At 72.9% G+C, this 55,426-nt stretch carries 46 protein-coding genes and 1 pseudogene; 11 read left to right on the top strand and 36 right to left on the bottom strand.

All coding sequences use genetic code 11. The features are described from left to right. Positions 1-203 (bottom strand): hypothetical protein (locus tag DQ384_RS40420; protein ID WP_147268786.1); only part of this gene is annotated, 203 nt, incomplete at its 3' end. 18 nt (positions 204-221) lie between these two features. After that, a complete protein-coding gene (locus tag DQ384_RS41265) occupies positions 222-620 on the bottom strand; it encodes a Uma2 family endonuclease (RefSeq protein ID WP_181871223.1) in 399 nt (132 codons plus the stop codon). A 478-nt stretch (positions 621-1,098) separates the two neighbouring features. On the opposite strand from DQ384_RS41265, the gene DQ384_RS15455 reads away from it, so the two are divergent. Beyond that, complete coding sequence (locus tag DQ384_RS15455; protein ID WP_114029471.1) at positions 1,099-2,214, top strand: WD40/YVTN/BNR-like repeat-containing protein; 1,116 nt, start codon at positions 1,099-1,101, stop codon at positions 2,212-2,214. Continuing rightward, positions 2,211-2,507 carry a MoaD/ThiS family protein gene (locus DQ384_RS15450; protein ID WP_114029470.1) on the top strand — a complete coding sequence of 99 codons (297 nt, stop codon included), beginning with the start codon at positions 2,211-2,213 and terminating at the stop codon, positions 2,505-2,507. Before DQ384_RS15455 ends, DQ384_RS15450 begins: the two co-directional genes overlap by 4 nt. A gap of 183 nt (positions 2,508-2,690) precedes the next feature. Here DQ384_RS15450 and DQ384_RS15445 read toward each other — a convergent pair whose 3' ends face one another. Next, on the bottom strand, positions 2,691-3,659 hold the full coding sequence (locus tag DQ384_RS15445; RefSeq protein ID WP_181871222.1) for an ArsR/SmtB family transcription factor: 969 nt from the start codon (positions 3,657-3,659) through the stop codon (positions 2,691-2,693). Positions 3,660-4,210: 551 nt separating this feature from the next. Here DQ384_RS15445 and DQ384_RS15440 point away from each other — a divergent pair. After that, positions 4,211-5,692 (top strand): phenylacetate--CoA ligase family protein, encoded by a 1,482-nt coding sequence (locus tag DQ384_RS15440; protein ID WP_114029468.1) that lies wholly within the window; start codon positions 4,211-4,213, stop codon positions 5,690-5,692. A 35-nt stretch (positions 5,693-5,727) separates the two neighbouring features. Further along, a complete protein-coding gene (locus DQ384_RS15435; RefSeq protein ID WP_114029467.1) occupies positions 5,728-6,807 on the top strand; it encodes a hypothetical protein in 1,080 nt (359 codons plus the stop codon). A 54-nt stretch (positions 6,808-6,861) separates the two neighbouring features. Here the strand turns inward: DQ384_RS15435 and DQ384_RS15430 are convergent, their stop codons facing one another. From DQ384_RS15430 to DQ384_RS15370, 14 genes and pseudogenes are all read right to left on the bottom strand, one after another. Next, the gene (locus tag DQ384_RS15430; protein WP_245966498.1) at positions 6,862-7,977 is read right to left on the bottom strand and encodes a CHAT domain-containing protein; all 1,116 of its coding nucleotides are present in this window, start codon (positions 7,975-7,977) and stop codon (positions 6,862-6,864) included. A gap of 108 nt (positions 7,978-8,085) precedes the next feature. Next, positions 8,086-8,493: pseudogene (locus tag DQ384_RS44165) on the bottom strand (SEFIR domain-containing protein); the annotation flags it as partial. A gap of 125 nt (positions 8,494-8,618) precedes the next feature. Next, positions 8,619-9,737, bottom strand: a complete 1,119-nt coding sequence (locus DQ384_RS43640) for a beta-ketoacyl synthase N-terminal-like domain-containing protein (RefSeq protein WP_114029465.1) — start codon at positions 9,735-9,737, stop codon at positions 8,619-8,621. Beyond that, positions 9,734-10,231 carry a hypothetical protein gene (locus DQ384_RS15420; RefSeq protein ID WP_114029464.1) on the bottom strand — a complete coding sequence of 166 codons (498 nt, stop codon included), beginning with the start codon at positions 10,229-10,231 and terminating at the stop codon, positions 9,734-9,736. The genes DQ384_RS43640 and DQ384_RS15420 overlap by 4 nt, the downstream gene beginning before the upstream one ends. A 139-nt stretch (positions 10,232-10,370) precedes the next feature. Further along, a complete protein-coding gene (locus DQ384_RS15415) occupies positions 10,371-11,558 on the bottom strand; it encodes an aldehyde dehydrogenase family protein (RefSeq protein ID WP_147268785.1) in 1,188 nt (395 codons plus the stop codon). Between the two features lie 31 nt (positions 11,559-11,589). Then, positions 11,590-12,537 carry a ribonucleotide-diphosphate reductase subunit beta gene (locus tag DQ384_RS15410; protein WP_114029462.1) on the bottom strand — a complete coding sequence of 316 codons (948 nt, stop codon included), beginning with the start codon at positions 12,535-12,537 and terminating at the stop codon, positions 11,590-11,592. Positions 12,538-12,577: 40 nt separating this feature from the next. After that, positions 12,578-14,194 carry a carbamoyltransferase C-terminal domain-containing protein gene (locus DQ384_RS15405; protein ID WP_114029461.1) on the bottom strand — a complete coding sequence of 539 codons (1,617 nt, stop codon included), beginning with the start codon at positions 14,192-14,194 and terminating at the stop codon, positions 12,578-12,580. Between the two features lie 7 nt (positions 14,195-14,201). After that, on the bottom strand, positions 14,202-15,572 hold the full coding sequence (locus DQ384_RS15400) for a class I adenylate-forming enzyme family protein (RefSeq protein ID WP_114029460.1): 1,371 nt from the start codon (positions 15,570-15,572) through the stop codon (positions 14,202-14,204). Next, on the bottom strand, positions 15,572-17,245 hold the full coding sequence (locus DQ384_RS15395) for a thiamine pyrophosphate-binding protein (RefSeq protein WP_114029459.1): 1,674 nt from the start codon (positions 17,243-17,245) through the stop codon (positions 15,572-15,574). Before DQ384_RS15395 ends, DQ384_RS15400 begins: the two co-directional genes overlap by 1 nt. Next, positions 17,242-18,069, bottom strand: a complete 828-nt coding sequence (locus tag DQ384_RS15390; RefSeq protein WP_114029458.1) for a glycosyltransferase family A protein — start codon at positions 18,067-18,069, stop codon at positions 17,242-17,244. Before DQ384_RS15390 ends, DQ384_RS15395 begins: the two co-directional genes overlap by 4 nt. After that, positions 18,048-19,073, bottom strand: a complete 1,026-nt coding sequence (locus DQ384_RS15385; protein ID WP_342769400.1) for an NAD-dependent epimerase/dehydratase family protein — start codon at positions 19,071-19,073, stop codon at positions 18,048-18,050. The genes DQ384_RS15390 and DQ384_RS15385 overlap by 22 nt, the downstream gene beginning before the upstream one ends. Further along, positions 19,063-20,424: an MFS transporter gene (locus tag DQ384_RS15380; RefSeq protein ID WP_181871221.1), complete on the bottom strand. Its 1,362-nt coding sequence runs from the start codon at positions 20,422-20,424 to the stop codon at positions 19,063-19,065. The genes DQ384_RS15385 and DQ384_RS15380 overlap by 11 nt, the downstream gene beginning before the upstream one ends. Next, positions 20,417-22,498, bottom strand: a complete 2,082-nt coding sequence (locus tag DQ384_RS15375; protein WP_147268784.1) for an HAD-IIIC family phosphatase — start codon at positions 22,496-22,498, stop codon at positions 20,417-20,419. The genes DQ384_RS15380 and DQ384_RS15375 overlap by 8 nt, the downstream gene beginning before the upstream one ends. A 110-nt stretch (positions 22,499-22,608) precedes the next feature. Further along, complete coding sequence (locus DQ384_RS15370) at positions 22,609-23,706, bottom strand: hypothetical protein (protein WP_147268783.1); 1,098 nt, start codon at positions 23,704-23,706, stop codon at positions 22,609-22,611. A gap of 428 nt (positions 23,707-24,134) precedes the next feature. Between DQ384_RS15370 and DQ384_RS15365 the strand changes: the two genes are divergently transcribed. Beyond that, complete coding sequence (locus DQ384_RS15365) at positions 24,135-24,791, top strand: HAD family hydrolase (protein WP_245966497.1); 657 nt, start codon at positions 24,135-24,137, stop codon at positions 24,789-24,791. Between the two features lie 60 nt (positions 24,792-24,851). Here the strand turns inward: DQ384_RS15365 and DQ384_RS15360 are convergent, their stop codons facing one another. Genes DQ384_RS15360 through DQ384_RS15340 form a run of 5 tightly spaced genes read right to left on the bottom strand, consistent with a single transcriptional unit; the run spans position 24,852 to position 31,370 of the window. Further along, positions 24,852-26,909: a sensor histidine kinase gene (locus DQ384_RS15360; RefSeq protein WP_114029453.1), complete on the bottom strand. Its 2,058-nt coding sequence runs from the start codon at positions 26,907-26,909 to the stop codon at positions 24,852-24,854. Continuing rightward, a complete protein-coding gene (locus tag DQ384_RS15355; protein WP_114029452.1) occupies positions 26,882-28,231 on the bottom strand; it encodes an amidohydrolase family protein in 1,350 nt (449 codons plus the stop codon). Before DQ384_RS15355 ends, DQ384_RS15360 begins: the two co-directional genes overlap by 28 nt. Before the next feature lie 40 nt (positions 28,232-28,271). After that, positions 28,272-29,087, bottom strand: a complete 816-nt coding sequence (locus DQ384_RS15350) for an energy-coupling factor transporter transmembrane component T family protein (protein WP_114029451.1) — start codon at positions 29,085-29,087, stop codon at positions 28,272-28,274. Between the two features lie 4 nt (positions 29,088-29,091). After that, positions 29,092-29,652, bottom strand: coding sequence for an ECF transporter S component (locus tag DQ384_RS15345; RefSeq protein WP_114029450.1), 561 nt, complete (start codon positions 29,650-29,652; stop codon positions 29,092-29,094). Beyond that, positions 29,649-31,370, bottom strand: a complete 1,722-nt coding sequence (locus tag DQ384_RS15340; protein WP_114029449.1) for an ABC transporter ATP-binding protein — start codon at positions 31,368-31,370, stop codon at positions 29,649-29,651. The genes DQ384_RS15345 and DQ384_RS15340 overlap by 4 nt, the downstream gene beginning before the upstream one ends. Positions 31,371-31,826: 456 nt before the next feature. Between DQ384_RS15340 and DQ384_RS15335 the strand changes: the two genes are divergently transcribed. Beyond that, entirely contained in the window at positions 31,827-32,657 is an 831-nt protein-coding gene (locus DQ384_RS15335) for a tyrosine-protein phosphatase (RefSeq protein ID WP_114029448.1), read from the top strand. A 101-nt stretch (positions 32,658-32,758) separates the two neighbouring features. Here the strand turns inward: DQ384_RS15335 and DQ384_RS15330 are convergent, their stop codons facing one another. Together DQ384_RS15330 and DQ384_RS15325 are read right to left on the bottom strand one after the other, a co-directional pair. Continuing rightward, the gene (locus DQ384_RS15330) at positions 32,759-33,799 is read right to left on the bottom strand and encodes a Gfo/Idh/MocA family oxidoreductase (RefSeq protein ID WP_114029447.1); all 1,041 of its coding nucleotides are present in this window, start codon (positions 33,797-33,799) and stop codon (positions 32,759-32,761) included. Beyond that, positions 33,796-34,701, bottom strand: a complete 906-nt coding sequence (locus DQ384_RS15325) for a proteasome assembly chaperone family protein (RefSeq protein WP_114029446.1) — start codon at positions 34,699-34,701, stop codon at positions 33,796-33,798. The genes DQ384_RS15330 and DQ384_RS15325 overlap by 4 nt, the downstream gene beginning before the upstream one ends. 117 nt (positions 34,702-34,818) lie before the next feature. Here DQ384_RS15325 and DQ384_RS15320 point away from each other — a divergent pair, with 117 nt between their 5' ends. Both DQ384_RS15320 and DQ384_RS15315 read left to right on the top strand, forming a co-directional pair. Continuing rightward, positions 34,819-35,241 (top strand): ankyrin repeat domain-containing protein, encoded by a 423-nt coding sequence (locus DQ384_RS15320; protein ID WP_114029445.1) that lies wholly within the window; start codon positions 34,819-34,821, stop codon positions 35,239-35,241. Between the two features lie 99 nt (positions 35,242-35,340). Beyond that, the gene (locus tag DQ384_RS15315; protein ID WP_114029444.1) at positions 35,341-36,291 is read left to right on the top strand and encodes a 4-epi-cubebol synthase; all 951 of its coding nucleotides are present in this window, start codon (positions 35,341-35,343) and stop codon (positions 36,289-36,291) included. Between the two features lie 75 nt (positions 36,292-36,366). On the opposite strand, the gene DQ384_RS15310 is transcribed toward DQ384_RS15315, so the two are convergent. Continuing rightward, positions 36,367-38,484, bottom strand: a complete 2,118-nt coding sequence (locus tag DQ384_RS15310; RefSeq protein WP_114029443.1) for an ATP-binding protein — start codon at positions 38,482-38,484, stop codon at positions 36,367-36,369. A gap of 218 nt (positions 38,485-38,702) precedes the next feature. Here DQ384_RS15310 and DQ384_RS41260 point away from each other — a divergent pair, with 218 nt between their 5' ends. Next, a complete protein-coding gene (locus DQ384_RS41260; RefSeq protein ID WP_181871229.1) occupies positions 38,703-38,870 on the top strand; it encodes a hypothetical protein in 168 nt (55 codons plus the stop codon). Positions 38,871-38,993: 123 nt separating this feature from the next. Here DQ384_RS41260 and DQ384_RS15305 read toward each other — a convergent pair whose 3' ends face one another. The 3 genes from DQ384_RS15305 to DQ384_RS15295 all read right to left on the bottom strand — a co-directional run bounded on the left by DQ384_RS15305 (position 38,994) and on the right by DQ384_RS15295 (position 44,044). After that, a complete protein-coding gene (locus DQ384_RS15305; protein WP_245966496.1) occupies positions 38,994-40,319 on the bottom strand; it encodes a hypothetical protein in 1,326 nt (441 codons plus the stop codon). Between the two features lie 228 nt (positions 40,320-40,547). Next, positions 40,548-41,408: an ABC transporter permease gene (locus DQ384_RS15300; protein WP_114029442.1), complete on the bottom strand. Its 861-nt coding sequence runs from the start codon at positions 41,406-41,408 to the stop codon at positions 40,548-40,550. A gap of 62 nt (positions 41,409-41,470) precedes the next feature. Beyond that, complete coding sequence (locus DQ384_RS15295) at positions 41,471-44,044, bottom strand: alpha/beta fold hydrolase (protein WP_114029441.1); 2,574 nt, start codon at positions 44,042-44,044, stop codon at positions 41,471-41,473. A gap of 116 nt (positions 44,045-44,160) precedes the next feature. Between DQ384_RS15295 and DQ384_RS15290 the strand changes: the two genes are divergently transcribed. After that, positions 44,161-45,324 carry a hypothetical protein gene (locus tag DQ384_RS15290; RefSeq protein ID WP_147268782.1) on the top strand — a complete coding sequence of 388 codons (1,164 nt, stop codon included), beginning with the start codon at positions 44,161-44,163 and terminating at the stop codon, positions 45,322-45,324. A gap of 88 nt (positions 45,325-45,412) precedes the next feature. Here DQ384_RS15290 and DQ384_RS15285 read toward each other — a convergent pair whose 3' ends face one another. Together DQ384_RS15285 and DQ384_RS15280 are read right to left on the bottom strand one after the other, a co-directional pair. Further along, entirely contained in the window at positions 45,413-46,486 is a 1,074-nt protein-coding gene (locus DQ384_RS15285) for a copper resistance D family protein (RefSeq protein ID WP_245966495.1), read from the bottom strand. Further along, positions 46,483-47,037, bottom strand: a complete 555-nt coding sequence (locus DQ384_RS15280; RefSeq protein ID WP_114029439.1) for a copper resistance CopC family protein — start codon at positions 47,035-47,037, stop codon at positions 46,483-46,485. Before DQ384_RS15280 ends, DQ384_RS15285 begins: the two co-directional genes overlap by 4 nt. Positions 47,038-47,322: 285 nt before the next feature. Between DQ384_RS15280 and DQ384_RS15275 the strand changes: the two genes are divergently transcribed. After that, a complete protein-coding gene (locus tag DQ384_RS15275; RefSeq protein ID WP_114029438.1) occupies positions 47,323-48,609 on the top strand; it encodes an MFS transporter in 1,287 nt (428 codons plus the stop codon). Between the two features lie 40 nt (positions 48,610-48,649). On the opposite strand, the gene DQ384_RS15270 is transcribed toward DQ384_RS15275, so the two are convergent. The 6 genes from DQ384_RS15270 to DQ384_RS15245 form a co-directional block, all read right to left on the bottom strand. Then, positions 48,650-49,093, bottom strand: coding sequence for a DUF2267 domain-containing protein (locus DQ384_RS15270; RefSeq protein WP_114029437.1), 444 nt, complete (start codon positions 49,091-49,093; stop codon positions 48,650-48,652). A gap of 83 nt (positions 49,094-49,176) precedes the next feature. After that, complete coding sequence (locus DQ384_RS15265) at positions 49,177-51,195, bottom strand: erythromycin esterase family protein (RefSeq protein WP_114029436.1); 2,019 nt, start codon at positions 51,193-51,195, stop codon at positions 49,177-49,179. A 118-nt stretch (positions 51,196-51,313) separates the two neighbouring features. Beyond that, entirely contained in the window at positions 51,314-52,000 is a 687-nt protein-coding gene (locus DQ384_RS15260) for a cupin domain-containing protein (RefSeq protein ID WP_114029435.1), read from the bottom strand. After that, a complete protein-coding gene (locus tag DQ384_RS15255) occupies positions 51,997-52,914 on the bottom strand; it encodes a DUF6807 domain-containing protein (RefSeq protein WP_220182961.1) in 918 nt (305 codons plus the stop codon). Before DQ384_RS15255 ends, DQ384_RS15260 begins: the two co-directional genes overlap by 4 nt. Next, positions 52,911-53,951 (bottom strand): Gfo/Idh/MocA family protein, encoded by a 1,041-nt coding sequence (locus tag DQ384_RS15250; RefSeq protein WP_114029434.1) that lies wholly within the window; start codon positions 53,949-53,951, stop codon positions 52,911-52,913. The genes DQ384_RS15255 and DQ384_RS15250 overlap by 4 nt, the downstream gene beginning before the upstream one ends. After that, positions 53,948-55,426 (bottom strand): glycoside hydrolase family 30 protein (locus DQ384_RS15245; RefSeq protein WP_342769398.1); only part of this gene is annotated, 1,479 nt, incomplete at its 5' end. The genes DQ384_RS15245 and DQ384_RS15250, both read right to left, overlap by 4 nt.

The following is a 55,426-nucleotide window of genomic DNA, read 5'->3' as shown; positions in this document are numbered from 1 at the left end:
CATGCGAGCCTCTGGTGATGGTTGATCTTGGTCGACAACCCTTCTACCAGAGGCTTCTTTACTTCTCGATCAAGACAACGGATCTGTCGCCACCCTGTGACCTGCAGCATCACGGTGAAATGGGCTCGGTAGACGCCGTTTTCGGGGTCGCTGAGGACGGTCACCGAGGCCAGCGCATCCTCAGGATCGATCACCAGCAGCACGGGCACACCCCCGCGCGCCTAGATGTCCGGCTTGTCCTCTCGGTCCTCACGAACACTGCTAGGCGATACGACCTCCGCCACCATGAGCAACCCTGACGACAGCAACTCCCTATCACCCCAGCGTGGGCAGTCCACGGGCGCGAGCACGAAGTCCGGGACGATCGGGTCACGGGGCCCGTCGATGCACACGTCCACGTTGCCGGTGTACGCGCGCCACCCATGGGGGACGATGACCGCCAGTAGCGCCCGGTAGAGGCTCATCGCGGCATCGGCGTGCTCGGGGGTGCCCATCGGGCTCACGATCATTCTCCCGTTGATGATCTCGGTGCGGAGGGGAAGGGGCGGCAGCGCATCGAAGAGCTCTCGCGGAGTGCTCGGCAGCGGTTCGTGCGCGGTCTCGGGCGTCGGCGCGAACATGCTATGAGCCCTCCTGGCGGGGACCGCGTGGACGTCTTGCCGCTCACCGCTCGCAACGATGGCCCCGCCCGTCGGCGGGGCTTCCGAAGTAGCGGCGGGAGACTCGGGCTTGCCGTCAGGTAGGGACGTTAGCTCCGGGCCGACGGCGGGCTCAGGATGCGTCCTTCGTGATGTCACGACCATCGTTCTTGACCTTTCGTACCGGAGTGAACACGCCCAGTATTGACTGGATCGCAGAAAGTCGTGCGACGAAGCGCGCAGGGTCCGCGACGGCGAGGCGAATCCGCCGTCGCCGAAGCGGGTGACGAGTTTTTGTCGGTCGGGTGTCGTAGCGTTGGCGCGCTGGGTATGGGCGGTTCTCCGGACCGGAGCCGGGGATACGTGAGGTGCGGAGCAGCGGCGGCCGACCCGCCCGAGTGAACGGCAGTACGGCCCTCGTGTCTGCGAAGACGGGCGCGAAGGCGGGAAAGGGGCATCTTTGACTGGGGTACGGGTACTGGTCGGCACGCGCAAGGGCGCGTTCATTCTGACGGCGGACGGCAAGCGCGAGCAGTGGGACGTCAGCGGCCCTCATTTCGGCGGCTGGGAGATCTACCATCTGGCCGGGTCTCCCGCCGATCCGTCGCGGCTGTACGCGTCGCAGTCCGGCGGCTGGTTCGGACAGGTGATCCAGCGTTCCGACGACGGCGGCAGGACGTGGGCACCGGTGGGCAACCGGTTCGAGTACGACGGCGTCCCCGGCACTCATCAGTGGTACGACGGCACGCCGCATCCCTGGGAGTTCGCCCGTGTCTGGCACCTGGAGCCGTCACTGACCGATCCGGACCTGGTGTACGCCGGGGTGGAGGACGCCGCGCTGTTCCGCTCGGCCGACGGAGGACGGACCTGGCTGGAGCTGTCCGGGCTTCGTGGTCACGGTTCGGGGCCTTCCTGGCAGCCGGGAGCCGGTGGCATGTGCCTGCACACGATCGTCGTGGATCCGCACGATCCCGAGCGGATCTTCGTCGCGATCTCGGCGGCGGGCGTGTTCCGGACCGACGACGCCGGCAAGACCTGGCGGCCGGTCAACCGGGGCCTGCGATCCGACGGCATTCCCGATCCGGATGCCGAGGTCGGCCACTGCGTGCACCGCATCGCGATGCACCCGTCACGTCCCGGCGTGCTGTTCATGCAGAAGCACTGGGACGTCATGCGCAGTGACGACGGCGGCGAGTCGTGGCACGAGGTCAGTGGCGACCTGCCGTCGGATTTCGGCTTCCCGATCGCGGTGCACGCGCACGAGCCGGACACCGTCTATGTCGTCCCGATCAAGAGCGATGCCGAGCACTACCCGCCTGAGGGAAAGCTGCGCGTGTACCGCAGCCGGACGGGCGGAAACGAATGGGAGGCGCTCACCCAGGGCCTGCCGCAAAGCGACTGCTACGTCAACGTGTTGCGGGATGCGATGGCCGTCGACGCGCTCGATCCGTGCGGCGTCTACTTCGGCACCACCGGTGGACAGGTGTACGCCTCGGCCGATGCCGGGAACAACTGGGCGCCCATCGTCCGGGATCTTCCAGCGGTCCTGAGCGTCGAAGTCCAGACGCTGCCATGATCCGTGTCGTGCTCCCGGTACATCTGCGGACCCTCGCGCGAGTCGACGGCGAGGTGGAACTGCACATTCCCGGCCAGGTCACGCAGCGCTCGGTGCTCGACGCGCTCGAGGCGCGCCATCCGATGCTGCGGGGCACGATTCGTGATCATGTCACTCAGCGGCGCCGTGCGTTCGTGAGGTTCTTCGCCTGCGAGCAGGACCTGTCCCACGAACTCCCGGACACCCCGTTGCCCGAGCCGGTCGCCACAGGGGCCGAGCCATTTCTGATCGTGGGCGCCATGGCCGGCGGTTAGCGGTCGCGCCGGAAACCGGCGTCTCGTAAACCGTGGAGGCCGGCACCTCCACCTTGGTGGCCACCTGAGGTTCCGGGAGGGCATCGGCGTACGACGCGGCGGCCGTCGGCCGGGCCGGTTCCGGGGAGACCGGCGGGTCACGGTGACGCCTCCTGAGCCGCGCGGGCGCCCTCGGCGCGGGGGTCAGCGGCGGTCGCGAAGCAGGGCGTTCGCGGCCCGCGTCCGCTGGTAGCGCACCACGGGGCCCTGCCGCGTGCGGCTCACCAGGTCGGCCTCCAGCAGCACGCTCAGGTGGTACGACACCGTGGAGGGGGCCAGCCGGTGGCGCCGGCTCAGCTCGGTGGTCGAGCGCGAGACGGCCAGATCGCGCAGGATCGCGGCGCGGCTGGTCCCGATCAGGCCCGACAACCCAGTGTCCGCCTTCGGCGCCGGGCCGGTCGCGCTCACCGGGTAGGCCATGAACGCGTCCAGCGGGTCGCACACCTGCACGTGCAGGTTGGGCCATCCGAGCAGCGACGGGGACAGGACCAGCTCGCTGTCGCTCAGGTCGCCGGCCCCGTCGTACGGCTTGACGATGCGCATCTCCTCCGGGGCCCAGTCGAGGTCGGGGTGCAGGGACTCCAGCACGTGGCCGACGCCGTACGTGGCCATCAGGTGCGCCCGCGCAGCCAGGTCGGCGGACAGCCGCTCCTCCAGTCCCTTGCGCTGGTCGGCGAGGGCCGTCAGCCAGAAACGGCGCAGGCCGTCGGCGGCCCGCCGGGCGAAGCCGCCGTCCTCCAGGGCGCGGCGGACGCCGTCCGGCATGTCGCCGTCCGGGAAGCGCTCCTCCAGCAACTGTTCCGCGATCTTCTCGATGGGGGTCTCGCTGACGGCGTCGAGCTGTCCGGCGAGCACGCGGTGCCACGGGCCCGCGTCCGGGCGCGGCGTCAGCATGTCCAGGACGTAGCCCTGCGCACCGGGCGGCATCACGGCCGCGACCAGTGCCACGTCGGGGTCGCGTAAGGCGTACCGGGCGGCGGAGCCGGCCATGCCGAGGATCGGGTGGCGCCGGTTCGCGGCGGCCAGGCGCAGCCAGGAGGTGATCTCGAACGCCGGGGAGGGCGCGATCCTGGTGCGAGCAAGTCCAGAAATATTGAACTTAACGGTAATCATGAGGCACTGTAAATCACTTTCGAGCCAGATCGAATCTGTATCGGGCCGGAGATTGCGGTGATTCACTGTGGATGCCGGTACGACGTCGCCGGCGAATCGGACGCCTTCATCGGGGCCGGCCGGAGGGACTTCGCTGGACCATCCCGGCACGTGGACATATGGAGCCCGGCCGGTGCACGCCGGGTTCCGGCCCGTCCGGGGACGCGATGCCCATCGGCCGATGCGGCGTTCCATTACGCGCCCGACGACGCGGCTTTCCCCGGCGACGGGGAAAGCGGTCGGGGGCCGCGACGGCCACGCGACTCACTCGACGCGTGGCGCGAAATGAATACCGACAATCCGGAAAGGGGGGAGTTTCGTGGTCAAGCACTACTTCAAGTACGCGCTCAGCACCCTCGCCAGCGCCATGTTCGTCTTCAGCACCTGATCCCCGGCCGCCCGGGGCCGCGCCCAGCGGCCCCGGGCCCGGCACCCTCCACCCCCGCGACGGCCATGCCTCGGCCACACCTCACCACACCTCGACCATGCCTTGACCCACGGAGGAGCAGCGGATGTTCGCCAGCGCCGTCCACCAACTCCGGTACGCCGCCGGGCTGATGCGCGGCGAGCGGATGCCCGTCGAGAGCCTCGCCCGCATCGCCCGCGACCTGGTGGCGACGGTCAGAGAGTTCGGCGAGCCCGGCGAGGACTCCGCGCTGCTGCCCGGCCAGCAGGGTCCGATCGATCCGGACGTGCGCCGTACCGTGCTGACCCGGGCGTTGCGGCGGACCGCACGGCGCGCCGCCACCCGCACCGCGTACTACCAGGCCATGTTCGCCGGCCTCGGCGTTCGGCCCCACGACCTGACCCTGGACTCCTGGACCGAGCTTCCGGTCACCCCGAAGGCGGCGCTGCGCGGCATGCCGGCGGCCTTCGTGGCGTCCGGCGTCGACCCGGCGCTGCTCGCGCTCACGACCGGCACCAGCGGAACCCCGACCCACGTCTGGCTCAGCCGGCGTGAGGTGGACATGATGGTCGCGCTGAACACGATCTCCGCGGTGCTCGGCCAGCGCCTGCGCCCCGGGCACGTGGTGGCGTACGCGGGGTCCTCGCGGGGCACCATCCCCGTGCTCTGCGTGAGCGCGGCGGTGATGGCGGTCGGCGCCACGTTCGTGCAGCTCGGCACCCTGGCCCCGGAGGTGGCCCTCGAACGGCTGGCCGCCCCGCTGCCGCTGCCGGGCCCGGCGCGCCAGATCACCCACCTGACCGCGAACACGTCCTACCTCGCGGCCCTGGTCTCCGCGGCCGAGCGCGGCGGCTGGCGCCCGGCCGACTTCGGGCTGGTGTCCCTGCAGGCCGGCGGCGAGGTGCTCAGCGACGCGCTGCGCCTGCGCGCGCGGCGGGCGTTCGGCGTAGAACCCGAGACCGGATACGTGCTGACCGAGGGGATGCCCGCGGGCGCGCGGCTCTGCTCCGCCCGGCACCTGCACCACAGCGCCGAGTTCGCCCATGTGGAGGTCCTCGACCCGGTGACGTACCGCCCCGTCGCCCCCGGCGAGACCGGCACCGTGGTCCTGACTCCCCTGCTGCCGTACCGGGAGTGCACCCTGCTCCTGCGCTACGTCACCGGAGACCTGGTCCGCACCCTCGCCGCACCGCCCACGTGCGAGCTGGCCGCGATCCCGGCGACCTCGGACATCCTGGGCCGCTACGGCGGGCCGGTGAGTCTGGAGGTGCCACACCGGCAGGTACTCGAGATCCTGGACGCCGAGCCGGACGTCGCGCTCCCCGCCCGGTACGCCCTCGTCGAGGAGCCGGGCGGCCCCGTCCTGCACGTCCTGGCCCGGCACCGTTCTCCCCGCCTGCTCGCCCGCCTGGAGGACGCCGCCGCCCTCGCCCTCCCGCTGGGGGGGATCATCCTCCACGAGGACCCGGCCACCATGCCCCCCACCCCGCCACTGCGGGCCGACCTCAGAGAACACTCCTTCGACCACCACCCCACGCCCACCGTCTTCCCGCGGACCACCCCCGCCGCCGTCCCCGCCCACCCCTGACGGCGCCCGTCCGCCGCACCTGCCGGAGTGTGACCATGACCGGACCTTCGCCGCTTGTCTCCGCGGCCCTCGTCGTCCTGGTCGCCGTGCTGATCGCGGTGGCCGTCGCCTACTGCGCGCGGTACCGGTTGCCGCGCCCGCCGGTCGGCACGTACACCTACCCCGACATGGTCGTCGTCTTCGTCGTCGTGGTGCTGGCGCCGCTCACCTACCTCCACCTGCCCGGGCCCGTGGTCGCAGGCGTGTTCGGGCTGGTCCTGCTGTCCGCGGCCCACCTGGCCCTGGCCCCCGTCATCGGAGGCGGCCGGGCGTGGGCGGTGTCGGGGGTGCTCTGCCTGGCCACCGCGGCGGCGGCGTTCGCCGGCGCGGCCGTGGCGGTCACCGTCCTGACCGACGTCCTGCTGGTGATCGGGGTCGTCGCCGTCACCACCCTCTGGGCGCAGAGCGGCATGCGCGCCGGTCACGTCGCGCTCTTCGCGGCGCTGCTCACCGTCTACGACCTGATCGCCACCGTGGGCACCACGATGATGACCCGGTTCCTCACCGACGTGCGGGGGCTGCCGTTCGCGCCGCTCCTCGCCCTCGACCACGGAGCTTCCCCGGTGGCCATCGGGCTCGGCGACCTGATGATGCTGGTGCTGTTCCCGCTGGTCGCGGGCCGCTCGTTCGGCCGCCCCGCCGGCCTGGTCGCCGCCCTGGCCGGCGTCACCGTCACCGCCGTGGTCTCCGCCCTGTTCGTCGAGGGCGTCCTGGACGAGGGCGTGCCGCTGCTCACCATCCTCGGCCCCGTGGTCGTCGCGCAGTACCTCTTCTGGCGCGGCACCGGCCACCGCGAGCTCCGAGCCCGGGAACGCGGACGACCCCCGGCTCCGGCCGGTGGCACCCCCGGACGGCCGCGGTCGGCACGTGCCGCGACCGGCCCCATCCCTGACCCGGCGCTGACGGCCGCGCTGGCCGCACCACCCCGGGCCGAACCCTGGGTCGCCGTCCACGAGGGCCGCGTCGCCGGCACGGGCGCGACCCCCGGCCTGGCCCGCCGCGCGGCCCGCGAGAACGGCTGCCCCGCGCTCCCGGCGGTCCACGCGGGCGGCGACCTCACCCCCATCGCCCCTTAGCCGGAGGACCCTCCGAACTGCGAACACCTGTTCTCGCTCACAGTGCACGCCAGATCACTCGAACGCATGTCGGATGTGGGGCTCCGTTTGGCCGCTCTTGAGGGATGGCAACCCGTGGGGGGCGGGAACCGGCGGTGGCGCTGGGTCGATCAGGGGGAGGTCGGGGCCGGAGGACAGGAGGGTCGCGACGGCGTACTCCGGTGGTGGGGGGTTGTCCGGGTCGGCGCGGGTCAGGTGCATGCGTTCCTGTTCGAGGTGGTTGCGGGCGTCGGCCAGCGCCGCGGCGGGGGTGAGGGCCGCGCCGGCGGCCAGGGCGGTGTAGAAGCGTGTGGTGAGCACGGTGGCGTATCTGCCGGTGACCGGCGCCTGCATCGCGAGGACGCGGTCGGCGCCGTGGCGGATCAGTGTCACGGCCGGCGCGTCGCCGCCCTGCTCGGAGGGCACGGCCGCCGCGTATCCGGAGATCACGATGAGGGGCGGGAGGCCGTGGTCCAGCGCCGTCATCAGGTGTTCGGCGCGCAGCGGGCCTTCGGACGACTTCCCGGGGGCGGAGAGGTGCAGGACGTGGTAGCGGTCGGCGCGCAGGGCCGCGGCGATCGCACGCGGGCCGGCGTCCCGCAGGATCCGCACCTCACCCGCGCCCGTGCCCCGCAGGTCGGCGACGGCGTCCAGAACGGCCCGCGTCCGTGCCTCTGTGTCGCGTGAGTCGTTCCCGGAGGGTGGTGCCAGGGCCACGAGGATCTTCAGCGGGCCTGGGAGCGGTGGCACGGTCCGGTTCGGGGTGGTGGTGACGCGGCGTCGGACGCGGACTCCTGGGACGGTGGCGAGCAGGCGGCCGCCGGGGAGGCGCAGGAGTTCGTACGGCAGTGCGGAGGCGGGGCCGTCGACGTCGAGGACGACGTCGACCACCGTGCCGAAGCGGGAGTCGTGCAGGAGCTTGGCGATGTGGCGGGTGGTGTCCTCGGTGAGGAGCGCGGCGGTCAGCGCGCGTCCCGCGTCGATCAGCCGCTCCTCGGCCACGCGCGGCGGGGCGTCCATCGCGCGGGCGAGGGCGTCGGCGCCGAAGGGGAGGTCCGCGCCGTGGTGGCCCAGGACGGCGCCGGCCAGCGTCGCCTCGCAGGTGACCCGGCCGTCCTCCACCGTGACGGCGAGGACCAGTTCGTGGCCCAATGGCGCAAGCGGACGGGTTCCGCCCGCTGAGGGGTCGCTTCGCGGGGAAGGGGCCGTCAGGGTTCGCATGAGCTTTTCGGTTCCCCGGGCGGTGAAATCGGTGAGCTCGTAGGGGGTGGATGAGGCGGTGCTGAGGAACTCCGGTATTTCGTCGGCCGAATGTCCGGGTAACAGAACCGGTAGGTACTTGAGCGGCGTGCTTTTGTCGTTCTGGCGGAACGCGTCGCGGATGTGGTGGGCGGCCCATCGCGGGCCGTCGTCTGCGCCGCTTTCCACGAGGTGCTCGGCCCGGCGTTTATAGCTGTCTGAGGCGATGACGAGGACGAAATCCGCGTCGTTGAGGCGGTCCCGTGTCCATGTGGGCCAGTCCTGCCGGCCGTCGGCCCCGGGGAGGTCGATGCGGGCATCGATACCATGGCAGCGCAGGAAGATCCAGAGATTGCGCACCGATTCCTCGTGCTCCGTGGAATCGGGTGCATAGGAAATGAAAACGCGTGGAGCGCTGATTTCGCCCATCTGACCTCCTGTGTCGGCCGATTATCCTAATTGGCCGCACCACCACAGGAGCGTCCGCCGGATCGGCCCGCGTCCAGGGCCCGGATGATGTCCGGGGCCCAGGGACGTGCCGCGTCGGGCGGGTTCTAGGAGGGGGCGATCAGCAGGGAGGCGTTGCTGCCGCCGAATCCGAAGCCGTTCACCAGGGCCGTCGAGTCCCGGGCGATCCGGTGGGGACGTCGCAGGAGGTGGACGCGCTCGGTGGGCTCGGGTGTCTCCAGTCCGGCGGTGGGCGGCGCGATGCCGTCCCGGAGGGCGTTGACCGCCGCCACCAGGCCGGGGAACGCCGACGAGTGCAGGAGGTGCCCGATCGCGCCCTTGTGCGAGCCGGAGGGCAGATCGTGGATGCCCAGCTCCCGGGCGACGCCCTCCAGGGCCAGCAGCTCGGCCGCGTCTCCCTGTGGCGTGCCCGTGGCGTGGGCGTGGACGTAGCCGAGCCGTCCCGGGTGGACGCGCGACCGCTCCCGGCCCTGCGCCAGCGCGTCTCTCATGCACGCGGCGATGGTCTCGTCGTCGGATGCGCTCGCGGAGCCGCCGCCGACGCGACAGCTCGCCCCGGCCAGCAACGGTCCCCGGCGGCGCCCGCCGGCCGGTTCGAGGATCACGGCGCCCGCGCCCTCGCCGACCGTGATGCCGTCCCGGGTCGTGTCGAACGGCCGGGCTCCGGTCGGGCTGACCGCCCTCACAACGTCCATGGAGCTGTAGTCGTACGGGTTGAGGACGGACGCGCCGACGACGGCCACGATGTCGGCCGTCCCCCCGGTGACGCATTGCTGGGCCAGTGCCATGGCGAAGGCGGCGGAGGCGCACGCGTGGGTGACGTAGACGCGGGCGCCGCCGAAGTAGTCGCGCAGGTCCGGGCCGGAGACCTCGTCGGGGAGGGGCGAGGCGGCGTGGGGTGAGGTGGGGTGGGGAAGGCAGGGCGTCGACCCGGCGATGACGAGGAGGGCGGTCGGGGGCAGCTCGGCCCGCCCGGCCGCCCGGAGGGCCTCGGCGAGCGCCTCTCGGGCCCAGGTCTGCTTGCGAGGGGTGGCACCGGTCTCTCCGGCGGGGGGCACCCGGGCCACGGGCTCACCGGCGGTGGCCGGGGAGGTCGGTGACGGCTCGGTGACCGGGTCGCCGGTCAGCAGCTTCTGCCAGAAGACCTCCGTGCCGTGCCCGTAGGGGGATACGAGGCCCAGGCCGGTGATCGCCGCCGCCGTCATGGGATCTCCTCTGCTCGGGTGGGCGATATGGCCGCCCCGGTGGCCGGGATGGGCAGCGCGACGGCGCTGATCCGGAAGCCCGGATCGTCGAGGCCGAGGTCGGCCAGGGCGCGCAGCTCGCAGGTCACCAGACCGCCGTGGGCTCGGAGCAGATGCTCGGTCACCAGTGCCCGGCCGCGCGTGCCGGGGAGGTCGTCGTCGGCCACGTAGCAGCTACCCCGCCAGCCGCTCTCGGCGGCGTAGGGCCGGATCAGCTCGGCCGGCTCCAGCCGCACCGCGTCGAAGGGGCGCAGCCGGTACGCAGGATCGTCGTGGCACCGGATGTACCGGGCGACGGCCCACGCGCAGTAGTCGCGCGCCGCCAAGACCAGCGGGGCGTCGCGCCGCAGGTCGTCCGGCAGGGCCGCGAACGCGTCGCGGAGCACCAAGGAGACCGCCCGGGACAGGGAGAGCAACCGCGCGGAACTCTCGCCGGTGTACGGAGCGGAGGCCACGAGGGGTGACCGTGGCTCCGTCGACTGAAGCTCCGTCGACGGGGGCTGCGTAGACGGGGGTTGCGCCGATGGGGGCTCGGTCAACTGGAGCTCCGTCGACGGGGGTTCCGTCAGGGGATCGCCGGGCATCGGACGCCTCTCAGACGGCCCGGCGGGCGAGTTCCGCCGAGAGGAGCAGTGGGCGGGCGTGTGAGCGGCCGGACGCGTGGACGCTGCTCGCGTCGGCGCCGTACCCGCCGAAGGGCCTGTTGCCGTCCTCGGCGTCGAACGTGGTGCGGTCGCGGAGGACGACGCTCGTCCCCATGAGCCGTCCGGTCTCGGCGGGCATGCCGTACAGGGACACGTACATGCCGCGGCCGCGCTCCTCGGGGCTGTCGAGCCAGTCGCCGACCTGCCGGAGGCTCTCGTACTCCATGACGCAGAACACGGGAGCGAAGAACTCCGGCGGGTGGAAGGTGGCGTCCCACTCGCGGAACAGCAGGGTCGGTTCCACCCATCCGGTGGCGATGTCGGTGCCGCCGCCCCGGACGACGTCCGAGGCCGGTGACGCGGCGAAGAACGCGGCGGCGCCCTGTACGGCGTCGCGGTAGACCAGCGGGCTGACCTCGGCCCGCGGATCCTGCCGCTCTCCCGCCGCCAGCCGGGCCAGCGCGGCGTCGAGCCGCTCGGTCAGCGGCCCGGCGAGGCTGCGGTGGACGAAGATCACGTCCGGGCTGAGGCAGTCCTGGCCGGAGTTGTAGAGGCGGGTGGACAGCAGGTCGGGCACGACGCGCGAAAGGTCCGCGTCCGGGCCCACCACGACCGGGTTGGGGCCCGAGCCGAAGGTCAGCAGCAGCGTCGCGGGGCCGACCGCCCGCGACACCGAGCGCGCGTTCTCCGGCCGGCCGCAGAACACCATCGCGTCGGCGGTGCGGCAGTCGCTCAGGAAGCGGCGTTGCGAGACCGGGGCCATGTCGACCGGGAAGGGGTTCGGCATGATCGGGTCCTCCGACAGCAGCCGGTGGACGGCCTCGGTCACCTTCTCCACCCTGCTGGAGGGACGGAAGGTGACCGAGCCGGTATAGAGGGCCGGAATCAGCGCGTAGAGCACGTACGAGTACAGGACGTTGTTGGACGGCATGAAGACGGCCAGCGAGCCGATGTGCGGGGGCCTGTTGCGGATGGTCTCCCAGCGCGCTCCCGCGAGCGCGCGCACGGAGCGGTGGATCTCGTCCTCGGCGGCGGCGTGCGTGGCCACCTCCAGCAGGATCCGCCGCAGATCGTCTCTGCGGCGCAGGATGACGTCGATCGCCATCAGGTCGAGTCGCGAGGGTCCGTCTGGCTTCACTGCGGGTGCTCCAGGGCGTGAGGGTGTCTCGTCACCGGTGGGCGGCGGAGTCGGGCGCCGCCCGGGCGACCACGTGGTCGACGAAGCCGTCGTCGAGCCCGATCCGGCGCATGGCGCGGTCGAGGCGGCGCAGGTACTGGCGGGCCCCGGCCCGGAACCGCCGTTCCTGGACGGCGGTGGGGTTGTCCACCTGGTCCACGCGGACCGCCACGGGAACCACCTCTTCGAGCACTTCCTGGACGTCGTCCCGGTGGCCTTCGAGGATCGCCGTGCGCAGCGCGTGCAGGCCGAACGACACGTGCCTGGACTCGTCCCTGGTCATCGCGACGAACCCGGCCTCGATGCCGGACAGGGAGTCCTTCTGGCGGATCAGCCGGATGAGGTTGATCTGGCCGGTGACCGCCAGGGCCCCCTCGGTGACCAGGTGGAAGTGGGTCACCGCCCGTACCCACGTGGCGTAGTGGGACGGACGGGCCAGCAGGTCGCCGACGAGGCGGGCCTCGATCCCGCTGAGACGCCGGTTGGTGGGCGTGAGCGCGGACCAGGATTGCCCGACCATCCGCCGGGGGTCGGGATCGAGCCCGAGCACCTCTTCCCCTATGCGCAGCATCAGCCGGGTGTGACGGGCCTCGTCGGCGGCCTGGGAGGCCAGGAAGACCATGCTGTCCTCGTCGGGCGCCCCGGCCATGATGGGCGCCAGCAGGTCCAGGCCGGTGTACTCGCCGACGATGAAGGTGTGGATGAGTTCGGTGAGCCACGCCTTGGCCCGGTCGCCGAGCCGGTTCGCCCAGTCGTCGTGGTCGGGTCCGAGCTCGACCCGTTCGGCGGCCCACTGCTGTGTCTCCCACCGGCGGTACAGCTCACGCGGGGTGGTGCGGCGCGCGGCCAGGACATCCGCGTGGACCAGGATGTCGCGGGTCGGCACCTTGGTGAGGTCGGAGAGGGACGCGTTGTCGAGAAGCAGCGTGCTCCATCTCATCGGAGCCCCAATCTGGTGGGTGTCGGGGAGGTGCGGCCGGTCATTTACGGACGACCAGGCGGCCGTCGACGATCAGGAAGTCGAGCTCGCACTCCCGGTAGACCTCGGCCACGTCGCCGATGTCGTGAGCGATGGGCCGGCCGCGGCCGTTGAGGGAGGTGTTGATGAGGACCGGCGGGTACCCGGCCCGGTCCAGCGCGGCGATCACCCGGGCCATGGTGTGGTCGTCCTCCTGGACGATCTGGGCGCGCGCGGTGCCGTCGACGTGGACGGCCTCGGGAATCGTGAGGCGACCGTGGGGGGTGACGGTGGTGGCGGCGAGCATGAAGCGTTGCAGGGGGTCCTTCACCTCCCAGAACCGGCCGGCCTGGGAGGCGAGGGCGACCGGCGCCAGCGGCCGCCACATCTCGCGGCCCTTGGCGACGTTGATCCGGTCGCGGACTCCGGGGATCGACGGCAGGGCGATGATCGACCGGTGGCCGAGGGCGCGCGGCCCGATCTCGGCCCGCCCCTCGGCGATGCCGCCCACGGCTCCCGAGCCGAGCAGGCGGACGACCTCGTCGAGGTCGAGATCGGTGCCGGTGAGGTCCGGCGGCAGGTCGCCGTCGAGGGCTCGCCCGAGGAACGGGTCGAGGACCGAGATCTGCCGCGGCGGACGCACCGCCCACGCGGCCCCGAGGGCGACACCCCCGTCGTGGGGGACGGGAGGGCAGAAGACCTCCCCGTCGAGGCGGCCGTTGGCCGAGCAGTTGAGCGCGACCCCGCCCGACAGGCAGACGACGGACTCGCCGGTCACCTCCCGGGCGAAGGCCGCCAGCCGGGTCAGATGCTCCTCCACCGCGCTCTGCGCGCTCCACGCCAGGCGGACGCAGTCCTCGTCCTCGTGCATGGTGGCACGCGGGGCCCGTCTGCGCCCGGTGAGCGTGCCCAGGTAGCGGGACCAGCCCCGCATGATCGTCGCGTACTGGTCGTCCTCGTGGTGGTCGAAGAGTGGCATCCCGTCCGCGGTGAGCAGGGGGAAGGGGGTCATCCCGGCGGCGCGGCCGTAGGACGCCAGGCCCATGGTCTTCCCTGCGTTGAGGACGCCGAGCCGCAGGTGCTCGCAGACCGCCGCGTACATGTCGCCGAGCGACGCCGGCTGGGGCAGGCGCGCCTTGCCGAGCAGGCCCCGCGTCCGGTCCGCGCGGTAGACGCTGATGCTGTCGTCCTCCCCGTTGCCGTCCATGACCAGGACGGCGGCGCTCTCGTAGGGCGAGGCGTGGAACGAGGACGCGGCGTGGGCGCGGTGGTGCTGGACGAAGACGAGCTCCGGTGGCCGCGTGCCGGCGTCCAGGCCGAGAAGCCGCAGGTAATGCCGTGCCGAGCTGTACCGCCAGGGCTCCCCGCAGACGGCGCCGACCCGGGGGACGTCCCATCCGACGGCCACGACGTCGATGTCCGCGACGTCGGCGCCGGCGTGGTCGAGGCACGCGCGCACGGCGTCGGCGGGGTACTCGAAGACCCCGTAGCGCCGCTTCGAGTGGCGTTCCTGCTCCTCGAAGACCGTCACCCGGCCGTCCTCGTCGACCAGGCAGGCGCTCGGGTCGTGCCCGCCGTACGGGCACTGCTCGGGGGACAGCAGGGTGGGCGGGGCGTTGATTCCCAGGACGTATCCCATGTTTCCCCTAGGGTCGCGGATCGGCCGTGGTGGTATGGGTGCCCGCGAGGGCCCGTATGGCCCGGCGGTCGAGCTTGCCCGAGGGCAGGCGCGGGAGCGCGTCGACGTGGTGGATGCGGCGGGGCCGCAGCTCGGGAGGCAGCGCCGCCCGGCATGCCGCCACGGCGAGGGCGGCGAGGTCGCGCCCAGGCCGCTGCGGGCTCATGACGAGGAACGCGACGGTCTGGTCGCCCCGGTCGCCCGTCCCGGGCACGCCGACCACGGCGGCCTCGGCGATCGCGGGTTGTGCCGTGAGGGCTTCCTCCAGGTCGGCCGGCGCGTGGGTGCGCCCGTGCACGATGACGGCCTCGCGGATCCGGCCCGTGACGACGAGCCTGCCGGAGGGCAGCACCGATCCGGTGTCGCCGGTGCGGAGCCAGCCGTCGAGGAACGCGGCCTCGGTGGCCTCCGGAGCGCCGAGGTAGCCCGTCATCACGCTGGGGCTGCGCACCAGGATCTCGCCGCCCGGCCCGGCGCGGAGCTCGGTGCCGTCCAGGGGCCGGCCGACCGTGCCGGGCGCGAAGTCGCCGGGGGCGTTGAGCGCCACGTTGGGACCGGCCTCGGTCAGCCCGTACCCGTCGTGGATCGGCCCGCCGACGACGTCGGTGAACTCCGCCTGCAACCGCGTGGCCAGGATGTCCCCGCCGCAGCCCCGGACGCGCAGGCGGCCAAGGGCGGCGCGCAGCTCCGGGTCGTGCCCGGCCCGCGCCAGCAGGGCCCGGTACATCGACGGCACACCGTCCAGGCAGGTGATCATGTGGCGTCTCATCCGCTCGGCGACCAGCGCCGTGCCGAAGCGGCTCTCCAGGTGCAGGGCGGGACCGCCGGCGACCCACTGCTGGAGCACGCTGAAGCCGTACGCGTGGATCGCGGGCAGGGGGAGCAGCAGGGCGTCGCCGTCGTCGAAGCCCAGCCGCTCACGGGTGGCGGTCCGCTGGTAGCGGATCGCCGTCGCGCCGAGCAGCACCGCCTTGGCCTCGCCCTCGCTGCCCGAGGTGAAGAAGCAGTAACCGCCGTCCTGGCGCCCGGCGCGCGGACCGGCGGGAGTGGCCGCCATGGGGACCACCGCGCATCCCTCCGGCGAGGGGACCACGCGGGCCGCCGCCGGTATGGACGCGCCCGGCCGCCCGGAGGTGGGGCCGCCCAGCACGAGCACGGCGCCGAGGCGTTCGGCCGCCAGGGTGGCGACGACGACGGGCAGGCCGTCGCGGTGCGGGACCTCGATGCCGGCGTCCGCTCCGGCCCCCGCCCGCTCGGCGGCGAAGCAGACCTGGTCCACCAGGGCGGACAGGAAGCCCGGATCGACCTCGGCACCGTCCACGTGCAGCGCCCCGCGCATCAGTGACCGGGTCCGGAGAAGACGCGGTCCACGCCCGCGGGGACGTCGTCGTCGGGCACGGCGATCCTGACCAAGGCGGGCTGCCCGGTCTTCGCCACCTCGCACGCGGTGCGCAGCGCCTCCTTGGTCTCGGCCTCGGTCGCCGGGGTCGCCGACCAGCCGCCGAAGGCGCGCGCCAGCTCCGCGACCGGCAGCGGGGCGCGGAATCGCGTCAGGTGGGCCGGCGCCCCGTCCAGGCGCCGCAGGTGCCGGGGCCAGCCGAAGCCCTGGTTGTCGAAGACGACGATGACGACGCCCAGCCGCAGGTCGCCCATGGTGGCGAGGGCGTTCATGCTCAGCGAGACGGCGCCGTCGCCGGCCAGCACCACCACCTGCCGGTGGGGGACGCAGGACGCCGCGCCGACGCTCGCGGCCACGCCGAACCCCATCATGGTCTGCTCGCCGGGCGTCACCACGCTCATCCCTCTTCTGACGGTCAGCAGGGGGAAGTGGTAGCTCCACATGTCGTGCAGGCCGTTCTCCTGCACGATGATCGCGTCGTCGTCGAGGACGTCGCCGAGGCAGGCGAGCGCCCGCCGTACCGGCGAGCCGGTGACGTCCCCGGCGGCCTCGGTCAGCAGCCGCCCCCTGAGGGCGCCGATACGCTCGCCACGCTCCCGGGCGCGCGCCGGGTCCGGGGGACGGTCTCGCAGCCGCGCGGCCAGTTCCGCGCAGACCAGCTCGGCGTCGCCCAGCAGGCGGTGGTCGCTCGTCCGCGCGGTGTCGAACGCGGCGTGGTCCTGGTCGACGTGGACGATCGGGACGCGGGCGAACGCTTCCCACCCCGTGCGCACCGTCTCCTCCAGGCGTGTGCCGACCGCGAGCAGCAGGTCGCAGCCCTCCAGCAGTTCGGTCGCCGGCGGGGTCGCGTAGAGACCGGCCAGGCCCATCGTCAGGGGGTGGGTCTCGTCGACGGACCCCCGGCCGGACCCGGTCGTGAAGATCGGGGCGACCACGGCCTCGGCGAGGCGTTCGACGGCGCGGCCCGCGTCGCCCCAGCGCGTGCCACCGCCCGCGAGGACCACCGGGGCCTGGGCCCGGCGCAGCAGGCCGGCGGCGTGGTCGAGGTCGGCGGGTTCGGGGACCGAACGCAGACGGCGCGGGCGCCCGCCCGCGTCCTGCGGGTGATCGGTGTCGGGTTCGCGCCGCTCGGCGGCGACGACCAGCATGGTGAGCCCGGGGCGTCCGTTGAGGGCGAGGTGGACGGCCCGGCGCACGGCCCAGGGCACCTGCTCCGCCCCTTCCACCAGGGTGTGCCACTTGAGCAGCGGGCCCGCCATGGCCTCCTGGTCGACCTCCTGGAACCCGCCGCGCCCGATCTCGCGGGAGCCGATCCTGGTGGTGACGACGACGATCGGCACCGCCATGGACGCGGCTTCCAGCAGACCGGTCAGGGCGTTGACGACGCTCGGGCCGCTCGTCACCGCGAGGACGGCGGGCGAGCGTGACACGGCGGCGTGCCCGGCCGCCGCGCAGGCCGCCACCCGCTGGTCCCGGACCAGGACCGTCCGCAGCAGGTCGTGCCGGTCGGCGGCGTCGAGCAGCCCCGGGTCGTCGGACGGAAGGCCGAAGACGGCCTGGCAGCCCGCCGAGGCCAGGGCGGCGGCCAGCGCGGTCCACACGGGCTCGATCACGGGCGGTCCTCCGTTCCGAGGCCGCCGAGGTTGGAGTAGCCGCCCATGTAGTAGTCGAGCGTCGCCTTCCTGCTGCACTCGACGCGGATCTTCTGCTTGATGAGCTCGTGGCTGAAGGCCATGTCCTCGGTGAACTCCAGGCGGCGCCGCCAGCGGGTGTAGTGGACGGGGAACGGGATGCGCCGGTGCAGCTCCCTCCTGACCAGGAACTCGCTGGTGTCGACCCGGCAGACGATCTGCCCCCGCGCCGTCAGCGTGTCCCGCACCACGTTGGACCCGTCCTCGAAGACCCCGAGGTCGCGCAGGTGGGCGTAGGAGGAACGGCGCCTGTCCGGGTCGGGATGCCAGGGGTCCTCTCCGTCCGGGAGGTACGGCCTCCCGGCGGCGTCGAGCAGGTTCCGCCAGCTGTGCGCGACCTGGACGTCGGGGTCCTCGTCCAGGATCCGCCGCAGCGACCGCAGGTGGCCGGGGCGGAAGGCGTTGTCGTCGTCGAGCTGTGCCACCATGTCGCCCCGGCTCATCTCGATGCCGAGGTTGCGCAGGTGGGCGAGCTTGGACGGCAGGTAGCCGTCACCCTCCATCCCGCCGTCGCGCAGCTCCCGCGCCGAGACGTTGCGGATCACCGCCGAGGGGAACGACGTCCGCAGCTTCGCCACGTGCGACTCGTCGGACAGGAACGGGCAGTCGTCGCCGATGACGACGTGCTCCACCTCGACCCCGGCCTGGGCGGCCACCGAGGCCATGGCCCGCTCCAGCGCGCCGGGCCTGTTCCGGGTGAGCGTCACCACGCTGACGAGGCCGGTCACCGGGCGTCCCTCGCCCACTGGATGGTCCTCGCCAGGCCGTCGCGCAGGGCGGTCTGCGGCTTCCAGTTCAGCAGTTCCCTGGCCAGGGTGAGGTCGGGCCTGCGCCGCCGGGGATCCTCGGGGGGCAGCGGCAGGTGCCGGACCTGGTCTCCCAGGCCGTGTGAGGCGTCCGGGTCACGGGTCCGGCCGGGAGGGCGCCCGCCGCTCGGCCCGGTGTCGTCCTCGCCCGCGGTGAGCCGCAGGATGAGAGCGGCGAGGTCCAGCACGCTCACCTCCTCGTCGCTGCCGATGTTGACCGGGCGCCCGCCGGTGTCGTGGACACAGCTCGCGACCATGCCCTCCACGGCGTCGTCGACGTAGCACAGCGAGCGCGTCTGGCCGCCGTCCCCGAAGACCGTCAGCGGAAGCCCGGACAGGGCCTGGCCGATGAACGCCGGGACGACCCGCCCGTCCGAGAGGCTCATGTGCGGGCCGTACACGTTGAAGAGACGGACGATGCCGCACCGCACGCCGTGCACCCGCGAGAACGACGTCGTCAACGCCTCCGCGAAGCGTTTGGCCTCGTCGTACATGCTTCGCGGGCCGACCGGGTTGACGTTCCCGAAGTAGCTCTCCCTCTGGGGATGCTCGCTCGGCTCGCCGTACACCTCCGACGTCGAGGCGAGCAGGAAACGCGCCCCCTTCTCGCGCGCCAGCGTCAGGGCGTTCCAGGTGCCGGCGCTGCCCGCCCGCAGCGTCTCCAGGGGGAGCCGCGCGTAGTCGCGGGGCGAGGCGGGGGAGGCGAGGTGCAGCACGGCGTCCACGGGGCCGGGGACGCTCCACGGTTCCGTCACGTCGGCCACGACGAGCTCGAAGCGCGGGTCGCCGAGGAGGTCCCGGACGTTGGCGGCGCTGCCGGTGACCAGCGAGTCCAGGCACACCACGCGGGCACCGGCGCGCACGAACCTGCGCGACAGGTGCGAGCCGAGGAAGCCCGCGCCGCCGGTGATCACCATGGTGGCGTGCGACCAGTCATGTGTCACGTTCGACCTCCGTCCGTCCGGTACTCTCCGTGGGCTCCGCGCCCGGCGGCGCGGGGGCGCGGCCGAACACCGGGTACCCGACGACCACGGGAAGGGTGATCAGCGCGAAGATCCCCGCGGCCACCCACGTCAGGCCGGCGCTGCCGGTCAGCGGCGCGCCGATCGTCAGGCCGAGCGCCGTGCAGACGTCCAGCAGCGGGATGAGCGCGGCGAAGTAGCGGCCCATGTGCTGGTCCGGCAGGCGCCGCTGCACCTCGGCGAAGTACACGACGCTGGCCACCGATTCCAGGAACCCGGCGAGGAACAGCAGGCCGTACAGCGCCCCGTGCAGGGGGAGGAACGGCATCGCGAGCCAGCAGAAGCCCTCCAGGGCGTTGCCCAGCACGTACACCTTGCCGGCGTGGAACCGCCCCAGCCTGCCGCCCAGGAAGCCGCCGACGATGCCCCCGGCTCCCATCGCGGCCAGCGCGTAGCCGTACACCTGGTGTTCGGGAAACCACTCGGCGGTGGCGGCGATGAGAAACGTACGGCCGAGCGCCACCGCGAAGACGTAGGTGAACGAGGTTATGGTCAGGCCCAGTAGGAAGCGGTCCCGGCCGACCGCGCGGGCCAGGTCGCGCGGCCCGTCGACGAAGGCCCCCTGGATCGTCTTCCTGACCACGGCGGCCGTCCCGCCGGCCGTCCCTTCCCGGTCCTTGCCCGGCTCTTTCCGCGCGTCCCGGGCGCGCAGCGGTATGCGCAGGATCAGCACGGCCGCCGCGGCGGCGCTCGCGGCCTCGGCGGCGAACAGCCAGACCAGGCCCAGCGAGGTCGCGATGGCGGCCGCGAGGGCCGGGCCGAGCAGCATGGTCGTCCGCTCGGCGGTCACCACCGAGCTGTTGCCTTCCAGTTCGGCGCCCGGCTTCATCGCCTGCGGGCGCAGGGCCATCCACGCCGGCACGCCGAACATGTAGGTGATGCCGGTGAGGAACGACAGGACGTAGAGCTGCCAGAGCTCGGTCGTCAGCGGGAAGAGCGCCACGACGGCGGCGCTGGACACCGAGCTCCACACCGCGACCCGCCGGGGGTCGATCCGCTCGATGAGATAGCCGGCGACCGCGCTGAGCAGAACCGTCGGGACCAGGCGGATGCCCAGCGCGATGCCCACGGCCAGGCCGAACCCGTAGCGATCGGCGGCGAGCAGCGGGATCGCCACCTGGGTCATCGACGAGCCGAGCTGGAGGAGGAACAGCGAGACGACCAGCGTGGCCAGCGCCTCGTTGTCCCTGAAGCCCCCCGTGAACCGGCGCAGGATCCCCCGCGGCCTGGTCTCGGTCCGTCGTTCACCGGTCGTCTGCTCCGTCTCAGGCACCGGCCGCCTCCTGCACGCGGGCCGCGGTGCCGGCCTGGACGTCCAGCCGGTGCGGCAGATCGTCCAGGGAGGGCAGCCGGCCGGGGTCGGCCAGCCGGAAGAGCCCCGCGCCGGCGGGCTCGAATCCGGCGGACGTGAAGATGCCGCGGCACGGATGGTTGCGCGCGGTCTCGACGATCGAGCCGGTGGTCCCCGGCCGGTCCCCGCCGCCGGCCCGCAGGGTCGCGACCAGGAAGGGCAGCGCGACGTCCAGGCCGAGGACCCGGCAGCTCACCACCATGCCCGCGACCTCGGCACCTCGCAGCATCACGACCCCCACCAGGCCGTAGTCGGCGATCCTGTCCGACACCGACAGCGTCCACACCGCCGACGTGGCAGCCGACGCGCGCGCCTCCTCGCCGGTCAGCGTGCTCCCCATCGTGTTGAACTGCGTCGTACGGCCGCACAGCTCGACGACGCGGGGCAGGTCCGCGGGTACGGCCGGCCGTACGGTCATCGTCACCTCCAGGTCGCGCAGGAAGGACCGGCGGTCGGTCGCCGAGGCGAGCTCCTCGCGCGCGAGCATCGCCTTGGTGGTCACGGCCCGCAGAGCGCTCTCCTTGGTCACCGAGCCGGTCTGGCAGCGGGGATCGCTGAGCAGGGCCCGGCGGAAGTCGTGGACGGGAACGTCGAGTACCCGCACGCCGGGGGCGCGCGCCCGCACCTCCAGCCGTTCGACGTGGTTGTCGTCGAGGAAGAGGACGCTCTCCGGCGCCACCTGCAGATCACGACATATGCGCAGGATGTTGGCCGACTTGTCCTCCCAGTTGATGCGATGGGTGACGAAGTCGTCCGGAGAGATCATGAGGCGGCCCTGGTTTCGCCGCCACAGGTCCAGCGTCACCTCCGCCGACCCCTTGCCGCAGGTCGCCAGCAGGATGCCGCGCCTGCCGAGCAGAGCCAGCGCCTGCTGCACGCCCATGTGGAGCCACCGGCTCGTGCCGTCGGAGTCGACCCAGCCGAACCCGGTCTCGGCGGCGTTGCCCGGCCACAGGGTGCCGTCCAAGTCCGTCACGACGCACTTGATCTGGCCGAGGCGGTGGTGCGCGACGTGGCAGTCCAGGTACTCCTCGGCCAGCAGCGAGCTGAGCCCCGGCGTCTGGTTGGGCTGTTCCACCGTGAGATCGGGCATCCCGCCGTGGTGGCCGTACGGGAAGTACAGGTCGTCGAACAGCCGGCCCGCTCCGTGCCGGGCCGCGAGAGCCTGTTCGTCCAGCACCATGACGTTGCCGTGCGCGGACGCCGCCGCGTCGATCCGGAGGTTCAGGCCGCCGACGAGCTCACGGAATCCGGCCGGTGTGCGGAAGTCGAACCGGCCGAACGGGGAGATGGCGGGGAAGGCGAAGTTGTGCACCAGCACCAGGCGATCTCCCGCGGCGGCGGCCAGGTCGTCGATGTGCGAGGCGACCAGCCTGCCGAGCGCGGCGGCCTGACGGCGGCGGCGCCCCTCGTCCTCCAGTGCCCCGTGGTCCCAGAGCGGGCTCATGAAATGCTGGGTGGAGGGCTGCAGGACGATGAGATGCGGATCCCAGGCGCCGATCTGCTCGGCGAGCGGCTCGCGGTCGTCCGGCCACAGGTGGCGGGTCGTCACGCTGAGGCCCCGGCGCGCCCCCCGGCGTACCAGGGCGTCCTCGGCGAACTGCAGGACGCAGCCGCCGACCAGCATGACGCGCATCGGCGTCAGACCGCCCTCGCCGTCCGGCGTACCCGCCTGGCCCGTGACGCCCGGCCCGGGCGTGAGGTCGCCGGGGCCCACCGGATCGAGCTCCAGGTAGCGCGCGCGGCCGTCACCCTCGGTGACCGCGCGTTCGGCCTGCTCCAGTTCGTCGGCGTCCTCGGGGACGACGAAGCCCCGGTCGCGCAGCATGGAGAAGAGGGCGGCGGCGGTGTCCGGCCGGAGGCTGTCGCCGGCGAACTCGGCGGCGGTGAGCGGCCGGGAGAGCAGCGGCCCGCACAGGCGCCAGAGGTCGGCCCTCAAGGTGAGGCGGTGCAGATGGATCGGGTGGGTGAGGACGACGCAGTCGCTCAACTCCACGACCGACACAAGACGGCTCCATCGGTGGCGCTGCTGGCGCAAGACGATCTCCCTGGCGTCCGGTTCGTCGGCCGGCGGCCCGCCGCCGCGGCCGGGAGGATGGTCCGGTCTCACGAGGCGGCGGCGTCCTCGATCACCTTGCAGCAGCCGTCGAGGATGTCGTGCTCGCGTCCTTCGAGGTCACGGACGACCGAGGCGATGTACTCCATGGTCCCGGCGTGCGGGCGGATCGTGTAGCGGAGTCCCGCCATGGAGGCGACCCCGGCGTCCTCCACCACCGCGTCATAGGCCGACAGGTACGGGGCGAGTACGTCTTCGAGGTCGTGGCGCGCGGCGACGTAGTCGAGCCGCGCCTTCACCAGCTTCTTGTGCTCGCCGAACAGGTGGACGATCCGGTAGTCGAACTGGGAGCTGTAGTCGGGCTCGCCGGTCGCCATCTCGACATCCGGCGAGACGCCCTGGAGGTGGGCGGCGATGTCGGCGTAGACGTCCATGCCGAACCGCACCGCCGGGCGTTCGAGCAGGTCGGACGACCGGGGGAACCACCAGTGGCCGAAGATGTGCTCACCGCCCTTCGGCTCCCGGTCGACGTACGACCGGAGGCGACGGCCGAAGTCGGCGAGGTCGAACGCGGGCGCGTTGCCCCTCGGCCACAGCACCTGGATGCACCCGGTCATGACGGCCAGTCGGTCCACGCCCGTGATCTCGGCCATACCTCGCCTGAACGCCTCGTTCACCGCCTCGAAGCCGAAGTTCATCGACGTGAACCGCCCGCGGTTGTCGAACGCCACGGCCATGACGTGGCGGGCGTCGCGGTCGTAGCCGTAGAACAGGAACTCGTGGACGTAGGAGCCCGGATAGCCGCGCAGGTGGTTCTCGTCCACGAAGGCGATCAGGTGCCGGCCGGAGTCGACGGTCTCGATGATGAAGTCCACCAGGTCGCCGATCGCCATGGCCTCGCCGCGGGTCACCACCGACGTCTCCAGCACTTCGGTGTAGGCGAAGCTGTCGGTGTAGTCCACGCAGACGTCGCCGGGCCTGATGTCGCCCGGGCGGCGCGAGACTCCGTAGGAGTGGAGCTGGACGAATCGTCCCATGAACCATTCGTCGACGCCGCTCGCGAGCGCGACGCACAGCGGCAGAGCGCCGTACAGGTAGGAATTGTGGTGGTGTTGCACGTTCGTCGGCAGAGCGACTCCGGCTGCCAAGATCGACTCATCCCCCTATGGCGTGCATGTAACCCGCGGGTGGGAACCCGCGGACGTCAGGCGATCGATCAGGAAGGTGGGCGACCGTCCACGACGCGGACACGTCTGCCAGGGCCCGTGCCGGACGCGGCGGCGTCCTGCTCGGCGTGAACACCCCGTACGTACTACGACCTGGCAGCCGGCTCCGTGCTCCCGGGTGGCGGGACCATGGGCGGTTGGAGCTTTACGAAGGGTCGGAAGTGCTGTGGAGGCTGGGCGCAAATCGTTAAGACTCGCCCAGTATCAGCAAATGTGTGGTATCGAGTCAATAGATCTAGTCAGAAGCTGGCGGCGGCGACCGTCCCCGCGTCACCGGGCATGCGTGGATCACTGGCGCTCATCGCGGCCGAGTAGGGTGCGGTACTGGCACATCGTGGAGGGGGAGTCGGGTGGTTCGGGCGCTGGTGTTCGATGTCGGGGAGACGCTGGTCGACGAGACGCGCATCTGGTCGCGGTGGGCCGACCGGCTGGGGGTGCCCCGGTTCGTCATGATGGGCGTGCTCGGCGGGATGGCGGCGCTCGACCGGTCCCACAGCGACGCCTTCCAGATCGTGCGGCCGGGCATCGACCTGTCCGCCGAGCTGGACGCCTGGCGGCGGGAGGAGCCGGGCGGGCTGCGGGAGAACTTCGACGAGGACGACCTGTACCCCGACGTGCGGCCGGGGCTCGCCGCGCTGCGGGAGGCCGGGTACCAGCTCGTCATCGCCGGCAACCAGCCGCCGCAGGCGTACGACCAGCTGGCCGCGATGGACCTGCCGGTGGACGGCATCCACACCTCGGCCGGCTGGGGCGTCAGCAAGCCGCACCCGGAGTTCTTCGCCAAGGTCGCCGCCGTGGCGGGCCGCGAGCCGGGGGACGTTCTGTACGTCGGGGACCGGCTGGACAACGACGTGATCCCGGCCGCCGAAGCGGGAATGCGCACGGCCCTGCTGCGCCGGGGCCCGTGGGGCTACCTGCACGCGGAACGCCCCGCCGCTCAGCGGGCCGATGTGATCATCGACACCATCCCCGACCTCGTCACCGTCCTGGCCGAGGGCCGCGTTTAGTACCGGTCGTCAGGTGCCACCGGGCCGGTCGGCGTCCAGCGTTCCTGGTGAGGCCGGACGTCAGCGGCGGTTGGTCGGGTCCGAGCCCTGCTCCAGGGAGATGACGGCGGGCATCGAGCCGGTGTCCGGGCCGGCGGGCTCCTCGTCCAGGCCCGCGGGGATCACCAGGCCGTGGGGGAGCAGCACGACGGCGGTGGTTCCACCGTACGGGGAGCGGCGCAGGGCCACCTTGATGTCGTGGCGGGCGGCCAGGCGGCTGACGACGAACAGGCCGAGGCGGTCGCTGTCGGCGAGGTTGAACTCCGGCGGGTCGACCAGCCGCCGGTTGATCTCTTCGCGGTCCTCGGGGGTCAGACCGAGGCCGCGGTCCTCGATCTCGACGGCGAAGCCCCGGCCGACGAGGTCGCCCCTGATGTAGACGCGGGTGCTGGGCGGGGAGAAGACGGTGGCGTTCTCGATCAGCTCGGCCAGCATGTGGATCACGTCGGCGACGGCCGTGCCGACCAGCGAGGCGTCCGACATCGGCATGACGGTGACGCGCGAGTAGTCCTCCACCTCGGCCACCGAGCCGCGCACCACGTCGTGCATCGGCACCGGCCTGCGCCACGCGCGGCCCGCGGGCGCGCCGGAGAGGATGATCAGGCCTTCGGCCTGGCGGCGCATGCGCGTGGTCAGGTGGTCCAGCCGGAACAGGTCGGCCTGGGCGTCGGGGGCGTTGGTCTTGCGCTGCATCGTGTCGAGATGCGTGAGCTGGCGGTGCAGCAGCGACTGGTTGCGCCGCGCCAGGTTGCGGAACACCAGGCTGACGCCCCTGCGCAGGTCCGCCTGCCCGACCGCCGCCTTGACGGCCGTGCGGCGTACGGTCGAGAACGCCTGGGCGACGTCCTGCACCTCCAGGGTGGTGCCGGTGATGTGGATCGGCGGCGCCTCGGTGTCGACCTCGACGGGCTCGCTGTCGCGCAGCTTGCGGACGACGCCGGGAAGCCGCACGTCGGCGAGCTCCAGGGCGGCGCTGCGCAGGTCGGCCAGCTCCTGGGAGAGGCCCCGGCCGAGCCGCGCGGACAGCACCACGGCGAGCAGGATCGCGACGAGCCCGAGGCCCGCCGCGATGGCGATCCGGGCGACGATCCCGAAGGACGCGTCGTCGGCGCGGAGGTTCAGCAGGGCGGCGCTGTCGGCGGTGAGCCGGTCCACCCGCGTGCCGAGCGTCCCGGCGAGCCCCTGCCACGCGGTGGCCTGCCCCAGGGCGCCGCGCCGCGCGCCGACCTCGTTCTCGATGGCGGTGAGGCGCTTGTAGTCGGCCGAGGAGAGCAGGCCGTCGTACGGCCGGCGCAGCTCGGGGTCGAGGTCCCGCATCCCGCGGTCGAACAGGAGCCTGCGGCCGGCGACGATCTGCGCGAACGCGCGCTGCTCCTCGGCGCCGAGCTGCCCGCGCAGCAGCGCGCCGGACAGGAGCGCGTCCTCCTGGGACAGCAGCTCGCGCGACCCGGCGATGGTCTGCAGCCCGTTCGCCTGCCGGTACAGCGCGGGGTCGGGGACGGTCACCAGCCGGTCGGTCATCCGGTAGAGCGAGTTCTGGATCTCGGTGTACTGCTGGACGGCCCCCAGCCGGTCGAGGGACCGGGAGTCGACCTGCTCCCGCAGTCCGCCGAGCCGCTGCAGCTCGCGCTCCAGCGCGGTGAGGCCCTCCACCACGTCGGGCCCGGTGGCGCTCGACCCCTCCTGGGAGGTCGCGCGCTGGTGGAGCAGCACCACGGCCCGGTCGGTCTCCTCCCGGGCGGTGGACAGGCGCCCGCCGTCGGGGCCCGTCCCGCTCAGGAGGACCGCGGACAGGTGGCGCTCGTCACGTACGCGGTCGGCTAGGGCGAAGGCGGGCACCGCGACCTGTTCGAACTGCGTGACGGCCCTGCGCAGCTCGAACACGTCGCTGACCAGGTACCCGGTGATGAAGGTCCACAGCAGGATCAGCGCGACGATGGGCAGGCTGAGCAGCGAGTACAGCTTGAAGCGGAGCGTCCTCTTCCGGAGGGCCGGATCCCCGGCACGGGTCGCCGGCGCGAGGAGCCCGCATAACGGGCCGCCGAGCCTGGTCAGTGCCGCCGTGAGGCCAGCGCCCACGTATTACCTCCGGAAGTGATGTTCGCGAGACGGCCGGCGTGGACGCCACCGGTGACCGTGGCGACGCACCGCCCCGGGCCGTCCTCGATGAGCGTGCGGTACGGGTCCCGGCCGCCGGGGTCCACGTCGAAGACGGCGAGGTCGCACCGCGCGCCGATGTCCAGGGAGCCGATCCGGCCCGGCCCGGCGTCCAGGCCGAGCGCGCGGGCGCCGCCGATGGTGGCGGCCTCGACGAGGCGGCGCGCGAGGTCGGCGGCGCGGTACCCCTGCTCGCGGGCGAGGGCGTGCAGCAGGCGGACGTCTTCGAGCAGGTCCAGCGAGGGCGAGGAGGCGAGCGAGTCGGTCCCGACGGCGACCACGCCGCCCTCCTCCAGCAGGGCGGCGACGGGCGGGCCGTCGATGCCGAGGGTCCGGTTGGAGCGCGGGCACAGCGCGACGCCGACCCCCCGGGCGCGCAGCAGCGCCCGCTCGGCGGCGTCGAGGTGGACGCCGTGGGCGACGTGGCAGTGCGGGCCGAGCAGGCCGAGGCCGTCGAGGAAGTCGGCGGGCCCCTGGCCGGTGCCGCCCGCGCGCAGGATCTCGAAGTCCAGCCCGATGCGGCGGACCAGCGCCGCCAGCGGCCCGGTGCCCGAGACGGTGAACTCGCGCTCGTGGACCGACTCCTGCAGGTGGATGTGCCCTCGCAGCCCGTACGCGCGCATCAGGTCGGCTAGGTCGGCGAGGACCGCGGTGTCCAGCGTGTACGGGGCGTGCGGCGCGATCCCGACGCGCGCCGTCCACGGGCCGTCGCCGCGCGGGACGTCGCCGGCGGCGAGGCGGTTCAGGGTGGAGGTGAGGCGCCGGCGGCCGGCCTGCGCCCACTCGCGGTCGTTGTCGCCGAGTATCTCCAGGTAGGAGACCCCGGCCAGGCCCGCCTCACGCGGGACGGGCAGCGCGTCGAGGTCGGTCACGACGTCGCCCACGGCCGTGGTTCCGTGGCGCAGCGCGAGCAGGGCACCCTCGCGGGCGCTCGCCGCCCAGTCCTCGCCCTCCAAGGCGGCGTGGGCCTCGTCGAAGGTGTCCGACCACTCCTCGAACGTGCCGTACACGCGCGCGCCGACCTTGGCCATGCGGGTGAACTGCAGGTGGGTGTGCGCGTTCACCAGGCCCGCGACGACGACCCCGGGCCAGCGGGCCTCCTCGGCGCCGGGGTGCGCCGCGAGCGTCTCGCGCCGGGTCCCGATGGCGAGGACGCGGCCGTCCCGCGCGGCCACCGCCCCGTCGCGGATCGGCGGCCGGGCGATGGGGACGAGCAGCGGCGCCGAGTGGACCACGACCGTCATATGGCCTCCACGCCCGCGGCGACGGCGAGCCCCGCGCGGTTCACGGGACCCACACCGTCTGCGTGAGCCCGAGGATCCTGGCCACCAGCATCGCCGCGGCCATCGCCGCGAAGCCGCCCAGCACGAGCAGGTCGGCGCGGTCGAAGGCCAGCTCGCGCATCCACGTGCGGTGCCGGCCGCCGAACGCGCGCAGGTCCATGGCGTTGACGGTGTCCTCGGCGTCGACCAGGGCGTTCACGGTCACCGGCACCACCACCGGCCTCAGCGTGAGCAGGCGCTTGACCGGGTTGCGACTGCGGCTGTGCTCGTACCCCCGCAGGCGCTGGGCGTCCACGGTCTCGCGCAGGCTCGCCCAGGTGGAGGGAAGGAAGCGGAAGGTGAGGTCCACCCCGTACGCCAGGCGCTGGGACAGCCCGAGCCGCGCGAAGGCCACGCCGAAGTCCGCGGGCGCGATGGCGAACGCCACCGGGAAGCCCACCATCGCCAGGGAGACGTACCGGACCAGGATTGTCGCCGCGTACGACAGCGTCGCCCAGGTCACGTCGGTGTGCGCGAGCGGGACGGTGAACAGGACGCTCCCCCAGGAGCGCGTGTCGGCCGGTGTCAGCACGCTGTTCACGATGACCAGCAGTGTGGTGAACGTCAGCATGAACGTCCAGTTCGCCCGCACGCCGCGCCACGGGATGCCCGCGGCGCGGTAGTACAGCAGCGCGACGGCCGTGCAGGCGAGCACCGGGCGCAGGTCGTCGATGCCCGCCACGGCCGCGAGGTGGAGCACGGGCACCAGCAGGAGCACGCGGGGATCGCGGCGGCTCAGGAAGGAGCCCGCGCCCAGGTAGCGCGGCGTGACGTCCATCAGGTCACCGGCCGGCGCGCTTGGACAGCGGCTCCCAGATCGCGTCGAGCGCCGGGGTGAGGACGACGACGGCGGCGGCGTCGGCCAGCAGGGCGGGCCCGTAGTTCAGGGTGAGGAAGGTGTTGAAGTCGATGCCCTGCAACGGGATGTCGGTGATGACGAACAGCAGGCCGATGGCGGTGGCGGCCACCGCTCCGAGGGCGGTGACCACCAGGCGCAGCACCTCGTTGGCGATCGGCGGCAGGTAGGCGAAGATCAGGCCCGCGACGGCGCCGACGAGGCCGTTGGCGACGCTCCAGTTCCAGTACGTCAGGCCGCCGCCCTGGATCAGGTCGATCACGATGTTGCCGACGAACCCGACGAAGAAGCCCGCGATCACGCCGAACCGCTTGCCGAAGAACGGCACCAGGGCGAAGGCCGGACGCACCGCGACGTACTGGGTGCCCGGGATCAAGAAGCTGAACAGGCCCAGCACCGCGTACAGGGCCGCCCCGACCGCGCCGTAGACGACCGTCCGCGACGAGATCTCCAGTAACGGCCCTCGGCGGGCCGTGGCTGCGCTCATGAGCAGGTGGTTCCTTCCTGGGGGAATGGGTTGGAACTCCCGGAGGGCCCGGGTGCGTGGGATGAGAGGGCGCGGGCGAGGTCGAACGGGTGAGGTACCGACCCCGCGCCGCGGCCCGGTGACGGCCTGAGCGGCTCGGACGCGCCGGGCGGCGCCGGCGGCAGATGGTCGCGGACCGCTCGCACCAGGCTCGTGGCGCGCAGCCCCGCCTTCGACCAGACGCTCTCGTCGCGGGCCAGCTCGGCGGGGGAGGCGTCGGCGACCACCCGTCCCTTGTCCACGACGACGACGCGGTCGGCGTAGGTCAGGGCGAGGTCGACGTCGTGGGTGATGAAGTACACGCTCTCCACGCTCTCGGCCGCCAGGGCGTGGCCGAGGAACGCCGTGGTGGTGCGCAGGTCCTGCCCGGCGGTCGGCTCGTCCAGGATGAGCGTTCGCGGGCGCATGACCAGCGCCAGGGCGACGGTGAGGCGGCGCTGCTGTCCGAACGACAGCGTCCTCGGCGGCCGGTCCATGATGTCCTTCTCGCCGTCGAGCAGCACGGCCCGCAGGACGTCCGCCGAGTCCCTGGCGATCTGCTCGGGTCCGCGGCCGAGGTTGCGCGGGCCGAAGGCGAGCTCCCGGCCGACGGTGGCGCTGAACAGGGCCTGCCCGGGGTTCTGGAACACGTAGCCGAAGGTCGTGGCCAGGGCGGCGATCGACCGCTCGGCCACGGGGGAGCCGTCCACCAGCACCTCGCCGCGCGCGGCGGCGACGAGCATGACGGCGGCGCGCAGCAGGGTGGACTTGCCGGCGCCGTTCGGTCCGAGCACCGCGACCCGCTCGTGGGCGCCCAGGGCGAGGTCGACCCCGGTGAGCACCCTGCGCGGGCCGTATGCGAGGGCGACCCCCTGGTACTCCAGGCGGGGGACGGCGTCCTCGCCCTCGCGGCGGGGAGGAGGGGTCACGGCGGGCAGCTCGCCGGCGCGGGCCACCAGGGTGGGGAAGGGCAGCTTGACGTGGCCGGCGGGAGCCATGCGCAGGAACCCCTCGACGGGGCCGAGGTAGCGGGTGGCGCCGTCCTCCAGGTACAGCACCTCGCCCGGCCCGAACTCCAGCATCTCCTCGACGCGGTGCTCGACGACCACGGCGGCGCCGCCCTCGTCGACGAACCTCCGGATCTCGCGCATGAGGCGCAGGCTCGCCGCGGGGTCGAGGTTGGCCAGCGGCTCGTCCACGACGACGACCCGCGGGGCCATCGCCAGCACGCCCGCGAAGGCCACCATCTGGAGCTCCCCGCCGCTGAGCCCGGCGGTCGCCCGGTCCAGCAGGTGGGTGACGCCGACGCGGCCGGCGACTTCCTCGACGCGGCGGCGGATCTCCTCGCGGGGCAGTCCGAGGTTCTCCGGCCCGAACGCGATCTCGGCCGCGACGGTGGTGCCGACGATCTGGCGGCGCGGGTCCTGGAGCATGGTGCCCACGATGGTGGAGATGTCGCGGATCGTCCTGGCCGCGACCGGACGGCCGCCGACGAGCACCTCGCCGCAGACCTCGGCCCGGTAGGCGTGCGGGATCAGCCCGTTGAGCAGCCGCAGCAGCGTGCTCTTGCCGCATCCGGACGGCCCGGTCACCAGCGTGAGGTCCCCCGGGCCGACGGTCAGCGAGGTCGCGCCGAGCGCGGCCTGACCGGTGGAAAGGTAGCGGACGCTCGCGTCACGGACCTCGATGAGCGCGGTCATGACGGATCGACTGGTTCCTTCCGATGTGCCCCGCGGTGGTGGCCGGCGTGGACCGAATCACAATGCCCAGAGGAGATTAAAGGGGACGGCGTGTTGTCAGCGCAATTGCTGGTGAAACCGGTGCATTAGGCGTGCTGACCGAATTGTGCGCTTTCGGGTAGCTCAATTACGGACATGTGAATTCGGAACGGGGCGCCGGTTACGCAGGTGTTTCGGAGCGGCACGGCGCGCATCCGCCGGGCGCGCGGCCGGGTGGACGGGCCGATCATGCGGCGGCCGGGAGCAGGGGGCTCCGCGCGGTGGGGGCGGCTCCGGCGCGCGCCGGCCGCGGCGCGCCGACACCCCGGGCGTGCCGCTGTCAGGGCGGCAGCCGCCACGTGATGGACACGTCTTCTGACACTTTGCCCCGCGCCGCGTTCTCCGCACGGACATAGAGCGCATATAGGCTGGCAAGTGATGAACGAAGTAACGAGGTGGATAGCCCTTGACGGGGCCGTGAACGTGCGGGACCTAGGCGGTCTCCCCACGCAGGACGGCCGGACTACGCAGTTCGGGCGGGTGCTCCGCTCGGACAACCTGCAGGGACTGACGGAGACCGACGTGCAGAGGCTCGTCGGCGAGATCAAGCTCCGCGACGTGATCGACCTGCGCTCCAACGCCGAGGTCGCCCTCGAAGGCCCCGGCCCGCTGACCCGTGTACCCGAGGTCGGCATCCATCACCTGACGCTGTTCGCCGAGGGCGGCCGGTACACCGACGTCGAGGCCGACACCGGCGACCCCGCGGACGGCGCGCGCCGCCGCCGCATCGACGCCGACCGGGTGCTCCCCTGGCAGGGCAGGCGCGAGGACGACCCGCGCGAGGTCCGGGTCATCGGCTTCTACCACGCCTACCTGCGCGACCGGCCCGACTCGGTCCTCGCCGCGCTGCGGGTGCTCGCCCGGGGCGACGGCGCGGCCATCGTCCACTGCGCGGCCGGCAAGGACAGGACGGGCGTCGTCAGCGCGCTGGCGCTCTCGGTGGCCGGCGTCACCCGCGAGGCCATCGTCGCCGACTACGCGGCCACCGGTGACCGGCTGGAGAGGGTCCTGGCGCGGCTGCGGGCCAGCACGACCTACCGCGACGACCTGGACGCCCAGCCCGCGGAGAACCACCTGCCGCGGCCGGAGTACATGGAGTACTTCCTCGGCGTGCTCGACGAGACCTACGGCGGGCCGCTCGGCTGGCTGGAGCGCAACGGCTGGACGCCCGACGACGCGACGGCCCTGCGCGCACGCCTGCTCGGCTGAACGCCCCGGGCGGCCATGATCGGCCGGACCGGGCCCCGCTCGGTGCCCTGATCGGCCGCCCGGTCTCGTTATCGGCCGGACGGGCCCCGTGATCGGCAGGATCAGGCCCGCGCGGGGTCCAGCGTGACGACGCGGCGCTCGGCGGCCGACGTGCGCGCGGCGTGCAGCACGGCCAGCGCCCCGGCGACCTCGGCCGGGTCGACCGGCGGCGGCGCTCCGTCCCGCAGGCAGGCCACCACCCCGGCGTAGAACTCGGGGTAGGCCCCCGGCACGGTCTCGACGGGGCGGCTCTCGCCGTCGGTGCCGAGCACACCCCAGCGCTCGGCGGGCTCGGCCCCCCAGCCCGGGCCGCCCGGCCGCTCGCCCGCCCGCAGGCGGTCCTCCTGCGGGTCCAGGCCCCACTTCACGTACGCCGCGCGCGAGCCGAGCACCCGGAAGCGCGGCCCGAGCCGGGCGGCGACCGAGCTCATCCACAGGTGGGAGCGCGCGCCGGAGGCGTGTGTCAGCGCCACGAAGGCGTCGTCGTCCGCGCCGACGCCCGCCCGCCGGACGTCGGTCTCGGCGTAGACGTCGGTCGCCGGGCCGAGGTAGCGCAGGGCCTGGTCAACCAGGTGGCTGCCCAGGTCGTACAGCAGGCCGCCGAGCTCCTCCGGGCCGCCGTTCTCGCGCCACCCGCCCTTGGGCACCGGCCGCCACCGCTCGAACCGCGACTCGAAGCGGCGGACCTCGCCCAGGTCGAGCGTGCCCAGCGTCAGGAAGTCGCCGTCCCAGCGCCGGTTCTGGAACACCGTCAGCATCAGGCCGCGCTCCCGCGCGAGATCGGCCAGCTCCAGCGCCTCGGCGGCCGTCGCGGCGAGCGGCTTGTCCACCACGACGGGCAGCCCCGCCTCCAGCGCCGCCCGCGCCAGCGGGACGTGCGTGCGGTTGGGCGAGGCGATCACGATCAGGTCCAGGCCGAGCCCGAGCAGGTCGTCGACGTACGGGACGACCCGCGCGTCCGGATGGTCGCGGGCGACCCGGGCCGCGCGCTCCGCGTCGCGCGTCACGACGGCGGCGAGCCGGAGCCCCTCCGTCGCGGCGATCAGCGGGGCGTGGAAGAACTCTCCGGCCGTGCCGTAGCCGACGAGGCCGGTCGCGATCACGAGTCGGTCTCGTCGCGCTCGGCGAGGAACCGCTCGAACTGCGCGGCGAGCTCGTCTCCCGTGGGCATCGGCGTGGTCTCGGCCATGAGGTTCTCGCGCTCCGACCCCGCGGTGAACGCGTCGTACTGCTGTTCGAGGCCCTGGATGGCCGTGGACAGCTCGGCCGAGGCGACGATCTGCTCCTCGATCTCGGCCGTGGTCTTCTCGGCGGCGTCCCGCAGGCCGTCCATCGGGAACACCAGCCCGGTGCCGCGCGTCACCGCCTCCAGGGCCGTCACCGCCGCCCTCGGGTACTCGGCCTGGGCGAGGTAGTGCGGGACGTGGATGGCGTAGCCGAGGGCGGCGTATCCCCGGGCGCCGAGCCGGAGCTCGATCAGCGCCGCCGCGCTGCCCGGCACCTGGATCTTGCCGAACGGGCTGCCGGGCCCGATGATCAGCTCGGGCCGCGTGCCGTGCGCGGTCACCCCGAGGGGGCGCGTGTGGGGCGCGGCCATGGGGATGCCGTGCACGGTGACCAGCTTGCCGATGTTGAGCCGGGTGGCGAGGGCGCCGATGGCCTCGGTGAACAGCTCCCACTCGCGATCGGGCTCGGGGCCGCTCATCAGCAGGAACGGCGTCCCGGCCGCGTCGTGGGCGAGGTGGACGGCGAGCTCGGGCGTCTCGCAGTCGACCCAGCGATCGGTGTCGAAGGTCATCAGGGGGCGCCGCGACCGGTAGTCGAGGAGGCGGTCCACGTCGAACGTCGCCACGACCCGGTGCTCCAGTTCGGCGAGCAGGTGGCCGACGGCGAGCCTTCCGGCCCCTCCGGCGTCCACGAAACCGTCAAAGTGGTAGAGCAGCACCGGATCGGTCAGCTCAGGGACATCGCCGCTGAGCCGGTAGAGATCCGTCGGGTCGAACACCTTGGGTCCCAGCCTTTCTATCGTCTCTCAAGAGAGAACCTATGGGATGTGGCGAGGATTCCGCCGGGCGAGTGGCCCGCTACCCGCCGTCCGGGCGGGCGCACCCGGGCGGGCACAATGGATGACGTGGCACACCGCGCTGAGGACGGCGCCGCCGACGCGGACGTCGAGGAGCTCGCAACCCGGTTGTTCCAGATGGCGAGATCGGGGGAGACCGACCGGCTGTGCGCCTACGTCGACGCGGGGGTTCCGGCGAACCTCCACAACGACAAGGGTGACACGCTGCTGATGCTCGCCGCCTACCACGGCCACGCCGGGACCGTCCGGGCCCTGCTGGAGCGGGGGGCCGATCCGGGGCGCGCCAACGACCGGGGGCAGACGCCGCTGGCGGGCGCGGTCTTCAAGAAACAGCCCGAAGTGGTGCGGGCGCTCCTGGACGCCGGAGCCGATCCGTCCGCGGGATCGCCCTCGGCGGCCGACACCGCCCGCATGTTCGGGCAGACCGAAATCCTGAAATGGTTCGCCGACAAAGGTCGATAGCGTCACATACGGACCTGTCGCGGAGTGGTTACGGGCTGTCTTTGTTGCCATGATGTGGAGATGGCTGATTTAGCGCATTCCCAGCTTCTTCTACCCGATTTGTCGAGCCCTTTCCCCAGCCTGATCAGCCCGTACGCCGCCCAGGTCGACCAGGAGACCTTCTCCTGGCTGCGGGCCAGCCGGATGATCGTCGACCACGCCGAGCTGGAGCGCTACCGCGAGGCCGCCTACGGACACCTCGGTGCCCGCACCTACCCCTACGCCCCGTACGACGCGCTCCGGCTGGTGACCGACTGGTGCGTGTGGCTCTTCGCCTTCGACGACGCCTTCTGCGAGTCCGACCGGCGGGCCGCCGAAATCGCCCGCGCGCTTCCGCAACTGCTCGCCGTCCTGGACGACTCCGAGACCGGAACCCCCGTCGAGGACCCCTTCGCGCGGGCCATGCGCGACATCGTGGGCCGCGTCGGCGCGGCCGGCGACGCCGACCAGCTCGACCGCTGGCGGACCGTCACCAAGGACTACCTCTTCGCCCAGGTATGGGAGGCCGCCAACCGGGAGGACGCCGTCGTCCCCACCTACGGCGACTACGTCTTCATGCGGCGCAGGACCGGCGCCATGCTGACGGTCTTCGCGCTCGTCGACGTCGCCACCGGGCACGCCCTCACCCCCGGCGAGTGGCGGCACCCGTCCGTGCGCGCGATCACCGAATGCGCCAACGACGTCGTCGTCTGGGACAACGACCTGCTCTCCTATGCCAAGGAGCGCGACGGCGTCAACGCCGGGAACAACCTGGTCAGCGTCCTGGCTCGGGACGGCGACCGGTCGGTCCAGAACGCGATGGACCAGATCGGCCGCATGCGCGACCAGGCCGTCGCCCGGATGCTGTCCCTGCGGGCCGAGCTCGCCGGGCAGGGCTCCGAGGCGGTGACGGCCTACGTGCGCGGCCTCGAACACTGGGTCAGCGGCAGCGTGGCCTACTCGCTCACCAGCACCCGGTACACCCGCGCCTGGAAGGGGACCACTCTGCCCATCCGCGGCGAGCACAACTGAAAGCGTCCCGGCAGCAACGGGCCCACGGTGCCGTCATGCCCGATTTGCCACGCGGGGATCGTCACGCGGAGGTCGTCACGCCGCGCCGTCGCGGGGGTCCGGACCGCTCTCGCCCAAGGCGTAGCTGACGGCCTCCTCGAAGTCCATGCGCGTGCCCTGCCGGTAGGCCTCGGCGTAGGCGTCCTCGCCGAGCAGGCGCCTGCACTCCTTGACGCACTGCTCGTGCTCGGTGCCGAAGAACGGCGAGCCGAACAGCGGCAGGCCGAACATCTGCCAGTTCACCTGCCCCGCGCCCAGCATGCGCGCCGCCCGCGCCGCGTCGCCCTGGTCGAGGGCGAGTTGCGAGAGCGTCTCCATCGCCACCACGACCCCGAGCACGTCGTGGAAGTGCCGCTTCATGCGCAGAGCCTCCTGCGCGCTGAACACCGCGTCCGCCGTGCGGCCGGTCATGCGCTCGATCGCCGAGGTCGCCCAGACGGCGTACGAGCGCAGCCACAGCTCGCCGCGCTCGGCGCAGAGCTGCCGGCAGTCGCGCAGCAGATCTTCGGCCTCCTCCAGCTCGCCCTGCTGGGTGAGCACCACCGCGAGCTCCACGATGGCGGGGAGCAGGCCGGGGTTCAGCTCGCGCCCGCTGCGGTGGAACTGGATCGCCGCACCGAGGAGCGTCGTCGCCTTGTGCAGGTCGCCCTTGAGCCACGCGGCGGTGCCCTGCATCTTCGTCGCCAGGATCCACGCGATCCGGTCGCCCACGCGGACCGCGTCGTTCGCGCACTGCTCCGCCGCCTCCAGCGCCCCCGCGGTGTCGCCCTGCGCGCTGCGGACGTACGCCAGCACCCACAACGCCTTACAGCGCTCACGGCTCGGGTCCGGGGAGGCGGCCAGCGCCCGTTCGAGGTACAGGCGGCCCTCGCGGGCGAACCCGCAGGCGACCCACATGAACCACAGGGACGACAGCAGCGTGAGGCCGGTGCGCGCCTCGGCCGGGTCGCGCAGGCAGAAGTCGAGAGCGGCCCGGATGTTGTCGTGCTCCTGGCGCATGCGGCCGAACCAGTAAACCTGCCTCGGCCCCGACCACGCGCCCTCGCCGCGCTCGGCCAGCCCCAGGTAGTAGTCGCGGTGGCGGCTGCGGACGTCGTCGGTCTCGCCCAGCTTGTCCAGCCACTCTCTGCCGTACTGGCGCAGCGTGTCGATGAGCCGGTAGCGGACGCCCGACCGCTCGCTGGAGCTCAGCAGGATGGACTTCTCGATCAGTCCGGAGATGAGGTCCATCACCTCGTCCTCCGGCAGCGTCTCGCCCGCGCAGACCTCCCGGGCGGCCTCCAGCTCGAAGTCGCCGGAGAACACCGACAGGCGCGCCCACAGCAGGCGCTCGGCCGGCGCGCACAGCTCGTGGCTCCAGCCGATCGCCGCGCGCAGCGTCTGGTGGCGGGGCAGCGCCGTACGGCTGGCGCCCGCGAGCAGGCTGAAGCGGTCGATCAGCAGCGCGAGGATCTGCTCCACCGACAGCGCCCGCAGGCGCACCGCCGCCAGCTCGATCGCCAGCGGGATGCCGTCCAGCCGCCGGCACAGCTCGGAGACGGCCGTGATGTTCTCCTCGTCCACCGAGAACCCGGGGACGACCGCCGAGGCGCGCTCGGCGAAGAGCTGGACCGACTCGTTGAGGTACGGGCTCTCGCCGCGGTCGTCGCCCGGCACCAGCAGCGGGGCGATCGGCAGGGACTGCTCGCCCTGGACGCCGAGGGACTGCCTGCTCGTCGCCAGCACCCGCACGCCGGGGGCGGCGCGCAGCACCCGCTCGACGAGCTGCGCGGTCGCGGCCACGACGTGCTCGCAGGAGTCGATCACCAGGAGCAGCTCGCGCTCGGCCAGCCAGTCGGCCAACGTCTCGATCTCCGGGCGGGCGGACTGGTCCGCGATGCCCAGGGCCGCGTTGATCGCGTGCGGCACCATGATCGGGTCCTGCAGGCGGGACAGGTCGGCGTACCAGACGCCGTCGCGGTACTGGGCGAGCATCTGGTGGGCGGCGCGCAGCGCCGTCCGCGACTTGCCGACGCCGCCGATGCCCGTCACGGTCACCAGGCGGGCTTCGAGAAGGCGCTGCCTGAGGGTGGCGAGCAGCCGGTCTCGGCCGACGAAGCTGGTGAGCTCCGCGGGGAGGTTTCCGTCTCTTCGCCATGCTCCCGGCGATGCCATGGCCGCCTCACGTGGGGGTCGTTCCGGCGTGCTGCCTGCTCCCGCATCGTACCCGTGCGGGCGGTTCCGCGCTGTTCCCCCGGACGTGAGCACGCCCGAGATGCGGGCTCTCGCGAGCGGTGCACTGCAGCGCGCCGGGAATCACTTATAGGGGGAATCGACGAAGTCTTGGGAGGCGCGGAGACCGGACCTCGGCGGGGCCGCGTAGCATTGGGCCCGTGACTGTGCATGAGCCGGATGACCTGCGTCCGGTGGACCTCTCCGAGGAGGGGCTGCCGGTGCTACCCGACCAGACGAGCGACGACACCGACTCCGGCTGGGGCGAGTGGCGCTCGTCAGACGACGTCTCCCGGTTGCTGGAGGAGCGACCCCCGCACTGGGACTGACGCCCGTCGTCCGGGCCGCGCGGAAACGTCCGCCGGGCCCACCGCGAGAGCCGCGGTCCGGAGGCTCCTGCCTCCGGACCGCGGCTTCTCGTCACCCTGAGATCGGTGATCGCGGCGTGACGCTCACACCCCGGCGGTGTAGGCCGGGCCGGAGCCGTTCATGCTGCCGGAGCCGTTCATGCTCAGCACCGGCTCCTCGTGGTCGGAGCGGTCGCCGGAGTCGGAGCCGTCCGGGACCACGATCGCGGGGAACGTCCCGGTGTCGATGATGCCGTGCTCGTTGTAGGCGGCCTCGATCAGCGCGTGCGCCCGGGGCTCCAGTTTCCACAGGGCGCGGTACTCCCGGGCCGTGGCCAGCGAGATGCCGGTCTCCCTGGCGATGTCCGCCGCGCGGGGCACGAACCTGCGCTCGATCTGCTTGTCCCAGTACTGGCGCGCCGCGCGCATGAGGGCCGCGCGCTGGGCCGTGTCGACCACCTGGGGAGCGGACTCCGGCTCCACCATCTCGGCGTCCTCGTCGTCGTCCACGTAGGCGGCCGCGCGGGTGCCGCCCGCCACGGGGAGGGCGTGCGGCGCGGGCGGCTCCTCCGGCTCCCACGGCACCGGAGGACGCAGGTCGATGAGGGCGCTGGTGTTGTACAGCGCGCCGATCTGCGACAGCAGCGCCTCCTGGCGGCCCGGGTCGACCGCGAGGCCGGTGTGCTCCACGGCCTGGTCCATCACGCGGTCCAGCTTGGCGAGCGCGGCGCGCATCTTGCGGTCGGAGGCGCCCGCCTCGCGCAGGGCGCGGGCGCGCTTGGCGGCCAGGGCCACGCGGGTGAGCCGGCGGTGGGCGTCGACCTCGGTCACGGTGCGGTCGCTGACCTCGGCCAGACCCATGCGGACCATCGCCCGTTCGGGGGTGAACCGCCACTTGATGCGGGAACGGCCGGTGATGCGGTGCCGCTCGATGGCCATGCCGCGCTCCCACAGCCACGCGGCGACCAGCGGGGCGGCGAGCCGGAAGATGGCCTCGGCCAGGCTGCGGGCGTCCAGGCTGGACAGCACCGCCGACAGGCCGGTGAGCACCCACACCGCCATGCCGTCGATGCCGGCCGAGTAGTTCTCGCGCATGTTGCGGCGGGCGCGCACGGCGCTGGTGATCACCGCGACCTCGATGAACGCGAAGAGCAGCAGGCGCAGCGGGCCGTCGAAGCCGAGCACGTCACCGGAGAAGCGCCACATGCCCTGCGCGGACACCCCGGTCGCGATGCTGGCCGCGACGATGGTGAGGATGTCCTCCGCCGGGCGGTTCTCGGCGAACTTGCGGTACGCGTGCGAGACCGCGCGGTAGGCCCCGCGAAGGGCGAAGAACGCGAGCACGAGGGCGACCAGGGCGGACACGCAGATGATGGCCGCTCCGAGCGGGTTGTCCGCCGCGTACGTTGTCAATTGATCGATGGGGGGCATCAGTCACTGTCCGTCATTCTCGATGTCCGACAGGATTACCGAGAGGATCATTTCAGACCAGCGCCACCAATGTTCCCCCAAACACACTTTGCGCTCGCAGAAAGTCACTATTCTCGTGTGCCCCGGAAGCCTCAGCGGTGTATTTCGTACCGGCCGTGCGCCCCCCGGACACAAGGGAACCGTTGCCTGGGCGCACGCCCCTTGGTGAACCCATGACTTTCGAAGGCTTCAGGAGACGACGTCCTTGCGGCGGAAGCGGCGGAAAGCCAGGGCGGTGAGGATGGCGGCGTAGGTCACGGACAGGGAGGCGCCCTTGAGCATGCCGCTCCAGTCCAGTTCCGGGGCGAGGGCGTCGAGCCACGCCATGTTCCAGAACGTCGGGAGGAACTCGCGGACGACGCCGAGCGCCTCGACCGCCTGGAGGATGTTGCTCACGATGACCAGCCCGACCGCGCCGCCGACCGCGCCCAGCGGGGAGTCGGTGTTCACCGAGAGCAGGAACGCCAGCGCCGCCACGACGAGCTGGCTCACCAGGGCGTAGCCGATGACGATGCCGAAGCGCGGCAGCACCGTCGTGGCCGCGATGGCCTCGCCCGTGCCCGGCAGGCGGATGTCGTTCCAGCCGAAGGCCACCGTGCCCGCCAGCAGCGCCATCAGCGGCAGCGCGATGACCGCCGCCGCCGAGTAGCCGAGCGCCACCACGAGCTTCTGCCGCAGCAGGCGGTCGCGGGGCACCGGCGCGGCGAGCAGGTAGCGCAGCGACGACCAGCTCGCCTCGCTGGCCACGGTGTCCCCGCAGAACAGAGCCACGGCCACCACCAGCAGCAGCGTCGCCGAGACCGACAGCGTGAACGCGGCGAAGTTCAGGCCGCCCTGGGTCGCAAGGTCCGACAGGCGCAGGGTGCTCTGCTGGGTGGGCGCCGGGCCGAGCGAGAACGCCACGACGAGGATCCACGGCAGCGCCAGCAGCAGGCCGAACATCACGAGCGTGCGCCGGCGCCGGAACTGCCGCACGACCTCCACCCGCAACGGCAGAGTTCGCCGCGCCGCATACGATCCCGCTTCGTTGGCCTTGCCCGTTGTGCTCATTCCGGCTGTTTCGTCTCCCGTGTCGGGGGTCTGTCCCACGTCCTGGCCGCGCACGCCCGGGGTCATCGTTCGGTGCCGATCAGGTCGAGGAAGACGTCCTCCAGGCGGCCCGGCGCGCCGTTGGACGGGGTCGTGGCGAGCAGGTCGGTGACCGTGCCGGCCGTGACCAGACGGCCGCGGTGCATGACGACCACGTGATCGCAGGTCTGCTCGACCTCGGCGAGCAGGTGGCTGGAGACGATCACCGTGCGCCCGCGCGCGGCATAGCGAATCAGCACGCGGCGCATCTCGGCGATCTGGGGCGGGTCGAGCCCGTTGGTGGGCTCGTCCAGCACGAGCAGGTCGGGCAGCCCCAGCATGGCCTGCGCGATGGCCAGGCGCTGCCGCATGCCCTGGGAGTACGTGCGCACCGCGCGGTCCAGCGCCGCGCCGAGCCCGGCGATCTCCAGGGCCTCCTCGACGTGGGCGTCCTCACGCGGCCGCCCCGTCGCCCGCCAGTACAGGTCGATGTTCTCCCGGCCGGACAGGTGGGGCAGGAACCCGGGCCCCTCGACGAACGACCCGAGGCGCGCGAGCACGGCGGCGCCGGGCGTCACGCGGTGCCCGAAGACGCGGATCTCACCCGCGTCGGGGTGGATCAGCCCGAGCAGCATGCGCATGGTGGTCGTCTTGCCCGCGCCGTTCGGCCCGAGCAGGCCGAGGACCTGGCCCCGCTCGACCCGGAACGACAGGTCGTCGACGGCGAGCTCGCCGTTGCGGTACCGCTTGGTCAGCCCGGTGATCTGCAGCGGCACCTCGGCCAGCGCCGGGTCCGGCGCGTCGTGGCGCCGGACGCGCCCGGCCAGCGCCAGCGCGACGGCGACGACGAGCGCGGCGAGGGGCAGCGCCCACGTCCACCACGACAGGCCCGCCGCGGCCGCCCTGAGCGCGGAATCGGTCGGGACGGTGAGCGGCGCCGGCGCGGCCGCGACGCGGAACACCGCGGGGGCGGTGCCGGAGGCGAACCCCATGTCGGTCGTGCTCACCACCAGGCGCAGCCGGTGCCCGGCGTCGAAGCGGTGGTCGATCGTGGGAAGCGTCACCCTGACCGGCGTGCCCTCCGGCCTGGCGGTGACGCGGAACGGCGCCACCAGGCCCTGCGGGAGCGTGGGACGCTGCCCGCCGACGTCGTAGATCTTGGCGAAGAGCGTGACCTCGCCCTCGCCGCTCACCGTGAGATCGGCCACCGGCGCGCCGGTCACCTCCAGCGGCGCGGTCAGCGGGGCCGAGTCGAACGCGGCGGCTTGGCCCGGCATGTCCAGCGACAGCCCGGCCCCGGCCGCGCCGCCGAGGTTGCCGAGCAGCCCGCCGATGCCCGGCACGCTGGAGATCGACGCGGGGGACCCGCCGGGCGGGACGGCGACCGGCTGGGCGGGCCCGGCGAGCGCGACCGGCGTGCCCGCCGTGCCGGACAGCCCCGGGTAGCGACCGGAGACGGCGTGGACGAGGACGGGACGCCGGGTGCCCGGATCGCGCCCGCCGTCCCGCGTGACGGTGAACGCCTGCGCGGCCTCGCCACCTGAGGCCGCGTCCTTCTTCAGCCAGCGGTCGAACCAGCCGATGGTGCGGCCGGCCACCCAGTCGAGCTCGCCGTCCCCGCCGTCGTGGCCGCCCTCGAACCAGGCGACCTCCACGGGGGCGCCGGTCGCGGCGATGGCCTTGGCGTTGGCGTCCGCGTGGCCGAGCGGGAAGAGCGAGTCGCGCTTGCCCTGGATCAGCAGGCTGGGCACCCGGATCCTGCCGGGCACGGAGACGGGGCTGGACCGGCGCAGCGTCTGGACGGCGGCGTCGGTGGCCCTGCCGGTCGACGCGACCTCGGTGTACATCGCGCAGATCTCCGGAAGGAACCGCCCGCACTGGACGTCCTGCGGCCCACCGGCGCGGCCCGCACCACCGGGAGCGCCGGACGCGCCCGCCGCGAGCGCCGCCGCCCCGCCCGCGCCCGGCGCCAGCGGGGAGTCGACGGCGCGGGTGAAGAACAGCCCGGCCCACATGCGCTTGAACACGCCGTTGCGCGGCCCGGCGCCGGTGGCGTCGGGGAACAGCGCGTCGGCGAGGTCGTGCCACGTGATCTGCGGGACGATCGCGTCGATCCTGTCGTCGTAGGCGGCCGCCATCAGCGTGATCGCCCCGCCGTACGAGCCCCCGGCGGCGCCGAGGCGCGGATCGCCGGGCCTGTCGAGCAGGACCTCCGGCCGCTTGGCCAGCCAGTCGATCAGCTGCCTGACGTCCTTGACCTCGTAGTCGGGGGAGTTGAGCGCGATCTGGCCCGTCGAGGCGCCGAAGCCCCGCGCCGACCAGGTCAGCACGGCGTACCCGGCCTCCGCCAGCCGCACGGCCTCGTCGCGCACGCTCGCCTTGCTGCCGCCGAACCCGTGGGCGAGCAGGATCGCGGGACGCCTGCCGCCGCCCGCGGGCGGGAAGAAGGTGGTGTCGAGCGTCACCCGCTGGTCGTCGCGCGGCCCGTCGACCACGGGGATCATCTGGTCGAGCCCCTTCGCAGGCGGGGGCGACGGCCACAGGGCCCACACCACCGCCCCGGCCGCCACAAGCGCCGCGATGACCAACGCGGCGGTCCGCCTCCCCGCAAGCTTCATGCCCGCGAGCCTACTGATCCGCGCTGAGAGGTTGCTGAGACGCGCCTTCCACGAGGCGGGATCTCCGGGTAATCCCCGATTGCGGTACATGTCGAGGACCGGCATCATTTCTTCGCGTGAAGCCAGGGGTACGCATCAAGGACAGGGTCACTCACGTGGTCGAGTGGGCCCTGCCGTACTGGACGCGGGGCCCGGCGGGCAGGGAGACGCCCCCGGACCTGTTCCGCGTCCTCTACTACGGCTGGATCACCGCCTTCGTGTTGAAGGTGCTCGGCGCCTCCTGGGACGTGTCCTGGCACTTCAAGTGGCTGCGCGACGACTTCGCGCCGCCGCACCTGATCAACAGCGTGGGGACGGCCATCGTCGTGGCGCTCACGATCGTGCACTCCTACACCGGCTACGGCGTCGACCGCCCGGCGCAGCGGCTGATCCAGTGGGGCACCGGGACGTTCCTGATCGCGGTCCCCATCGACCTGATCAACCACCGCGTGAACGGCGTCGACATCACCTCGTGGAGCCCCTCCCACGTGCTCCTCTACGTCGGCACCGCGTTCATGATCGCGGGTGTGATCCGCGGCTGGTACGTCTACGCGGCGCCGGGCCGCCTGCGGGCGATCGTGCTCGGCGGGTTCTTCGTGTTCTTCCTGGAGAACGTGCTGTTCCCCAGCGAGCACCAGGAGTACGGTGTCCTGGAGCTCGCCTCGTGGGACCGTAACCGGCCGTACGCCGAGGACACGCTTCTGAACTTCGCCGCGAACCAGATGAACCGGCCCGTCGACCGCGACATGGTCGAGCAGTTCTCGCTGCCCGTCCCCGACTGGGTGTACCCGGTGTGGTTCGGCGTCGCCGCCGTCCTCGTGCTCGTCCTGGCGCGCAGGCTGGTCGGGCGCAGGTGGACGGCCACGGCCGTCGCGGGCGTCTACGTCGCCTTCAGGACCGCCATCTGGCCGCTGCTGTACGCGTTCCACTTCCCGCCCTCGGCCGTGCCGTTCTTCCTGCTCGCCGCGGCCGTCTGCGTGGACGTCGCGTTCATGCTGCGGCTGCCGGCCGCCCGTGCGGCGGGTGGGGCCGTCCTGGTCACGGCCGCGGTCTACGGCGGGCTGGCCGTGCAGGACACGCTGCTGGAGGCGCCGCCCTTCATGGTCGCGTCCGCGCCGGTCAGCGCGGTGCTGCTCGCCGGGGCCTGGTACGGCGCCGAGCGGTACGCCGGCAGGCGCTCCGGCCGCGCGGCCACCCCGGACGCCTCCCTTCCACCCCTCGGCGCCCCGGCGGCGCCCTGAGCCTCTTCCGCGGCGGCGCGCGAGTGCCGCCCATGGCGCCTCGCCCCGCCCGGCGGGTCCGGGGCGCCCTTGAGGCGTCCCGGACGGCTCAGGCGACGGCGGCGCGGGTCAGCGCGACCGCGACGCCGTAGGCCAGGCCCATCACGGTGATCTCCAGGAGCGCCCAGGCGGCGAACGCCGTGGCCTGCCGCCGCGCGACGCCGGGCAGCAGGCGCCAGCGGATGTTGGCCCCCAGCACCGCGATCACCCCCGCGAACACGGTCTTGGCGACGACGAGCCAGCCGTAGTGGGTGGTGAACAGCGAGCCGGGGAGCCGCGTCGTGGGTGACAGTGCCAGCTCGACCAGCCCGTTGAACAGCCCCGACACCGCGACCACCACCAGCGCGACCGTGGCCAGCCGCGAGAACCTCGGCAGGGCGCGGGCGAGCAGCTCCCGGTCGCGGGCCAGCAGCACGCCCAGCGCCACCAGGCCCCCCGTCCACGCCGACGCGGCGGCGACGTGCAGCTCCATCGAGACCATGCTGAGGTCGTGCCAGTACCAGTTGGACGCGTGGCCGCTGACCGGCAGCGGGAGCAGTCCGAAGATCGCGACGGCGACGCGCAGCTCGGCCGGGACCTTCTCGCCGAAGCGCACGGCAAGCAGCCCGAAGCACGTGTAGACCAGGGCGCACGCCGCGCTGATCACCAGCCCCTGGCCGTTGCCGATGCGCGCGACGTACGCGGCCGGGTCGGGGGCCTCGCCCGGGGTGACCTCGGCGGCGCTCAGCACCATGGCCGCCAGGGCGGCCAGCGTCCACCCGAACGCCGTGAGGACGGCCCAGCTCCGCGCCCGTGACAGCGTCGCCTCCGTGCGCCCGGGGTCGTCGAAGCCCAGGAACCTCGGCAGCAGGCTGAGGCCCACGGTCGCGAGCGCGCACAGGTCCAGGATCAGCCGGGCGACGGGCAGGCCGTACTCGATCAACGGGCCGGGCGCGGTGATCCCCGGGACGGCCCCCGGCAGCGTCCACCACGTCGCGACGAGCAGCGTCAGCAACGCGGCCCCGCCCATCGCCCACACCGGCGGCCACCGCACGGCGACCTCGGCGGGAGGCGCGGGATCCGCGGGGACGGCCGTCTCGGTGGCCGTGGAGACGGGGCTCGGGGCCGGGCCGGTGGCGCTCACGCGTCCTGGCCCTTCGCCGGGCGTCCCTGGCGGGCGACGACCAGGATGCCGAGCCCGGACAGCAGCAGGGCCACCACGAGCAGCCCCCACACCCAGCCGCCGCCGCTCGCCGGGGGCGCCGCGGCGACCTCGACCAGAGGCCCCCCTGTCGTCGTCACGAGGGGGGAGGAGGTGCCGGGTGACGCGCCCGCCGGTCCGGTGACCGTGAAGCCGATCTTCCCGCTGACGGGGTGGCCGTCGTTGGAGAGGATCTGGTAGCCGATGACGTAGGCGCCGGGCTCGCCGGAGACCGGCAGGGTCGCGATCACGTCGTTCCCCGCGACCAGGACGTCGAGCTTGTAGACGGCGCCTCCGGGGAAGGTCAGCGCCATCTGGGCGAAGTCCGCGCGCACCGGCTGGTCGAACGTCAGGGTGGCCTGGCCGGGCAGGGAGCCGAACCGGGCGCCGTCCTTGGGATCGCTGCCCGTCAGCACGTTGTGGGCGAGCGCGGGCGCGGCCCCCACGGCCAGGGCCGCACAGGCCGCGAGCAGGACCGTAAGGAATCGCCTCACCGCGACGGGACCTTTCGTGGGCATTTGTGGACGCTGCCATGGTGCCATCTCCGCACGGGCGGTGCGTCCCCGCCGGAGCGATGTCCGTGCCCCCAGTGCTTCCGCGGCGGACGCGTGCCCGTGGTGCTGGCGGAAGCACCACCGTGCGGACGTGTGTCCACGGCGGAACCGCCAGGCGCGGAGAAGGGGTCGGTGGGGAAGAGGTGGCGTGAGGAACCGGCCTTTCTGGTGGGGGGACGCGGGGACTACTATCCCAGCACCCCTCATCACTAGGAGCTACGTCCGGTGAGCACGCCACCCCCCGTGAAGCCGCCCCACGACGTCCCCCTGGCGCTCGCCGAGCCCGTGACGCGGGTGGGGCCGCGCTGGGTCGGGCTGATCTCGCTGGCCAACCTCGCGCTGTGGATGGGCTACTTCGGCCCGTTGCAGGTGCTGCTGCCGCAGCAGATGGAGGTCGTCGCCCCCACGGGCAAGGAGACCGCCCTGGCCTGGGTGACCGGCATCGGCGCCGCGGTCGCCATGGTCTCCAACCCCCTGGCCGGAGCCCTGTCCGACCGGACGGCGGGCCGCTTCGGCCGGCGTCACCCCTGGACGCTGCTCGGGGCGCTCGCGGGCGGCCTCGGTCTCGTCTTCCTGGCCGTCCAGGGGACCGTGGCGGGCGTCGTGGCCGGATGGTGCCTGGCCCAGGCGGGGCTGAACGCGATGCAGGCGGCGCTGACGGCGGGCGTGCCCGACCACGTCCCGGTGCGCCAGCGCGGCGCGGTGTCGGGGTGGATCGGCATCCCGCAGACGCTGGGCGTGGTGCTGGCCGTCGTCCTGGTGACGATGGTGGTCACCACCACCGAGTCCGGATATCTGGTGATCGGGGCGCTCGTGCCGCTGTGCGCGCTGCCGTTCGTCCTCGCCACTCCCGACCCTCCGCTGCCCGCCGGGCACCGCCCGCCGTTCACCGTGGGCGGCTTCCTGCGCGGCTTCTGGATCAGCCCGCGCACCCACCCCGACTTCGCCTGGGCCTGGCTGACCCGCTTCCTGATGCAGCTCGGCAACGCCATGGCCCTGCTGTACCTGCTGTACTTCCTCACCGACGCGGTGCACTACGAGCGGGAGTTCCCCGGGCGCAAGGCCGAGGACGGCCTGCTGGTCCTCATCCTGGTCTACACGGTCGCGGTGATCCTCACCACGGTGGCCGCGGGCGCGATCTCCGACCGCCTCGGCCGCCGCAGGACGCTCGTCACGGTGTCCGGCGCGATCGGCGCGGTCCCCGCCCTGATGCTCGCCCTCTGGCCGCAGTGGACGGTCGTCATGGTCGCCGCCGCCGTCATGGGCGTCGGCTTCGGCGTCTACCTCTCGGTGGACAACGCCCTGATCACGCAGGTGCTGCCCGCCGCCGCGGGCCGCGCCAAGGACCTCGGCGTGATCAACATCGCCAACTCGGGCCCGCAGGTGCTGGCCCCCGTGATCGCCGGGCCGATCGTCGCGAGCCTCGGCGGCTACCCCGTCCTGTACCTGACGGCGGGCGCGCTGACGCTCCTCGGTGCGGGGCTGGTGTGGAAGATCCGCTCGGTGCCCTAGAACGGTCGCCGTGGCCGGTCCCCCGGGACGGACGCCCTGATCACGGCCGGTCGTCGGACGGGATCAGCTCGGCCAGGTCCTTGGGCAGGCCGGCCCTGATCTTCTGCCATTCCCCGTCGGCGACGTGGAGCCGCAACGCGCCGAACACCGTGCGCGTGAGCTGCTCGATGCCGTCCTTCACCTCGAAGGGGAACTCCTGGCGTACCCGCGCGAGCAGGTCGTCCCTGTTCATCTTGATCGGGACCCGGTCCGGGTTCCACCCCTCGTAGAAGATGCCGCGCATGAGCAGCGGCAGTTCGGCGCCGAAGTGGGCGGCCTCCTGGACGGTCAGGCGGTCGCGCAGCGCGTGCAGCACCCCGCGCAGGGCGGCGTAGGACTGGTTGCGCCGTTCTTTCGGCCACCCGTAGGCGTGCTCGATCTCCTTCAGGACGCGGTTGGTCTTGTCGACGGTCGTGTTGAACGACGAGTACCCCGTATCGGCCATCGCTCGGACCTCCTTGACTCGGAACCGGCGCGACGTCGCCGGTACGGGTGGTGCGCACGGGTTCGTACAGGTTTGTGCGGGGTTCACACGGCGAACGGGTAGGTCTCCGGGACCTCCTCGGGCTCTCCGGCCTCCCACCTGGGCGTCCGCTCCAGGGGTTCGACGGCCCGCGTCTCGTCGATGTGGATCACGGCGTCGAACTGCTCGGAGACCCGGCAGCGGAAGTAGTGGCTCTGGCGTTCGGTCTCGGGCCGGTAGACGACGCCGATCGCCCGCTCGATCCGAGCCCTGCGCAGCGCCTCGCCCGCCCTCGGCGCCACCCCGAACGCGATCATGAACTCCTTCCTCCCCGTCTCGTGGTGAAGCTCCTCGATCGACTCCGGCAGGCCCGGCCGCACCCGCTTGCGCTCGGCGGGCCCGCCCCAGTCGTCGGCCGCCGTCACCGTCCCGGTGTAGGTGGTGAAGCCGATCAGGCGGCAGTCGCCGGGATGCCGCTCGCGGACGAGCCCGCCGACGGTGACCTCGCCCCTGGACGCCGCCTCCGTCGCGCGCCCGTCGCCCACGTGCGAGTTGTGCGCCCACACGACGATCTTCGCCGGGCGGCCCTGCCGGTGGCCGATGTGGTCGGCCAGCGCGTCCAGGGTCTGCACCATGTGCGTGTCGCGCAGGTTCCAGGACGAGACCCGGCCGCCGAACATCGTCCGGTAGTACTGCTCGGCCGCCCTGACCACGCGGGCGTTCTGCTCGGCGTAGAACCGCTCGTCCTCGGCCAGCAGCCCGTCCTGGCGCGCGTGCTCCAGCGCGTGGCGCCTCAGGTCGACGAGTTGCTCGACGACCTGCCGTTCGCAGTCCTCCCCGGCTCCGAAGGCCGCGGCGAAGCCGTACGCCTGCCCGTCGCCGCCCGTGTGGTGGTCGAAGCACGCGTAGCGCTCGCGCGCGCGGGCCGCCGCCTCGGGGTCCACGCGTTCGAGGTAGGCGATCACCTCGTGGATCGAGGAGTGGAGACTGTAGAGGTCCAGCCCGTAGAACCCGGTCTTGGACCGCTCGTCCGGGGCCATGGCGTCGTTGTGCTCGCGCAGCCAGCCGACGAAGTCCAGGACGGCCGCGTTGCGCCACATCCAGGTGGGGAAGCGCTCGAACCCGCGCAGCGACTCCTCGGCGGTCGCGTCGTCCCCGTGGCCGCGCACGTGGCGATTGACCCGGTAGGCGTCGGGCCAGTCGCCCTCCACGGCGACGGCGGTGAACCCGCTGCTCTCGATGAGCCGCCGGGTCATCCGGGCGCGGGCCGCGTAGAACTCGTGGGTGCCGTGCGAGGCCTCGCCGATCAGGACGAACCGGGCGTCGCCCACCAGGTCGAACAGCACGTCGTCGTCGGGAACCCCGTCCTCGGTCGGCAGCGCCTCCGAGCGGACGATCGCGACGTCGGTCGGCGGCCGCGCGCTCTCGGGGGTCCGCGTCCCGGCCGCCGCGCGCAGCAGGTCGCGCACCTCCTCGTCGGTGGTCTGCGCGAAGTCCCAGTACGAGCGGCCGACGGCGTAGAAGGGGGAGGGGGTGGTGGCGCAGATGACGTCGTCGGCGATGGTGGCCAGCTCACGGCACGTGGACTCGGGCGCGGCGGGAACGGCGACGACGACCTCGGCGGGCCGGTGGCGCCGGACGGCCTCGATGGCGGCCCGCATGCTCGCGCCTGTCGCCAGGCCATCGTCCACGAGAATGACGATCCTGTCGGTCAGGTCGGGCGGCGGCCGTCCCTCGCGGTAGGCCTCCTCGCGGCGCAGCAGCTCGCGGGCCTCGGCCATGGCCACGTCCTGGATCGTCTCCGGTGGGATCTCCAGGGCCCGGACGACGTCCTCGTTGAGCACGACGACGCCCCCGCTCGCGATGGCGCCCATCGCGAGCTCCTCGTGGCCCGGGACGCCCAGCTTGCGTACGAGGAAGACGTCCAGCGGGGCTTCGAGGTCCATGGCGATCTCGTAGGCGACCGGCACGCCGCCCCGGGGCAGTCCCAGGACCAGCGCGCCCGGCCTGTCGCGGTAGTGGCGGAGCATGCCGGCCAGGAAACGCCCGGCGTCCCGCCTGTCCTGGAAAACGCGCTCGGACATGGCTTCTCGCCTCCTCGGGTGGACGGCGCGAGCCTTTTGCCCGAAGCTCCCCGCGTACCCCCCACTTAAATAGCCTAAAACCGGGCATATTCCGCCGAGAGTCGAGGGTTCCGGCTGGTCAGAGGGATGACGGCCCGGTGACGCGGTAGGTGTCGAGGGCGCCGCACATGCCGAGCCGGGGCTCGGGCGGTGCGGACAGGACCCGCCCCCGCCTGAGGTGCCCGAGGTCGCCCCCGCGCAGCGCTCTGATCTGCGCGCCGGTCTCCTCGGCGGCGGCCAGCGCGCCGTCCCGCCACCGCTTCTCGAAGTCGTCCAGGCGGCCGGCGACGAGCGCGGCGGCCTGGCGGTGGAACTCGTCCAGCGCCTCACGCCCCTGGTCGCGCAGCCGCAGGAACCCCTCGACGGCCGCGTCCCGCCGCCGCCGCGCTCCCTCGGCGTCGCCGATCGCCGCCGTCTCCGCGTACCGGGCGGGGTCGGCCAGCACGTACGGGGGGAAGGTCAGCACGGCGTCGCCGGCCTCGGGCAGGCCGCTGTTCTGCATGATCACCACGATGCGCAGCCTGCCGTCGCCGTTCACCAGCCGGTGGATCGTGCCGGGGGTGAACCAGACCACCGACCCCGGCCCGAGCGGCGTCTCGGCGTACCCCTCCCAGGTCAGGGTCTGCACCGCGCCCGCGCCCTCGGCGACGACGTACGCCTCCGCGCACAGCAGGTGCATGTGGGGGCTGCCGCCGCAGGGGCCGTCGGTGGCGGGCCAGTCGTAGACGCGCAGGCCGGACACGCCGACCCCGCCGGGGAAGCTCACGGCCCCTCCGGCTCTGAAGGCTCCGAAGGCTCTGGAAGCTCCGGAAGATCGAAGGGATGGCCCCGCACGTAGTCCTCCAGCCGTTCACGGTCCCAGAACCCGTTCCCGACCACCACGCGGTAGCGGTGGCTCCAGGTCGCGCCCGCCGCCAGCTCGACCTCCTCGGAGAAGGCCAGCGAGGGGTTCACGGCGGCGAACGGAGTGGTCCTGACGAACCAGATCGTGCCGGGCGCGGCCATGAACAGCAAGGTCGAGGCGCGGTCGACCTCGTCGTGCCACCCCGCGTAGGCCAGCCAGCCGGCGGCGCGGCCCATCATCTCCGGGCCGCCCCGCCCGCCCTCGGCGATCACCGTGCCGCCGGTGAACGACCGGGGCCCGCGCCAGAACAGCCCGCTGTACCCGGCCATGGGCCGGCCGTGGGTCGTCGGGCTGCCGAACCGCAGGACCTCGCCCCGTACGTTGGTCATCGCGGTGGAGAAGTCCAGCGCCCAGGAGCCCTCCTCGACGTCCCGGACGGTGAGCTCGCGCACCTCGTCCACCCAGTGCTCGCCCGCCTGCGTGTGCCAGCTCAGGCGCTCCCGGCCCGGCCCGGTGAACTCCTCGTGCCGCATCGTCCCGACGTTCGGCAGGTCCACGTACGCCTGCCGCTCCCGGACGTAGCTGCCGCCGCCCCAGAAGTTCTCGCCCGACAGGTGGGAGGCGGTCATCTGCAGGCCCTTGTGCCAGCGGTGGTCGTGCGGCCGGTAGGCGGTGACCACGTCCCCGGCGCGGCTGCGCAGCGGGTGGGCGTACGGCTTGCTCCCCTCGAAGGCGGGGGAGCGCGGGCGGTAGACGTAGCGCATCAGCTCCACGCCGCCCGCCTCGGCGACCAGCGCCTCGCCGGTGTCCTCGACGCGCGCGACGTCGCCCGTCACAGGCCGATTCCTCCGTCCAGGCGATGGTAGAAGGGGTTGTCCTCGGTCAGGTCCGACCGCAGCACCGGCCGGCCGGTGAGCGCCGAGGCGTACAGCCCCGTGACGAACTCCAGCGACTGCCGCCCCTCCTTGCCGCTGAGCGCGGGCCGCTCGCCGCGCTCGTAGGAGTCCAGCAGGTCCGCGAGCTGGGCGGCGTGCGAGCTCGGCACGTCGTCCGGCGGTTTCCACAGGTCCGGGGGAGTGCACGTCCAGTCGGCGTTGCGGTACCCGTACAGATGCCGCAACTCCACGGTCGCCTCGGTGAAGTCGAACCGCAGGTAGCTCTCCTCGCGGGGGGACAGCACGCTGGTGAGCACCGAGGCCATGGCGCCGCCGGCGAACCGCACCGACGCCGCCGAGGCGTCCTCGGTCCGCACGGGACGGTCGATCCGCCCGGCCATGGCCCGGATCTCCTCCCAGTCGCCGAGCACCGAAAGCATCAGGTCCGTCTGGTGGATGCCGTGCCCGAGCGCCGGGCCGCCGCCCTCGGTCTCCCACGTCCCGCGCCACGGCGCCGAGTAGTACGCGTGGTCGCGGTACCAGGCCGTGACGCACAGCGCCACCGTCGGACGGCCGAGCGCGCCTCCCGCCACCAGCTCGCGAAGGTGGCGGGCGCCCGAGCCGAAGCGGTGCTGGAAGATCACGGCGGCGAAGGTGCCGCTCTCCGCCGCCGTGATCCGATCATGTTCCGCCAGTGACACGCACGGCGGTTTCTCACACCACACCCACGCCCCGGCGCTCAGGCACTGGACGACCTGGCGCGCGTGGAGGTAGGGCGGCGTGCAGATGTGGACGAGGTCCGGTCGCTCGCGGTCGAGCATCTCGCCGAGGCCGGTGTAGGCCCGGGGGACGCCGTGCTCGGCGCGGAACGCCTCGGCGCGCGCGCCGTCGACGTCCACGACGGCCACGACCTCGGCCCGGTGGCGCTCCCCGGCCAGCGCGGGCATGTGGCAGGCCCGCGCGATGCCGCCGGTGCCGACGACGGCGACGCGGATCATCCCGCCCGCCCTCCGCCGAGCACGATGGTGGTCAGCGAGCGCGGGGCCAGCTCGGCGCGCAGCCCGTGGCCGGAGCCGCGCAGGGCGTTCACCGGGGTCAGCGAGTGGGTGGCGTCGGTGAGGTAGGCGGTGGCGCGGCGCCCGTCCTCGGCGAGGAGGCGGGTCGTGACCGCGGTCGTCCCGGTGTTGAGGATCTCGACGACCTGGCCGCCGTCGGCGTTGCGGAACGCGGTGACCTTCAGCCCGTCCAGGCCGTCGCCGGTGGTCCGCGTGCCGACGCGCACCGCGCCCGGCCGGATGAAGCGGCTGTAGGCGGCCAGGGCCCACAGGCGCTTGGACACGTGGTAGGCGTCGCCGTCGAGCTGGATCAGCCCCCGCGTGGCGCCGAGCGAGGCGCCGAACCAGTAGACGTAGCCGCTGACGCCCGCCGTGGCCAGGGACTCGTGGATGTTGGACGCGACCGCGAAGCCGTCGTACCCGCTGCCGTCGTCCCAGTTCTCGTTCCACGTCGTCCCGTTGGGCGACCATTCGGACATCCAGGTGGGACGCCGGGTCGGCAGGGGGTGGTCGATGGGGTCGACGTACGGGTGGCCGGTGTGGGTGGCCACCCAGCGGGCCGCGGCGGGGTCGGCCTCGATGGCCTTGGTGTACGCCTCCTGGACGGTCCAGCCGGCGCCGTCGCAGCAGGCGACCTTCAGCCCCGCCCGCGCCGCGACCGGCCCGAGGATCTTGACGAACTCGGCGGCCTGCTCGGGGGTGAAGCGCATCGAGGCGTAGGAGACGGTGAGGTCGGGCTCGTTGGTGAAGCCCAGATCCGTGATCTTGATGCCCTCACGGGCGTAGAAGTCCGCATATTTCACCAGATAGCGGGCGTACGCCTGCCGCCAGTCGCCGCTCGCGCAGCTCGTGCCGCTCAGGCCGCACAACGTGCCGCCGTTGGCGTCCGTGCCGTTGTCCTTCATGTATCCCGGCGCGCTCCAGGCGTCGGCGTAGAACCGCCGCACCCCGTACGCCTTGGCCTCCCGCGCGAGCCAGACCTGGCCGCCGTCGTCCCCGTCCCACTCGTAGACCGGAGTCGCGTCCGGGCCGCCCGGGTCCTGCGGCGCGATGCTGCGCATGTGGTCGTACACGTCGTCGGAGGAGGAGCCGATGCCGAGGCGCAGGATGCTCAGGCCCGCGCCCTTGGTGCGGCTCAGCAGCAGGTCGAGCACCTCGCGCCGCTTGGCCGGCGACAGGCCCCGGGCGCCGTGGATCACGTCGGCGCGCTGGAACGCCTGGGAGAAGCCGAACCCGTCGATCGGCTGGTGACGCGTGCGCGTGTCCACCACGATCGCGGGGGAAGCGCTTTCCGCTCCGGCGGGCGCGGCCGGATCCTGGGCGTGGGCGGGTGTGCTCGCCACCGTCAGCAGCGCCAAGGCGGCGGCCAGGGTGGCGGACGCTCGTGCGGGCACCGGGACCCCTTCCGAAAGTTTCAG

Origin of the sequence: Sphaerisporangium album (genome assembly GCF_003323745.1) — a bacterium.
GTDB lineage: Bacteria > Actinomycetota > Actinomycetes > Streptosporangiales > Streptosporangiaceae > Sphaerisporangium > Sphaerisporangium album.
This window is presented reverse-complemented; position numbering and strand designations above follow the sequence as displayed.

What these genes read in the sequence shown, in the direction of transcription:
- DQ384_RS41265 (WP_181871223.1), bottom strand. Translation starts at nt 620, where the DNA reads ATGTTCGCGCCGACGCCCGAGACCGCGCACGAACCGCTGCCGAGCACT.
- DQ384_RS15450 (WP_114029470.1), top strand. Translation starts at nt 2,211, where the DNA reads ATGATCCGTGTCGTGCTCCCGGTACATCTGCGGACCCTCGCGCGAGTC.
- DQ384_RS15445 (WP_181871222.1), bottom strand. Translation starts at nt 3,659, where the DNA reads ATGATTACCGTTAAGTTCAATATTTCTGGACTTGCTCGCACCAGGATC.
- DQ384_RS15440 (WP_114029468.1), top strand. Translation starts at nt 4,211, where the DNA reads ATGTTCGCCAGCGCCGTCCACCAACTCCGGTACGCCGCCGGGCTGATG.
- DQ384_RS15435 (WP_114029467.1), top strand. Translation starts at nt 5,728, where the DNA reads ATGACCGGACCTTCGCCGCTTGTCTCCGCGGCCCTCGTCGTCCTGGTC.
- DQ384_RS43640 (WP_114029465.1), bottom strand. Translation starts at nt 9,737, where the DNA reads ATGACGGCGGCGGCGATCACCGGCCTGGGCCTCGTATCCCCCTACGGG.
- DQ384_RS15410 (WP_114029462.1), bottom strand. Translation starts at nt 12,537, where the DNA reads ATGAGATGGAGCACGCTGCTTCTCGACAACGCGTCCCTCTCCGACCTC.
- DQ384_RS15405 (WP_114029461.1), bottom strand. Translation starts at nt 14,194, where the DNA reads ATGGGATACGTCCTGGGAATCAACGCCCCGCCCACCCTGCTGTCCCCC.
- DQ384_RS15400 (WP_114029460.1), bottom strand. Translation starts at nt 15,572, where the DNA reads ATGCGCGGGGCGCTGCACGTGGACGGTGCCGAGGTCGATCCGGGCTTC.
- DQ384_RS15355 (WP_114029452.1), bottom strand. Translation starts at nt 28,231, where the DNA reads ATGACGGTCGTGGTCCACTCGGCGCCGCTGCTCGTCCCCATCGCCCGG.
- DQ384_RS15350 (WP_114029451.1), bottom strand. Translation starts at nt 29,087, where the DNA reads ATGGACGTCACGCCGCGCTACCTGGGCGCGGGCTCCTTCCTGAGCCGC.
- DQ384_RS15345 (WP_114029450.1), bottom strand. Translation starts at nt 29,652, where the DNA reads ATGAGCGCAGCCACGGCCCGCCGAGGGCCGTTACTGGAGATCTCGTCG.
- DQ384_RS15340 (WP_114029449.1), bottom strand. Translation starts at nt 31,370, where the DNA reads ATGACCGCGCTCATCGAGGTCCGTGACGCGAGCGTCCGCTACCTTTCC.
- DQ384_RS15335 (WP_114029448.1), top strand. Translation starts at nt 31,827, where the DNA reads ATGAACGAAGTAACGAGGTGGATAGCCCTTGACGGGGCCGTGAACGTG.
- DQ384_RS15320 (WP_114029445.1), top strand. Translation starts at nt 34,819, where the DNA reads ATGGATGACGTGGCACACCGCGCTGAGGACGGCGCCGCCGACGCGGAC.
- DQ384_RS15310 (WP_114029443.1), bottom strand. Translation starts at nt 38,484, where the DNA reads ATGGCATCGCCGGGAGCATGGCGAAGAGACGGAAACCTCCCCGCGGAG.
- DQ384_RS15305 (WP_245966496.1), bottom strand. Translation starts at nt 40,319, where the DNA reads ATGCCCCCCATCGATCAATTGACAACGTACGCGGCGGACAACCCGCTC.
- DQ384_RS15300 (WP_114029442.1), bottom strand. Translation starts at nt 41,408, where the DNA reads ATGAGCACAACGGGCAAGGCCAACGAAGCGGGATCGTATGCGGCGCGG.
- DQ384_RS15295 (WP_114029441.1), bottom strand. Translation starts at nt 44,044, where the DNA reads ATGAAGCTTGCGGGGAGGCGGACCGCCGCGTTGGTCATCGCGGCGCTT.
- DQ384_RS15270 (WP_114029437.1), bottom strand. Translation starts at nt 49,093, where the DNA reads ATGGCCGATACGGGGTACTCGTCGTTCAACACGACCGTCGACAAGACC.
- DQ384_RS15265 (WP_114029436.1), bottom strand. Translation starts at nt 51,195, where the DNA reads ATGTCCGAGCGCGTTTTCCAGGACAGGCGGGACGCCGGGCGTTTCCTG.
- DQ384_RS15250 (WP_114029434.1), bottom strand. Translation starts at nt 53,951, where the DNA reads ATGATCCGCGTCGCCGTCGTCGGCACCGGCGGCATCGCGCGGGCCTGC.